Raw genomic sequence first — 57,671 nt, 5'->3', positions numbered from 1 at the left:
TTGATTCGAACATATGCACTACCATGCAATACCATTAAGTAATTTAGCTTAGAATCTCATTGATTTATACTGGATAATTTATAAAATTATTGTATAGACAGGATAATATGGCATTCCTTAGAAGAGGAAAAAACGTGCCATTTGTCGAATAGCTGGAAAAAGAGATAACACAATCATTAAACTAAATGGGGTTTTGAATTATGTACGACATCCTCTGGGATAAGGAAACCGGTGGCATTTTGCTAACTGAATCAAAAAGTGAAGTGATCAGGGGGGAGATACGCCCCGTTTTTTTTGAAGAGCTGGATCTGCTGGGGTTTAACAGGCACTGGTCCTATGCGCAAGTTGAGGAACCCCTGCTCTGGGCCACTCCGGGGCGGCGCTATTTCTACCGGGGTGAACTGGTCGCCGAGGCAAAGGGAGGGGGTTTTTTTGAAAATCCGGAGATTGAATTTCATGAAAAAAACCTTCATCTACAGCCCGTTAAAGTTAAAACCATGCTGGCGAAAAATTCCCTGTTGCTGGAAGGGTTGGTCCAGCAGGCCATAGAATCTATTTGGGATACTTACAAAAAGTATCGACCGAAGGTGGATGCCGCTGCCGTGGCCTTTAGCGGCGGGAAGGATTCCCTGGTACTCCTTGACCTGGTGCAGAGGGCGCTTTCTCCCGGTGAGTTTGTGGTCATCTTTAGCGATACCACCATGGAAATAAGCGCGACTTACGATGCATTGGAAAAAGCCCGGCAAAGGTGGAAACACCTTTATTTTTACACGGCACGGGCGGAAAAAGATGCGCAAACCACCTGGCGGGAATTCGGTCCGCCCAGCAGGGTTCACCGCTGGTGCTGCACGGTTCATAAATCCGTTCCCACCCTTTTGTGTTTAAGAGAGCTGGTGGGTAAACCTTCTGTAAAGGCGCTGGTTTTTGACGGGGTGCGCTGGGAAGAAAGTTTGATGCGCCAGAAGTATTCCCTGGTTTCCGAAGGGAGCAAGCATAATACCCAGATCAATGCCAGCCCTTTGTTGAACTGGAGTAGCGGGGAGATTTTTCTTTATTTGTTTAAGAGAAACATTTTCTTTAACCGGGCGTACCGGTACGGGCTGGTTAGAGTAGGGTGTGCGGTATGCCCTTTATCCTCCAAGTGGACAAATCAAATAACCTGGCTAGTTTTTCGGAATGAAGTTGATAAGTTTTTGGCTATATTACGGGATTATGCACGTCAAAAAAACGTTTCTGAGAATGAAATAGAAAAATTTATAAAAGAAAGGGAGTGGAGAGTACGCGCCGGCGGTCGCGATATGGATACCGGGGGCACCGGCGTGCTGGAGACCGGCGGAAAAAAAACTGTCACCTTTTTCATCCGCCGGCCCCGGGAAGAGTGGGTGGAATGGGCGAAGACTCTGGGATCTCTGGTCAGGGAAGGGGATGGCCGGGGGAGGATTGAAAACGGGTCCGTGGGTTATCCCTTCCGGATTAAAAGACATGATGAAGGTGTGGAAGTCAGCCTGCGGAATATAGACCGGGCAGACCGTTTTTTCTTGAGCCATTTGCGGGCTGCGGCCAACAAAGCAGCTTACTGTAATCACTGCCGCAGTTGTGAGGTGGAATGCCCGACGGGGGCCCTGCAGATAAACGATACGGTAAAAATTGCTGAAGACCATTGTATTCACTGTGCGGCCTGTCTTACTTTTGTAGAAAAGGGGTGTCTGGCGGCCAAGTCTTTAGCCATAAGCAGGGGAGGTAGGGGTTTGAAGGGGCTGAACAGGTACCAAACGTTTGGGATGAGGAAAGCCTGGCTGGAAGAGTATTTTCGCGACCCGGAAAAATGGTGGTATGAAAACAGCCTGGGCAACAGGCAGTTTGAGGCCATGCGGGTGTGGCTGCGGGAAGCGGAAATAGTGACGGGTACCAGAATAACATTACTTGGGGAAAGATTGAGGGAATGGGGGACGGAAAATCCTTTAACCTGGGCCGTGATCTGGACCAACCTGGCTAGGAACTCTATTTTGGTTGACTGGTATCTACATAATGTACCCTGGGATAGCAGTTATTTGAAAGAAGAACTAGTAGAGTTTTTGGACGAAAATCTAGCAAAAAGGTCACGCGAAAACGCCATTACTACCCTAGTCGGTTTATTGAGAGACACCCCCCTGGGTGGTGAGCTGGGTTTGGGGATTGTACAAACTAAGGGAAAGCTAACGACCATCACCAAGCGCGGTTGGGAGAGTGTTCCCGCCCTGGCCGTTTTGTACTCCCTTTACCGTTATGCAGAAAGGGTTGGCCGGCACGGTTTCTCCCTTTCGGAACTGCTGAACGGGGCGCCGGAGGGTCCCCATGCGCTTTTTGGGTTGTCCCGGGACCGGTTGGCCGGGATGCTGCGGGCCATTTCCTCCCGCTGGGAGAGATGGCTTTCTGTGGAACTGGTTAGGGATCTGGATAACATATACCTGGACCAGAGCCGTTCATCAATCGAGGTGCTGGAGCTTGGCGGGTAAAGAGAAAGTTACAGGTTGGTCGAGACACCAGCATTTCGGTTTACGCAAGGAGTGGCTGGAGCTCTATTTACAAGAACAGCAGGAGTGGGAACTCAGCGGGTTATTAGGCAACCGCCAGGTACAGTCTTTCAAAGTGTGGCTGAGGACCACCGGTTTGCAGGATAAACGGGGAAAGGAAACCTTTTCTGGCGGCGCTTTTCCGGGAGTATGGCCTGGAGGAAATCCTGCCCTGGGAGTTGCTCTGGGTGAACGTGGTCTTTAATTTTCCCACCGCTGCCTGGTACGTGCAGGAACTCGGCCTGGGCACCTGGACAACAGGAGAAATTAGAGAACAATTACTTTTTTATGTTCCCCGTTTGGCTTTAAGGACAATCAACAATGCCGTCATGGAACTGGTAGGCCTCCTGGAAAGAACGCCGTTGGGCAGGGAAATCAACCAGGGGGAGGTTTTACCTTTGCGACCGCGTCGTGTGCAGCGAAAGGGCCACGTATATCCTTCCGTGGAAGCCCTTTGTTTTGCTGCCTGCCGCCTTTTTGAGCAGGAGAAAAGAGAAAGTTTGGAAATAAGGGAGAATCTCCTCTGGCCCTGGGTCATTTTTGGCTGTGCGCAGAAATATGTGCTGGGCCAGCTACTTTGCCACGGGCAAAAATAGTTTGAGGTGACCGGGGATCGCTTGCTTGCCAAATATATTCCCGAGGAGTGGTGGGCATGTGGCTCTATGCTGACTATTTGGAAGTGAGGAAAGATTTTATTCCGGTCTTTTCCGAGGAACAGGACCGCAACCAGCCGGCCGCGTGGAAGTTTTTTATCCCCCACGGGGGGTTGCGGGAAATCTTACATGGGATGATCCGGGCTTTGGAGCGCGGCAGCGCTAAAGATAAGTTATCCTTGTGGATGCACGGAGCATACGGGACGGGGAAAACTTTTGCAGCCTTTGTTTTAAAGCACCTGCTGGAAGACGACCTTGCAGAAGTGGAGGATTATTTCCGCAAGCACCAGAAACTGCTCGAACTCTGGCCACGATTAAAAGCCCTGCGGGAAAGAGGGCGTTACCTGGTCGTCTACCGTTCCGGTTCTGCCCATATCACCTCTTCCTTAAAACTGCTGGTGGAAATTCAGCAGGGGATTAAAGAAAAACTGAAGGAAAAGGGATACGGCGATGTTACCGGGGAAACCCTTTACGACGCTGTTGTCCGAAAGCTTGCCGATCCCCGGAGTACCTTTGACTGGCCGAAAGCCTTTGAACGATACAGGGGAAAGTTTCTCGATTTTTCCTCTGCAGAAGACGTATTGGACAAGCTTAAAGCAGGTGATGTTGAACAGACGGTGAACCTGGTGGAAAGGGTCGCCCGGGTTCTCGAAAATGAAGGCTTTATAGTGCAGGATGACCCGCAGAGTATAAAGAACTGGCTGAAGGAGATCATCCGGCAAAATTCTCTGGCGGGTATCCTCTTCATCTGGGACGAATTTACTGACTTCTTTACCCATAACATTGCCACTTCGACTTTGCAGGAACTGGCCCACGCAACTGCGGAATCCCCTTTTTACCTTTTTTTAATTACACACAAATCACCGCAAACGTTCCAGAGAATAGATGAAGACACAAAGAATAGGCTCCTGGAACGTTTTCATAACTTTCATTTTGAGATGAAACCGGTAACGGCCTATCAGCTAATGGCTAACGCCATCGAAGTGAAAAAGGATGCGCAACAGCAATGGGAAATCAAGAAAGAAAGCTTATGGAGCCGGGTGCAAAGGGCAACCGTAAGCCTCCTGGGTGATGAAGCGCGCATGGAGGACTTTAAGGGCCTCATTCCCCTGCATCCCTTTGCGGCCTTTTTGCTGGCCACCATTTCCCGGCAGTTTAGTTCCAGCCAGAGAACCCTGTTTCGGTTTTTAAAAGAAGATGTGGATAATTCATTTATCCAGTTTATAAAGAATTATCCCCAAAATAACTGGTTCTGGTTGACTGCCGATATTTTGTGGGATTATTTTTTCCGGGATGATAATCCCGAACTTACCGAACGGATCCGGGATATCATGGGATATTATCATTCACGTCTAGATTTTATCGGGGGAGAAAATGAAAGGAAAGTATTTAAAGTTTTGATGCTTCTTTTTGCTCTGGAGCGGCAGATGCCGGGGGAAATATTCTTGCTGCAACCTACCAGGGCAAGCCTGGAGTTGCTATTTGCAGATACACCGGTTGCAGAAAGGTTGAAAGACATCATTCAAAATTTGAAGAAAGGGGATTTTATTCGCTCCCTTTCCACTGCTTCAGGAGAAAGATTCACCATTCCTTCCCGGCCTGTGGATGAAAGAAAACTGGAAGATATAAGGAAACAGTTTAAGGCAGCCTTTCCTTTTGAAAAGATTATTACGCCCACTGGGGAAATTGGAAATCAACTGGTAAAGATCTTTGCCCTTGATGGGGCGGCGTCCCGCCGGCAGAAATTAACGGTGGTTTCTTTGAAGGAGTTGAAATTCAGGAGGGAGCGGGTTGAACCGGCACTGGAACCCTATCAAATAGGCAATGTGCTGGTGGTGGTGCAGGATGAGGGGCAGCTGGAAGAAGCCGAATCCCTCGCGGCGCAGTTATCCGGAAGATCTGAGCGCGCTGCCTACCTGGTGCTCCAGGCTCCTTTCAGCCAGAAAAAATGGGAGGAATGGATAGATTATAAGGCGCACCAGAAATACTGTAGCGATGAAAACGATCGTGATAATGCAAAGTATTATGCCCAGCAAATGAAAAACATAGTGGAGAATTGGTTGACAAAAGTGTCCCTTCTCAAACATAAAGGGTATTTTGGGGGAGAGGAAATTGAGATAATCGGTCAAGCGGGTTATAAAAAATACTTTCAGCAATTAGCTACAAAAGTTTTTCCTTGTGGTCCCGAGCAATTAACCCAGGTCAATACCCTTTATGCAACAAGTTATGGCAAGGTTGGTGCGGAGATTGGATTAGGGATTAAAACAAATATTATCGAGCCCTATAAATCGCTGGTTTTTGAATTGAAAAAAGAGGGCTTTTGGGAAGGAGACGGTTTTGTTAAAAAACCGGAACACTTCTTAAGCCGGATGAAGCAGGAAATTGAACGGATTTTTGCGACTGATGAAAACGTTAGATTAATGGAAATCTGGGAAACCCTCCAGGCTCCTCCGTATGGTTTGGTACCTTCACCGGTAGCCATTACCCTGCTGGGATGCCTGCTCAGAGATTACGGGCAGGGGTATTACTACTGGGATGGAAATAATTGTTTTCCTCTAAATCCCAATAAGCTGGCAGAACTGATTGAAGGTGTTATGAAAGGTAGAAGGGGCTGTGATGAATATGAGATCCGACGATCTTCTCCGGAAGGTGAAAGGTTTTGTGAACTTATCCGGGAAATCTTTGGCTTACCTACCGAGAGTACAGCATATCCGGAGGAAGCAAGAAAGGCACTGCGCAACAGCCTTACGGCAATGGGTTATCCGATCTGGGCTCTACAATATGTGTTAAAGAAAAATGACCCTGATCTTGAGGATTTAAATAACGTTATTTATAAACTCGGAGCCATGTTAAGTGTTTCAGAAAACGAAAATCTGAATTTAGGCGGCAACCAGTTGAAGGATCTCGTTAATTCTCTTATTAAAATGAAGGCAAGGTTGAAAGAATTGGTTTCCAGGGAGAATTTTGCCGCCGGGATGAAAAATTTCTTCGCCGAAAAGCAGCCTGGCCTGCTGGAAATGCTGGAACGTCTGAAAATCGATTTGCCATCTTTTATGAGAAGGTTAAGATTGACTTTAAATGAAGAAAGCTGGCTCTGGCAAGAAAGTCAGGTTTCCAGCCGCCTGCCGGAGTTGTATGCGGAATTGGAACTTCTCGAAGCCCTCAATCAACTGTGTGCAGCCGAAAACCAGGATTTTGAAAAGGCAATTAATTATTTTAACGATTCATGGCTAAAAGCAGGAAAGCTTCCTTTGAAAATTTTGGCTGAAGTAGATGACATTTCCATAAAAAGGATTTTTAGCGATCTTGATGAATTAATTTCCACCCGGGGAAGGGGTTTTGGTAAGAAAATTGCACTGGCCGAGCAATTAAAAGCAGCAAAACATGAAATTCGACAGGCACTTAAAAATCAAACGGGAGCTTTGCAACGCTGGATAAGAAATAATCTGGGGCAGGACATAACTTTCTCTGAAGCTCAAGAAATCTATAGAGAATTGCCGGAGCTAAGTAGTGAAAACAACCTAGAAGAAATCAAAAGGATTGTGCAGAGCAAGATCGACGCATTGGGTAAGCGTAAATTGCTACAAAAATTAAAGGAAGAATGGATGTCGCTAACCCAAAGCGAAACACCGTCCTCCTGGAGCAGGAAACAGAAGGTTCCTGTTCGATGGGTACTGGAAGGACCGGAGTACGCGAAATTGTTTTCTCTGGTAAATCATCCGGAAACAAAAACGCAGGACGAGCTTCAAGAAGCTTTAGATTTCTTACGAGAACACGCTGAAGAGATAAAAATGCTTGACCAGGAAAGTTTTATAAATGATAAGTTTTTGTCCTTTGTAGCTAAAGATTATAAAGAGCTCTTTCAGGAAAAGGGAGACGTAGAAGATTTAAAACAGTTTCTCTACGATCACTTAGGGGAAGATGTTTTCAACTGGCACGAAAGGTTAAATAAAGTAAATGAGCTGGTAAATCATTGGTTAAACGATTATTATCAAAGGAAAGCCTTTCCGCAGGTTCTAAATAAAATAGATAATATGCCGGAAACACAGGTTAAGAACTTGCTGAAGTTACTGGCAAAGAATCCTCTGGTGGGGAATCTTTTGCTACGCGGGGAAAAAGGTATCGTTACCGGAATTGAGGATATGCAGGATGATCATTCTTCACGTCTTTCCTTTGCCGGTCCGGGGAGGTATTAGCTGTGCGGGAGTTTAAAGAGATTGCTTCCCTATTGGATTTTATAAAAAATGAAGCAAAAGTGCCCACCCGCTACCCCGCTCGGTTTATACTTGTTCGAGGGTTGGACGCCTGGCAGGAGCTCCTAAAAAGTTTGAGATTGGAAGTTGATGAGGTTTTTACCCTTTCTACCTTGTGTACGAATGATGATACCTTTCCTTATGTTGAGGGCATAATCCCCATACTCAAGGGGATGAAAACCACTAAAATTTTAGTTCTACCTCTGGCAGAATGCCTGCGTTTTACCGGTGAATTCAGGCCGGTTTTAAGGGAGCTGGCAACCTGGGAAGATGTCGGCTATAAAAGGGTGTATATACCCCTGATGGAACTTGATGATATTTTCGGATACGAAATGAATATGATTGCCCAATCCTGGCAGGAAAGGCTGCCAGAAGTCCTTTCTTTTACGAATGGCGGTAAGGTAAAGATAACGGTACTCCCATTTAAGCTAAAACGAAGCACCTGTAATATGGTTACGGGAATCAAAGCATATTTAGAAGCCTGGGAAAAAGGCGGTCAGGGTGAGCTTATCCTCGTTACCGGGTGTGCTCCTTACTTAAGTTTAAGCGGGAGGGTAGGAAATTTTGAGGTTCGGGTTTACCAGAGCGGATATGATTTTTTAAAGGAACGGGCCCAGGATTTTTTAAAATGCGAGCCGGGCTGGGGTACAGAACGTCAGTGGCAGTGGCTGGCCGGGGAGATTAAAGACGGTGAGGATTTTAATGCGCTGGCGGCCAGGATATTAAATGTTAATCGCTATGATTTGGATCAATTATCTTTGCGATGGGGTACTTTCGATCCGGACCGGAAATGGCTATTCTGGATATGGAGCAAGCTGCGGGCACCTGCAGGAACCCTGTTCCACATGGTTTTAAAAGACAATAATGATGTCAACCAGCTGGAAGAGGCAGTTGCCAACCAGCCCTTCAAAGAAAAACTGGATCTTGTTTTGCTGGAAGAACGAAAAGAACTGTTAAAACGGCTGGGGATAAAAGAAATGCCTGCGTCGTTCTGGCAACTTTTCGCGCAATTAAAGGATCCTTTAGACAAGCTGCAGGTCCTGACCGGTTTAACTTACCGGGAAAAGATCCAGGTAATCCTGGCGGTTAAGGAATTACTGGAAAAAGATAGAGAGAGAAATATCTGGTGGCCTTACCTGGAAATAGTATACCCTGAACTGGCTTATTATCTTACACCATTTTCTCACGAAGATCATTTCCTGTCAGAATATTTTCAGTCATATACTTATTCCAGGATCCTGGACACTCCCCGGGAGAAACTGCTGACCATGGCCCGACAGGCGGCGGAAGAAAAGAAAATATGGACTTTTCCGACCAGGGAAAGTATCCTGGAGAAATATTCCCAGAATATCTTTAAATTCTGGATTGATGGAATGGGCCTTGAGTGGCTGGGCTTATGGAAAGGGTTGCTCAGCCGCAACGAGGAGATAAAATTGGAAGTTGTCGTGGCGAGAACAAATTTACCCACCACCAGTGAATACAATAAAGGCTGGCATAAAGAAGAGGAAGTGGACCGGAGGCTGGATGACCTGGCTCATAAATATAACTATCAGTTTCCTGCTTCTTTGGTAGAAGAAATTAAGGTGATCGCTGAGGATGTTGAAAAAATGGTTCAGCTCTTAAAAGAAAAAGGGGAAGTAATTATTACTTCCGACCACGGCCTTACCCGGTTTGCCTTTGCGGGAGGAAAGTCTACCCCGCCGCAAGGGGCGCAGATACATAAATGGGGCCGCTATGCGGAGTTAAGGGAAAGCTCTGAGGAGTATGCCATTTATTCTACCAACTGGATTAATGATGGCAGAAGAATTTTTCTAGCTGTACACGAAAAGTTTGAAGGGGGAGCCTGGTCCAGCGGGGAAGTTCACGGCGGCGCTACTTTGGAAGAATGCCTGGTGCCGGTGATCCGGCTTTGGATGGTCCGAAAAGACGGAGCAGTAGCCAGTCCCAAAATCGCTATTTTTACCTCCGTGGTTAAACTGAATATCAGGGGAGAAGGGTGTCTGGAGGTGGAATTAACCGCTCCGGTCGAGGAGGTTACCCTGCAAGTTGCTGGGCAGGTTTATTCTGGCGTCCCGGAGGGCGGAAAGTGGGTAATCGAGATAAAAAATCTCAAAGCAGGAAAGTATCGGGGTAGACTGGAATATGAAAGGGGTTTTTTGGGCGAAATAGAATTTGAGGTGGCCAGGGGACTTATGGAAGAAGACCTGGGATTGTGAGGTGCAATTCCGATGGGCAGGGCGATCAATGAAAATATCGCGAAGTTAAAAAGTATCTTTTCGGAAATGCTCGTTTATAAAAACCCCCAGCGAAATAAATTTTTTTCTGCGTTAGGTATCCCTTCTTACCTGCGTGACTGGCTGGTAATGCGTTTTGCAGATGGCGAGGGGAGGATTAACATTGAAGAAGTTAACGAATATGTGAGACAGTATATTCCCCGTCGTGAGCAGTGGGAATTAATGAAAAAAGAGATGAGTAAAGAAGGAAGAAGGATTCGATTTTTAGCAAAAATAAGGGTGGAAATGGATGTTAGGACTGGGGAAGGTCTTTTCAGTTTGCCCGATCTGGGTTTTCCGGGGCGAAAATATGAAGCCCTGATTGCTGATCATGTATTACGCGAAAAAAAAGAGGCTTTGTTCACATCTTCAGAGACCTGGGGTATTGTTGAGCTCGAGTGGCGAATGGAAAAAATCCTCGGGCGGCAAGAAGAAGGCCGGGTATTTTTAATTGATTTTAAACCATTTCGTCCCTACCGGGTAGACCTGGAGTTTTACCAGGAAGCAAGGAAAGAATTTAACCTTGAGGAATGGATTGATATACTTTTAATGGCGGTTGACTACAACCCCGCTGGTTTTTTAAGCATTGAAGAGAAATTGACCATGCTTAGCCGTTTGTTGCCTTTTGTAGAGAAAAGAGTAAATATTATTGAACTGGCTCCAAAGGGAACAGGAAAGTCTTATCTTTTTTCCCAGATCAGTAAATACGGGTGGCTGGTTAGTGGGGGGAGTATCAGCAGGGCGCGATTATTTTATGACCTCAGCCGGCGCAGCACCGGTCTGGTGAGTCGTTATGACTATGTTGCCCTGGATGAAATCCAGAGCATTAGCTTTCCTGACGAAGAAGAAGTACGGGGGGCACTTAAAGGATATTTAGAAAGTGGCGAATATAGGGTGGGGGACTATCGTGGAGTGGGTGAGGCTGGATTTGTCTTGCTGGGCAATATCAGCGAAGATAACATGAATGAAAATACCAATATGTTTCGGGAGTTACCGGCCATATTTCACGAGTCAGCCCTCATCGACCGTTTTCATGGCTTTATTAAAGGCTGGCATGTTCCGCGGATGAGAGAAAATATGAAGGCGGAAGGATGGGGGCTAAATGTAGAATATTTTTCAGAGATATTACATGCTTTACGGAGCGAAATTCGCTACCGTGCCATGGTTGATGAACTGCTTGAGGTGCCAAAGGGGGCAGATACCAGGGATACCGAGGCGATAAAAAGGCTGGCCACTGGATTTTTAAAATTGTTATTTCCCCATGCTCTTTCGATAAACGATATAAAGATTGACGAGTTCATGGCATACTGCCTGAATCCGGCCCGTCTGATGCGGGCGACAATTAGAAAACAACTTCATCTTATGGATTCTGAGTATACAGAAGCCGTGCCAGAAATAAGATGTGCTTCTATTACATAAAGTACTTAAAGTACTTAAAGATTTTACAAGAGGATCTTTTCTATAAAGAACGGTGCATATCTGTATAAAACAGTACTACCAGGAAGGCGGGGGCGCAGGACGGCAAAAGTTATGAAATCGAGACTATGGGAGGATGTTGTGATGTACCTTTCCTTTAAGGTTACTAACTTTCGTTGTTTCCACGAACTGGTTATGGAAAATTTTGCTCCCGTTAATCTGATTGCAGGGATGAATAACGTCGGCAAAACAGCCCTTTTGGAGGCTCTATTCCTGCACTGTGGAGCATATAATCCCGAGCTGGTCCTGCGCATCAGTACGTTTCGAGGTATCGAGCCGTCTTTTAAGATAGAATCAGGAAGAACCGCAGAAACACCATGGGATTCCCTTTTTGCCGGCTTTGATCCGGCAAAGGAAATAGAACTAACAGGGAAAAGCAAAACTGCGGGTTACCGCACCCTCAGGTTGAGGATACTCCGTGAACCCCTGGAAAATCCGGGAGTTAGCTTATTTATACACTCAAATCAGGGGAAACCTGCTGAACCGTTGCTGTCCACCGACACTGATCTTGTGCTTGAGCTGGAATACAATGAGGCACAGCGAAAGGGTAAGCACTATCTGGTTGTGGGGCCGAAAGGAATTCAGGTCCAGCCTTTTCCTCCGCCTCCGCCGCCCATCCCGGCTGTCTTCCTGGCTGCACGCGGCCGGATTTCTCCTGCTGAAGATGCCGAGCGTTTTGGAAGACTGGAGATCACTGGTAAGCAAGATGTGCTTTTAAAAGTCTTAAAAACGGTTGAGCCACGGCTGCGCCGCCTGAGCGTGGTGGTTGCCGGGGGGGTACCAATGATCTACGGCGATCTCGGCCATGGCCGTCTCATTCCCCTACCGGTTATGGGGGAAGGAATGGTACGTTTGGCCAGTCTGGTACTGGCGATTGCCAATACTGGAAAAGGTGTGGTGCTTGTAGATGAAATCGAGAACGGGCTTCACCACTCCGTTTTATATAAAGTGTGGCGGGTCATTGGGGAAGCAGCACGGACGTTTAATACCCAAATTTTTGCCACCACCCATAGTCTTGAGTGTATTAGGGCTGCCCACAGGGCGTTTAGGGATAGCGGGCACTATGATTTTTGTCTGTACCGGCTGGAAACCCTGGGAAAAAGTACCCGGGTAATTGCCTACGACCAGGAAACGCTGGAAGCGGCCATGGAGACGGACCTGGAGGTGCGATAGTGAGCGTCAGGATAGAGAAATCCCATGTGCTGGTGGTGGAGGGTAAGGATGAAGAGCTTTTCTTTGCCGCGCTCATTGATAACTGCAAAAACGAATTAAACCTGCCTGATATTCAGATTTTGCCTATCGGGGGAAAATCCCGGCTGCCCGGGAATTTAAAGGCGCTTGTGAACTCTCCCGGTTTTACGAAAGTAATTTCCCTGGGGATTGTCAGGGATGCGGATGAAGACGCCCGGGCGGCTTTTCAAAGTATTTGCAGTGCTTTAGGGTCCGCAGGTCTGCCCGTTCCCCCTGCCCCCCTGGTTTCCGCCGGAAGTAATCCTTCTGTTATAACCGTCGTTTTGCCTGGAGATAACAGGCCTGGGATGCTGGAAGATGTATGCCTGGCTGCCGTTCAAGATGAGCCTGCTTTGCTTTGCGTAAAACAATATTTTGAATGCCTGCAGAATATGAGCCTTTCTTTACCACGGCAGATTTCGAAAGCAATGCTGCAGGTTTTTTTAGCTTCCCGTCCCGAGGTTGGGAAACGTTTGGGTGAAGCGGCCCTGGCAGGATACTTCTCTTTGTCCAGTGATGCCTTCGGGCAGTTAAGAGAATTTCTTAGACGTATGTCTGTTTAACAACTGTTTAATGTGTTTGGCCGCCGCCCGGGGGCAAAGTTGCCGGTGAATGGTCCGGGCCGGCTTGTGTTTTGCTTTACCCCGCTGCGTCGCTTTCAAAGACCCGGTAAAGGGAAGTAATGTAGTTTTCCCGCCGGGGTTTTACTTTAAATATTTCCTCGAAGGTGCCTGTTTTGACCAGGCGGCCGTTTTTGAGCACGGCCACCCGGTCGGTGAGATAGGGGACCTCCGAGAAATCGTGGGTGACGAAAACAGCGGTTATCCCCGTTTCTTTTAAAAGCCTGTCCAGTTCATTGAGCAGGGACAGGCGGGTGGGGAAATCCAGGGCGGAAAAGGGTTCGTCCAGGAACAAAACGTCCGGTTCCAGGGCAAAGGCCCTGGCCAGGCTGACCCTCTGGGCTTCTCCCCCTGAAAGCTGGTGGGAGCGGCGCCCGGCCAGGTGGGCAATGTCCAGCAGTTCCAGCCAGCGGCCAACCCTTTTTTTAATTTCCTCCCGGGGAACGCCCCGCAGCTTCAATCCTGTGGCCACATTATCATAGACTGTCGTGTTTAACAAGAGCGGTTCCTGGAATACCACGGCCATGCGCCGGCGAATGGCCAGGGCATTGCGGGAGGTAACGGGTACGCCCCGGAAGGCCACGGTTCCACGGGTTGGTTTCAATAAAAGGGCCATTACCTGTAAAAATGTGCTTTTGCCGGCTCCATTCGGCCCGATCAGGGCGATGGTTTCCCCCTCCTGAAGGCTGAAACGTTCGATATTTAATATTTCCCGGTTTCCCCGTTTGAACTGTAAATCGTGCACTTCTAAGATGGTGTCGTTCACCGGATGATCCTCATTTCTAAGATTTGCTTTGATTAACGCAAAGATTAAAGGGCCCGTCCAGCTTTTGTGGCTGAAAGGTTGAGGGCAGGCGGCCGGTTTAATCTCTGTTCTACTTCCCCAGTTCTTCTTCCTTTTTCCCGGCGTCGGGGAAGAACAGCGGCTGGCCGTACTTATCCACCCCGAACTTACCGATAATTTGCTGGGTTTCAGGTGAAACCATGAAGTCCACAAAGGCTTTGGCGCCTTCGGCATTAACCTTGCTGAATTTTTCCGGGTTCACCTGCATGACGTGGTAGATATTGAGCAGGGTTTTATCTCCCTCGTATAAAATTTTCAACTTCAGGTGCTTCTGGTTGGCCAGGTAGGTGGCCCGGTCACTGAGGGTATAGCCTCCCTTTTCCGAAGCAATGTTCAGAGTATTGCCCATGCCCGTGCCGGCTTCCTGGTACCATTTGCCGCCGGGGGTAATGCCGGCTTCTTTCCAGATGTCTTTTTCTTTCTTGTGGGTGCCCGATTCATCCCCGCGGGAAACAAAGGTGCTCCGGGTTTGGGCGATTTTTTTAAAGGCTTCCACAGTGTTTTGGGCCGACTTGACTCCGGCCGGGTCGTTTTCCGGACCGACCACGATAAAGTCGTTGTGCATTACCAGCCGGTAGTTGATGCCCACGCCGCTGTCCACCAGTTCCTTTTCCGCTTTGGGGGCGTGCACCAGCAGCACGTCCGCTTCACCTTTTTTACCCATTTCCAGGGCCTGGCCCGTACCCACGGCAATGGTTTTCACCTTATAACCGGTTTTCTTTTCAAATTCGGGAATAAGTACATCCAGAAGGCCGCTGTCCTGGGTGCTGGTGGTGGTGGCCAGAATTACGTCCTGTTTTTGCGGTTTTTCCCGGGCCGGCTGTCCCTGTTTTGCTTCTTCCTGTGCGCTATTGGAAGAGCAGCCCGCAATAAGCACGAGCGCAAGGAGAAGGGTTAATACAGGGGTAAGAATTCGCTTGAACATTGTCGTTCACCTCTTCAGGTATTAGATTGTTTCAAAGCACCTGGGATATGTGTTTCACGAAACTATAGTTGTACAAGTTTCAAAGATCGCCTCTCTCACCTCCTGACTGCCTTAAGGACAGGCCATACATAATTGGATTCGCGGCCGGCAGGGACTTCAAGGCCTGTTCCAAAACAAAAGGCTGTGCTCTGGCGAAAAGGCAGAAGCACAGCCGTTTTCCGGGCGGCCGGGTGGTCATACGTCCGCAGAAAAAAACTGTGTTCTGCGGGAAACAGAACACAGCCTACCCTCTTAAAAGCCTGGCAGTGTTCTCCTTTCCGCACTGGGAGGCACACCAGTTTCCCGGTATACCCTGCCGGCCCGAAAACCATAGCCCTGGCCACAGGTAATCGGGCTCGGAGAACGCTAACGCTATTTTTTAATTAAACTATTTCACCTTGCCCTCCAGAATTTCCTGCTGTATTTTTATTGTCGGAAAAATTTTTTAGCCCTCGATGCGGGGCATGATCTTCCTTCCGTCTTCCCCGGCTTCCGCCATCCGGTGGCGGCCGGATTTGTTTTTACTTGCCTGCGCCACCATCCGTCTTATGTGTATTTTGCCTTTAAAGGAAACCGTTCCGGGTGTTCTATGATCTCAACGGTAAGATCCACGTCTAAATCCGGCCAATAGAAATGCCCCCGATGAAGCTCTTTGACGTTAAGGATTTTCCCAACAGGAGCATCCTTAAACCATGGGAAATCTTTGTAAGCCATGAACAGCTCTTTGTCATAGGCCAGAAGCCAAACTCCATTCTTTGAAATATGAGTAATTTCAACTGCCGAAGTGCTTTTCCCAAGCGCTTTTGAACTCATCATAATACACCTCAATTATGCTTTCGATTTCCTTCAACTGAGCCCGTGTTAAATTATGGTTTTTCGCCAGCTCAATCTCCGGGAGAAGCCAAAACTTTGCTTCTCCGTCGGAACATACAACGTGGACATGCATTCGCGTCTCCTCACGTGAGAAGAAAAAGAAACGATAACCTTTTTCTCTTAAGATCGTCGGGCTCATTTTTCCCTTTCCATATTATGAATGATTATATTTACATCGTATCTACCTTAAACGGCCTTGTCAAGGGAAAGCCAGGCACACAATCGAAATGTTCGACCAGGCCCGGGTTCCAACAGCATCTTCTTTGATGGCGTCCGCCCGGGATAGGACCTTCCGGTAAACGCGAAAGGATTAGTAGCTATGCAGACGGGCAAAAGATAAGTAACGCCGATCAGTGTAGAAAGAACCGCCGCAAAGCCCAGGCAGACCAACCAGGCCCCCCGGCGGCCGCACCACCCCAGGTTCAGGTGCGCATACAAGCTCAAGCGTCACGGCATGATGTATCTACGATGAGTAGTAGACGCTCATGGACCGGGCCTTCCCGGCAAGTGCCGGGATGTAGCTCACGAGGAAAGCGTAAGACCTGCGCTTTAGCAGGTAGCATTCCGATGACATGAGAAACCTCCGGGATGAAGCCTCCGGGCTTGTCCCGGGGGAGATTCACAAGCAGTATACCATCCGGGATTTGATACGCATCTTGCAGGAAATGTGAAATAATGTAACAGTGGAATTCTATTAAATTAATTCCAAATAAATTAATTCCAAATAAATTAATTCCAAAGAGGGGAGGACTGTTTATATAAGTCAAAAATATTTAAATATAAAGAAGGTTTTTCATCTATTTTGCTGAATGAATAATCATTTATTAAAGTCAGGAGGGAGGATTTCCATGGCTCAGCAAGTTACACTACCCTGGCTGTCCTTCTATGAGGAAGGCGTGCCCCCAACCCTGGAGTATCCGGATAAAACTATGCCTGAATTGCTGGAACAGGCGGCAGCTGATTGGCCCGACCGGACGGCCATTATTTTCTCCGGTGTGGAGATCAACTACCGCACCCTGGCGGGCATGGTGCACCGGTTCGCCGCTGCCCTGGCGGATCTGGGCGTTAAAAAGGGCGATCGGGTGGCTCTTATGTCGCCCAATTGCCCGCAGTACGTAATCGGTTACATGGCCATTCAGAAAATCGGGGCGGTGGTGGTGCAGGTAAATCCCATGTATACCGAGCGGGAACTGGAGCACCTCCTGGTGGATTCGGGGGCGGAAGTAATTATTGCTTACGATGCCCTCTATCCCCGTATTAAGGCAATTCGTGGGGTGACTCCCTTAAAGCACGTAATATTGTTCAGCCTGGGCCAGTCCCAGTATCCGGCCGAACCGGATGTCCTGCAGGCGGAAAAGATGCTGGCCGGTGCCCCGCCCAGCCCCCCGGAGGTAAAGATCGACCCCCTGGAAGATCTGGCCGTGCTTCAGTACACCGGCGGTACCACCGGCATACCCAAAGGAGCCATGCTCACCCACCGCAATGTGGTGGCCAACGCCCTGCAGGTGGTGGCCTGGTTTACCGGCTGCCAGTACGGTCAGGAGCGGGTGCTTTCTGTACTTCCCTTTTTCCACGTTTACGGTATGACTGTGGCCATGAACTTTGCGGTGGTCATTGCGGCCACCCAGATCATCCTGCCCCGGTTTGAAATTAACCAGGTTCTTGAATGTATAAACACTTACCGGCCCACCCTTTTCCCCGGCGTTCCCACCATGTACGTGGCCTTTAACAATCACCCCAGGATTAAAGATTATGACGTGCGCTCCATCAAGTACTGCATCAGCGGTTCGGCACCCCTGCCCGTGGAGGTGGCGGAAAAGTTTGAAGAACTGACCGGCGGCTACCTGGTGGAGGGCTACGGGCTTTCGGAGACCTCCCCGGTGACCCATTGCAACCCCCTGCGGGGAAAACGCAAGGTGGGCAGCATTGGCCTCCCCCTGCCCGATACCCTGTGCAAGATCGTGGATGTGGAAACGGGTGAGCGGGAATTGCCCCCCGGAGAAGCGGGTGAACTTTGCATTAAAGGTCCCCAGGTGATGAAGGGTTACTGGAATATGCCGGAGGAGACGGCCGGTACCCTGCGGGACGGCTGGGTTTATACCGGGGACATAGCCAGGATGGATGAGGAGGGTTATTTCTACATTGTGGACCGCAAGAAGGATATGATTGTGGCTGGTGGCTTCAATATCTACCCGCGCGAGGTCGAAGAAGTTTTATTTGAGCATCCCAAGGTTCAGGAAGCCGTGGTAGCCGGGATACCCGACCCCTACCGGGGGGAAACGGTGAAAGCTTTTGTGGTGTTAAAGCAGGGACAGACGGCAACGGAAGAAGAATTGATCCAGTACTGCCGCAGCAAACTGGCGGCCTACAAGGTGCCGCGGCAGGTGGAATTCAGGGACAGCCTGCCCAAAACCATTGTGGGTAAGGTGCTGCGCCGTTACCTGCGGGAGGAAGAACTGGCCCGGCAGAAGAAATAATGTTCATAAGTTTTGTGTGCTGCGGGAGGGATCGGCCGTCCCCTGTAGAAAGTATTTTAAAGTTGAGAATAATCTTTTGCATGGGAGATGGGGAGGATGGCCGAAGCCAGAAAGCAACAAAAAGAAGTGGTTATTACTTTAAACGGTGTGCAGCTTGTCATACCACCGGGAGCCAAAGTGAAAGAGGTGGCCGCGGCTGCCGGGGTCGAGATTCCCGCCCTGAAGGTGGATCCGGCAAAATGTAAGGGCTGCCAGATGTGCACCAAAGCCTGCGAAACGGGTGCCATTTCGGGCAACAAAAAGGAGCCCCATTCCATTGACCAGGCCCTGTGTATCCGTTGCGGTGAATGCCTGGCCCGGTGCAAGCTGGGAGCCATTGTTCCCGCCCAGGGGTAATATATGATATATTAAGACCAGGCCGTAAGAAGGCCTGGTTTTTAATGTCCTTTTAGAAGGTAGCAAGGGAGGGATAAAAGTTGAAAGAAAAACAAAGTTTAACTGTTGAGCCGCGGGTTCTGGAAGCCGTCAGGCAGGCTGCAGTTGACGGCCGGCTGACCTGTACTGAAGCCCGCAGGCTGGCCGGGGAGCTGAACGTGCCGGTAAGGGTCGTGGGCGCGGCCTGCGATGCCCTGGGAATCAAAATCAAAGCCTGTGAACTGGGTTGCTTTTAAGGGAAAAGAATTCGTTCCGGGCAGGTGTAAATATTCATTCTGCCTTCCCTGGCAAATCCCACAACGGTAACGCCGGTTTCCCGGGCCATTTCCAGGGCCAGGCCGGTAGGCGCCCCCCGGGCCACAATTACAGGGATGCCCATGCGGGCCACTTTGATCAGGATTTCCGAGGAAACGCGGCCGCTGAAGACCAGGAGTTTATCCTTTAAAGCCATTCCATCCAGGAAAGCGCGGCCGAAGATTTTATCCACGGCGTTGTGACGGCCGATGTCCTCGTAAAGCAGAAGGCGCTGGTTTGCGGAATAAAGGGCCGCGCTGTGGGTGCCGCCGGTGGTTTGAAACAGGGCGGCCATTTTTCCCAGCTCCCGGCTGAATTCGAGGATTGTACTGCCCCTGACGGCCAGGGACGAGGTTACCGGTGATATGCCCCGGGCATCGTTGACAAAATAAAAGGTGGAACGTCCCCGCCCGCAGCAGGTGGTAATGTAGCGCTTTAAAAATTGCCTGCGGGCGGGGACGGGCCGGGTAGTTTCCACCCAGATCAGGCCTTCTTCAGGGCGGATGAAAACTTCTTTCAAGTCCGCGCGCTCTTGAAGGATGCCTTCGGAGCACAGAAAGCCTACTGCCAGTTCTTCCAGGTGGCCGGGGGAACAGACCAGGGTAACCAGTTCTTCGTCGTTTAAAAAGATGGTGACCGGAACTTCCCGGGCCACTTCATCTTCAACGGTTGTCACACGGCCGCCGATGACTTTTTTAACGGTAACGGTAGTGGTTTCGGATATGGCCATTGGTTTAACCTCCTGCAGCTCATTACCACTATTTTATCTTTAACCGGTTTAATGCTTCAACTGAAAAAGACGTGATTATCTTGTTCTGACTATACTGGAGGTGAAGTCCATGTGGCGGGTTGGTATCCTAACAGCCAGCGATAAAGGTTCCCGGGGTGAAAGGGAGGATAGAAGTTCCGGGGTGATACGCGAGATGATAGCCGGTATCGGGGGGGAAGTGGTATCTTACTATATTGTGCCCGATGATCTGGATGTCCTGAAAGAAACGCTTATTAAAATGGTCGACCAGGAGAAGCTGGACCTCATCCTGACCACTGGCGGCACGGGCTTTGCCCCGCGGGACAACACCCCCGAGGCAACCCGGGCGGTTATTCAGCGGGAGGTGCCGGGTATTCCCGAGGTAATGCGGCTGGAAAGTCTCAAGAAAACACCCCGGGCCATGCTCAGCCGGGCTGCAGCGGGCATCAGGCACCAAACGCTCATCATCAACCTGCCGGGCAGCGCCCGGGCGGTGAGGGAATGCCTGGAAGTAATTCTGCCGGCACTTTCCCATGGTCTGGAAATACTTACCGGCAGGGGCGGTGAGTGCGGGGCGGATTAAGGGGTTGTCGCGGTAAAAACCTGCGGCCGGTACACAGCTTCCTTAAAAACGAGCTGGTATACTTAATTAATTTTGCATGTATAAACCATTTTTCTTATGGGGAAAATGTTTCTAGAAAGGTCAAGAAATGTTTGGACAGGAATTCGCGATAATAGCTTGTCGGAGGGAGAAAATGAGAGATAAAGTCGGATAATTTCCTTTAAAAGGTTTACAAGGGGGATTAGGTCCATGGAGAAAAGTTGCTTTTAATCATTCCCCCTTTATATTATAGTACTTGGGTATTAGCACTCAGTTTAAATGAGTGCTAACAATAAAGAAAACAAACTCTATTTAAGGAGGGGTTTTAGGTGAAAATCAGGCCATTGGGTGAACGGGTGGTTGTCAAGCCGCTGCCCAGCGAGGAAAAGACCAAGGGGGGCATTGTGCTGCCTGAAACCGCCAAGGAGAAGCCCCAGGAAGGGGAAGTAGTTGCGGTAGGTCCCGGTCGCCTGCTGGATAATGGCACCCGTGTACCTGTTGACCTCAAGGTGGGGGACAGGGTCCTGTTCTCCAAATATGCCGGTAATGAGGTCAAGATAGATGACGAAGAATACCTGATCATGCGGGAAGCTGACATCCTTGGGGTTATTGAAAAGTAGGTTTTTGCTGGTGGAAGGAGACGTAATTAAATATCTGATATCTGAGGAGGTCGAGGAAATTGGCTGGTAAAGAGATTATTTTCCGGGAAGATGCACGCCGTGCCCTGGAGAGGGGCGTTAATGCCCTGGCCGAAGCGGTACGGGTTACCCTGGGACCAAAAGGCCGTAACGTGGTGCTGGAGAAAAAGTTTGGTTCTCCCATGATTACCAATGACGGTGTGACCATCGCCCGGGAAATTGAATTAACCGATCCCTTTGAAAATATGGGTGCCCAGCTGGTTAAAGAAGTGGCCACCAAGACCAACGACGTGGCCGGCGATGGTACCACCACCGCTACCGTGCTGGCCCAGGCCATTGTCCGGGAAGGTTTGAAGAACGTGGCTGCCGGAGCCAACCCGATGATTATCAAGCGGGGCATTGAAAAAGCGGTGGAAAAAGCCGTGGAAGCCATCAAGGCTGCCGCTAAACCTGTGGAAAGCAAAGCAGCCATCGCTCAGGTAGCTTCTATATCGGCCAACGATCCGTCCATCGGCGAATTGATCTCTGAAGCCATGGAAAAGGTGGGCAAGGACGGAGTAATTACCGTCGAGGAATCCAAGGGTATCGGCACCACCCTGGAAGTGGTGGAAGGGATGAATTTCGACCGGGGTTACATATCCCCATACATGGTTACCGATACCGAGAAAATGGAAGCTATCCTCAACGATCCCTACATCCTCATTACTGACCGGAAGATCAGCGCCGTGGCTGATTTGCTGCCCATCCTGGAAAGGATCGTGCAGGCGGGCAAGCCGCTGCTGATCATCGCCGAGGATGTGGAAGGTGAGGCCCTGGCCACTCTGGTGCTGAACAAGCTGCGCGGTACCCTGTCCTGTGTGGCCGTCAAAGCTCCCGGTTTCGGTGACCGGCGCAAGGCCATGCTGGAGGATATCGCCATCCTCACCGGCGGTACCGTAATCAGTGAGGAGCTGGGCCTCAAGCTGGACAAGGCTACTATCGACATGCTGGGCCGGGCTTCCAAGGTCCGGGTGAAGAAGGAAGAAACCATTATTGTCGGCGGTGCCGGCTCCGAGGACAAGATCAAAGCCCGCATTGCCTCCATTAAGAAGCAAATTGAAGAAACAACCTCCGACTTTGACCGGGAGAAACTGCAGGAGCGTCTGGCCAAGCTGTCGGGCGGCGTAGCGGTCATCCAGGTTGGTGCGGCTACGGAAACTGAAATGAAAGAGAAGAAGCTGCGCATTGAGGACGCCCTGAACGCCACCCGGGCTGCCGTGGAAGAAGGTATTGTTTCCGGCGGTGGTGTGGCTTACGTGGCGGCTATTAAGGCTCTGGACAACATTGAAACCAGCAGCCTGGACGAGAAGACCGGGGTGGACATTGTGCGCCGGGCTCTGGAAGAACCGCTGCGGCAGATTGCCAACAATGCCGGTGCGGAAGGTTCCGTGGTGGTGGAGAAGGTCAAGGCCCTTCCCGATGGCATGGGCTTCAACGCTCTGACCGGCGAGTATGTGAACATGATCGAAGCCGGTATTGTGGACCCGGCCAAGGTAACCCGTTCCGCCCTGCAGAACGCTGCCTCCATTGCCGCCATGATCCTGACCACCGAAACCCTGGTGGCGGAGAAGCCGGAGAAAGAGAAAGACACCGGCATGGGCGGCGGAATGCCTCCCATGTAATTGCCGGGAAAATAAGCGGTCCTGCCTCGAAAGGCAGGGCCATTTCATTTTTCCAGCATCCTTCTGGACAGCATATGCCTGTTGTGTTATAATTTAGGCAATTGAATAATTGAACGGGTGCTCCCTTTTTCAAGGGATAGAGGGAAGTCAGTGCAAATCTGACGCGGTGCCGCCACTGTGAATGGGGAGCTGGCCACACAATGCCACTGGTCGGGCACCTGCATTGGCCGGTGTCCGGTTGGGAAGGCGTGGTTAAAGCGATGATCCATGAGCCAGGAAACCTGCCCGTTCTATTTCACCGTTTGTACCTACGGTCCATGGGGAGGTGAAAGAGTTAAAGACGGCGTCTTCACCCCTGCACCCGGACTAGCAGGGGTTATTAATTTTCCTATAGATTTTCCATTTATATACCGGGAATAGGTGCTTTATCCCGAGGGATAAAGCTTAAAGGTTCCAGTCCACTGCCCGGAGAGCTCTTCCAACTGGGTGACTTGGAGGGGCCATGATCCGTGGGCAGCCAGGGGCATGCCTATTCCACTCCTCGTTATCCTGAACCGGGGGAGCGGTGCAGCATGTCCTTTTTGTGTTTGTAACCCCCGGAAGTGATCCGGGGGTTTTCATGTACCGGTTGGACGCCTGTTAAACGGTTACCTTGCTACGGGAGGGATGCTGATGAAAAGGCGGACATGTACCCTTATATTTGCCCTTCTCCTGCTCCTCTGCTTTCCCCAGCAAAATGCCTGGGCTATGCACATAATGGAAGGATTTCTTCCTTTAAAATGGAGCCTGTTCTGGTATGCCCTGACCCTGCCCTTCTTCATTGCCGGCCTGCTGTCCATCCAGAAGGCCGTAAAAGTCGATCCGGGGGTAAAAATGCTCCTGGGGCTGGCCGGTGCCTTTGCTTTTGTGCTTTCGGCGTTGAAACTCCCTTCCGTTACCGGCAGCTGTTCTCACCCCACCGGAGTGGGTCTGGGAGCCATACTTTTTGGCCCTTGGGTAATGTGTGTTCTCGGCTTCATTGTGCTGCTCTTTCAGGCGGTCCTGCTGGCCCATGGGGGCCTGACCACGCTGGGAGCCAACACCTTTTCCATGGCGGTGGTCGGCCCGCTGGCAGCCTATGCCATATACCGGTTGGGGGAGAGGCTGTCTTTACCCCGCTGGCTGTCGGTGTTTCTGGCCGCCTTTTTGGGCGATCTCCTGACCTATGTTACCACCTCCGTACAGCTGGCCCTGGCTTTTCCCGCCCCTGACGGGGGAGTAATGGCAGCCATGGTCAAGTTTATGGGCATCTTTGCCATAACCCAGGTGCCGCTGGCTGTCAGCGAAGGGATCCTGACCATTATTGTTTTTAACTTTCTGCTGGCCCATAACCGCCAGGAACTGGAACAGTTGCGAGTTTTATCCCGGGGGGTGTGAAGATGAAGGCCGGTTTAAAGAACCTGCTGCTAATTCTGGTTGTTCTGGCTCTGGCTGTTTTCCCTCTCCTGGTAAATAAAAATGCTGAATTTGGAGGGGCCGATGAGCAGGCCGAAGAGGTGATTGGAGAACTGCAGCCGGATTACCAGCCCTGGTTCAAATCCGTATGGGAGCCGCCCAGCGGGGAAATTGAAAGTCTGCTTTTTGCCCTGCAGGCAGCGCTGGGTGCCGGATTTATCGGCTATTTCATCGGATTCTACCGGGGCCGCAGGGAACAGGGTACCGGGCAGGAAAGCCGGCGGGGAACGATAAAAGAGAGGGATGCCGTTGTTCAGGATTGACCAGTATGCTTATACCAGCAGACTGCGCCACGTGCACCCCGGTGAAAAATTTGCCTTTGCCATTCTGACCATGTTTATCTGCCTGGCTGCATCAACCGTCCTGGTACCGCTGCTGGTTACCTGCCTGGCGGCGGCAGCAGTAATCATGGTTGCCCGCGTACCGGCTCGCTTTTACTTCCGGCTGCTGTTCCTTCCCCTGGGTTTCCTGGTGGCCGGCCTGCTGGCCGTTACCCTGACCATCTCCCGGGGGGCCAATCCCGCTGTTTACGGACTTGTTATCGGAGGTGTTACCCTGGGAGTGACCGGGCCCGCATTAAATCAAGCAGCCCTGATTTTTACCAAGTCCCTGGGGGCGGTATCCTGCCTGTACTTTTTATCCCTGACTACCCCCATGGTGGAGATTATCTCCATCCTGCACCGGCTGAGGGTACCCGCCCTGCTGGTGGAGATGATGGGCCTGATCTACCGTTTTATCTTCGTAATCATGGAAACGGCCGGGATGATGTATGTTTCCCAGGGTTCCCGCTGCGGTTATGCCGGCATCAGGACTTCTTTCCGGTCAATGGCCCAGCTGGTAGCCAACCTTTTTGCCCGGTCATACCACCGTTCCCGGGCCCTTTATACCGCCCTGCTGGCCAGGGGCTATACAGGGGAGATAAGGATGTGGGAGGAACCCCGCCCGGTTTCTGCAAAGCACCTGGTCCTGATTGCCCTGGTGGATCTAACCCTGCTGGTTCTGGTCCTGGTGACCTGGAGGTGGCCTGTTTGAAGGAAAATATACTGGAAGCCCGGGATGTTCATTTTACCTATTCCGATGGAACGACCGCCCTGCGGGGAGCTACAATGGCCATTGAAAGAGGAAAAAAAATAGCTGTGCTGGGCTCCAACGGGGCCGGTAAAACTACTATTTTCTTGCATTTCAATGGTATACTGCGTCCCGGGAGGGGGCAGGTGCTGTTCAACGGACGGCCGGTGCGCTATGACCATCGCTCATTGATGGAGCTGCGCAGGAACGTGGGGATCGTTTTTCAGGACCCCGATATGCAGCTTTTTTCGGCCAGTGTGGTCCAGGAGATTGCTTTTGGCCCGCTGAACCTGGGTTTGTCCCGGGAGGAAGTGTTACGCCGGGTGGAAGCGGCTATGGAGGCCACGGAGATTACCGGCCTGAAGGATAAGCCCACCCACCTGCTGAGTTACGGCCAGAAGAAACGGGTTTGTCTTGCCGGCGTCCTGGCCATGGAACCGCAGGTGTTGATCTGTGATGAACCCACGGCCGGCCTGGACCCGCTGCATGCCGGCCAGGTAATGGAACTTTTCGACCGGATCAACCGGCAGGGTGCTACAGTGGTCCTGGCCACCCATGATGTGGACCTGGCCTACTCATGGGCTGACTATGTCTATGTGATGAGCTGCGGTACCGTTGTGGGAGAAGGGCTGCCCGGTGAAGTTTTTGGCAACGAACAGCTTTTGCGGCAGAGTGATCTGTCCCGTCCCTGGCTGGTGGAGGTTTTTGAACAGCTGAGCCGCAAGGGATGGCTGCCCGAAGGTTTACCCCTTCCCCGGACCAAAGAGCAGCTTTTTAATTACCTCCAGGAGGTAAAGGGAAATAAAGTTCCGGGAAAACCGGCTGCGGTGTATCTTTTTCCCCGGGGGTAATTTTTTTTAGTAATTTTTCAAAAGGGAGGGGAAAATAAAGGGGGGAGGGTGAAAAATGACTGTAGATGACAAGCGTAAAATAGCCGTGGTGGGGGTAGGTGCTGTTGGCTCCGCCACCGCTTACGCGGTGATGATCAGCGGCCTGGTCAGCGAGCTGGTGCTGGTGGATATCAACCGGGAGCGGGCTGAAGGGGAGGCCATGGATCTGGCCCACGGCGCTTCGTTTATCAAGCCCATCCGCATTTACGCCGGCGAGTATAAGGACTGCCGTGATGCCGATATCGTTATCTTTTGCGCCGGGGCCAACCAGAAACCAGGCGAGACACGGCTGGATCTGGTGCAGCGGAATTTTGCTGTCCTCAAAGATGTCCTTGAAAACCTCATGCCGTTGAAGGATGACGGCATCCTGCTGATGGTTAGCAACCCGGTGGATATCCTTACCTACGCGGCACTGCGCCTGACCCGCCTGCCTCCGGCGCAGGTCATCGGTTCCGGTACAGTTCTGGACAGCTCCCGGTTCCGCTATCTGCTCAGCCAGTACTGCCAGGTGGAGCCCAGGAATATTCACGCCTATGTGGTGGGCGAGCACGGTGATACGGAGGTGCCCCTCTGGAGCCTGGCCAATATTGCCGGTATGCCGGTGCAGGAGTTCTGCTGCTGGCGCGGTGTTCCCTGCCTGGATCCGGAGGAAATCAGCCGCCGGGTGCGAGAAGCGGCTTACGAGGTCATCGCACGCAAGGGGGCCACTTATTATGCCATTGGCCTGGCAGTAAAGCGGATCTGCGAGAGCATCTTGCGGGACGAAAACTCCATCCTCACGGTATCGGGCCTGGTGGACGGCGAATACGGGATCTCCGGTGTTTGTCTCAGCCTTCCTTCCATTGTCAACCGGACCGGCCGGGCCCGGGTGCTGGCCGTGCCCCTGGCTGCCCGGGAGGAGGAAGCCCTGCACCACTCTGCCCGGACCCTGCAATCAATTATTGCGCAGCTGGATTTGCCCTGAAGCTCCCCGCGGGGTTCGCAGGAGCCGGGTCAGCCGCGTTAATAATAAAGGTGCCTGTGCAGAATTTACTATTGCTTTTTTTTGAGGTTTTGGTATAATATCATGTGCAGTTAATTATATGCGCCTGTAGCTCAGAGGATAGAGCGCCGGCCTCCGGAGCCGGGTCTTGCGCAGGTTCGATTCCTGCCAGGCGCACCAGGATTAAACCCGCCAGCCCGGTTAAGTATATGGGTGGGCGGGTTTTTTATTTCAGGAAACGGGAAGGGGTGCACCCGCTTTATCCTTTTTGCCGCCGCCGGAGTGCCCGGTCCGGCCTGTTCCGGCTTGCATGGTACCCGGATGGAATGCTAAAATCAACAGGATTGCTGCAACCGGGAGGTGCAGCCAGGAGTAATCTTACCGTAAGGAGTGTTTGCAGTGACCAAGCTGTGGGGAGGACGCTTTCAAAAGGATACGGACCACCTGGTGGACGACTTTCACTCTTCCATTTCCTTTGACCAGCGGTTGTACCGCTATGACATACTGGGCAGCATGGCCCACGCCCGCATGCTGGCCCGGCAGGGGATTATTGCTCCGGAAGAAGCGGAGGCTATTATCAGGGGGCTGGAAGAAATCCTGGCTGATATTGAAGGAGGCCGCGTGCAATTTTCGGTGGCCGCCGAGGACATTCACATGAATATAGAGCAGCTGCTTACCCGGCGCATTGGCCCGGTGGGTAAAAAACTCCACACCGCCCGCAGCCGCAATGACCAGGTAGCTCTGGACGTACGCATGTACCTCAGGGACGAGATTGAGACCATAATTGATCTGCTAAGACAGCTCGTGGAAACCCTGCTGGATCTGGCCGAAAAACACCTGGAAACGGTAATGCCCGGCTACACTCACCTGCAGCGGGCCCAGCCCATTACCCTGGCCCATCATTTAATGGCGTATGTACAGATGTTCGAGCGGGACATGGGCAGGCTGCGTGACTGCCGGCGGCGTACGGACGTCCTGCCCCTGGGTGCGGGAGCCCTGGCCGGGACCACTTTCCCCATAGACCCGTCCCGCGTGGCCGCGGAACTGGGTTTTGCCGCCGTGGCTGAAAACAGCCTGGACGCCGTCAGCGACCGGGATTTTGTGGTGGAGTTTGCCGCCGCCGCGGCCCTGATTATGGTCCATCTGAGCCGCTTTTGTGAGGAAATTGTCCTCTGGTCTTCGGCGGAGTTTGCCTTTGTGGAGCTGGATGATGCTTACAGCACCGGCAGCAGCATGATGCCCCAGAAAAAGAACCCCGATGTGGCCGAACTGATCCGGGGCAAATCGGGTCGGGTTTTTGGCGACTTGATGGGCCTTTTGACCATGCTCAAGGGGTTGCCCCTGGCCTACAACAAGGACATGCAGGAAGATAAGGAAGCCCTTTTTGATGTGGTGGACACGGTCAAAAAGTGCTTGCGGGTGTTCACGCCCATGGTGGCCAGCTTGAAGGTGCGCCCGGAAAATATGGCCCGGGCGGCGCGGGGAGGCTTCACCAACGCCACCGACCTGGCGGATTACCTGGTGAAAAAGGGCGTACCCTTCCGGGAAGCCCATGAACAGGTGGGCAGGCTGGTTTATTACTGCCTGTCCAAAGGCAAGTCCCTGGAAGAACTATCCCTGGAGGAATTCAAGCAGTTCGCTCCCGTTGTCGAAGGAGACGTTTACCGGGCTATTGACATCGGGCAGTGCGTGGCCGCCCGGCGGGTGCTGGGAGGGCCGGCGCCGGAGTCGGTTCGGCAGGCCATCTCCCGGGCCAGGGAAAGGCTGGGCCGCTGATGGCCCGCCTGTATTTCAGTAACGGGGACGGCCACCGGCCCGGATAATATTATGGACCCGTTTAAATAACGCCCGGTAATAAATTAAACAGTTCTCCAAGGTCCCGCACTACACACAAGTGCGGGACTTTAGCTTTTATCAGCGCGGCTTCCTGTTGATCTCCCGTCAGGAGAACGGCCAGGGAGGCTTCCTGGAACATGTCGATGTCGCCGGGGCTATCACCCACGGCGGCTACATTTGCCTGCTGCAGACCATAATTTTCCAGTAGCTGGCGCAGGTGGTCCCGTTTGAGCTTGCCCGGCTCATCGGCTGACACTCTTACAATGGGCTCGCCCGTTAGAACACCATCCCTGGCGGCCAGCCCGTTGGCGGCATAATAATCAAATCCCAGTTCTTCAGCCAGGCGTGCGGCCAGCAGGTCAAGCCCCGAGGAAATGAGGGCCACTTTCACCTGTTGCTTCTTTAAAGCTTTAATGATCTCCCGGGCCAGCGGGCGCAGGGGAATTTCTGCAATCACCCTTTCCAGGCGCTCCCGGGGGATGCCCCGCCACAGGGCGGCATCCCGCCGGCAGAACTCCGCATAATTAATTTTTCCCGCCCAGAATTCCGCCTGGTAAAGGATGGCCCGATCGTCCCAGAGGCCCAGGCGCCGGTGTACATATTCCCAGGAACTGCGCACAGTTGTCAGGGTTCCATCCATGTCAAAGGCAACAAGTTTGACTGGGGGCAACTCAAAACCACCTACCCGGTATATTTCAAACCAGCAGGTATATGATACTACATTATCCTGCCCGGGACCAGCCGGAAACTGCCCGGCGAAATTTCGCGGGAAATATGATATAATGACAGATATAACAAAAAACTAAAGAATTAATTAAGAAAAACCGCTTGACACCTCAATCCGCAAACTGTATACTGGAATACAAGTTTACAGGTAATGACTATGAAGGGGAGCAAGTAACCTGTCTTGCGGGCTGCAGAGAGCCGGGGTAGCTGCGAACCGGTGCCGGAGCAGGCGAAAGGATCGCCCCGGAGTCGCCAGCTGAAAGGCGTGCTGACGCCGATTAAGCCGGGCCGGGTTGGTCACCCGTTACCAAAGCCGTGTCCTGGTGGGACACATAAGAGGTCTTTGCCGTGAGGCAAGGGCAAGCAGGGTGGTACCGCGCGAGGATTTCCTCTCGTCCCTGGCAGTTTTCTTTGGGCTGCAAGGGAAGGGAGGTTTTAATTTTTCTACCCCATAATAACAAAAATATAGTGGTTAAACGGAGGGAAGTGTACCTAGGGTTCCGCCCCGCCTGCGGGCGGGGGACTGGTCCGAGCGGTACAGGCTGCCGCGGGCTGGCGGCAGTTACACCGTGGGTATAAAAGACCCGAGCGGAGAGGTTCCACTCTATGGAATTTTCGTTCGGGGTCTTCTTTTTTACTGGTATGTACGGGGGCCGGGCTGGTTTCCTCCAGTGTATTTTACCCTCCCCGTTCGGGAGATGGCTGTTAAAAATGGACGGAAAAATGAAATTACCAGTATAAAAGGGGTGTTGCTTAAATGGGGCTGATTATTTATCTTAACGGTGAGTTTGTGCCCGAGGAGCAGGCGGTGGTTTCTGTTTTTGACCACGGTCTCCTGTATGGAGACGGCGTTTTTGAAGGTATCAGGGCCTATTACAACCGGGTTTTCAAGCTGAGGGAGCATATAGTGCGCCTTTACGAATCGGCACGTAGCATAGGCCTTGAGATTCCCATGACCATGGCGGAAATGGAAGAAGTGGTGCTGGAAACCTGCCGCCGCAACGGGTTACGGGATGCCTACATCCGCCTGGTGGTTACCCGGGGTCCGGGAGACCTGGGGCTGGATCCCCGCAAGTGTTCCCGGCCGACCATTTTCTGTATTGCCGCGTCCATCCAGCTTTACCCGGAAGAGCTCTATGAAAAGGGGCTGGAGCTGGTTACCGTGGCCACGCGCCGGAATCTGCCCGAGGCCTGCAACCCGCGGGTCAAATCTTTAAACTACCTGAACAACATTTATGCCAAAATGGAAGCCAACCTGGTGGGGGCGCCCGAAGCCGTTATGCTCAACCAGGAGGGTTATGTAGCCGAGGCCACCGGGGACAACATATTCATCGTTAAAAACGGCGTACTCATTACCCCGCCACCCCATGTGGGTATTCTGGAGGGAATTACCCGCAACACGGTGATGGAAATTGCCCGGCAGAAGGGCATTCAGGTGGAGGAAAAGCTGTTTACCAGGCATGATATATATACCGCCGACGAGTGTTTCCTCACCGGTACGGCGGCGGAGGTCATCCCGGCGGTTAAGCTGGACGGGCGGGTAATTGGCGATGGCCGCCCCGGGGAAATAACCCGGGAGCTGATCCGCGCTTATCGGGAGCTGACCAAAGTTGACGGGCCGGTGATTTTCCGGGAAGACGGGAGCGGTATGAGCTGCGCCTGCTGAGTTCCGGCAGGAATGAACTTCTTATAAATTTAAGCAAGGAGGACCTGACCGTGCGCAGTGATGCTATAAAGAAAGGTCTGGAAAAGGCCCCGCACCGTTCCCTTTTAAAGGCCCTGGGCCTGGTGGATCAGGAACTGGAACGGCCCATGATCGGGGTGGTGAATTCCTTTAATGAGATTGTGCCGGGGCACATTCATCTCAATGAGATCACCGCCGCGGTCAAGGCCGGTGTGCGCATGGCCGGAGGTACGCCGGTGGAATTTCCCTGCATTGCGGTCTGTGACGGTATTGCCATGAACCACAGCGGCATGAAGTATTCCCTGGCCAGCCGCGAATTAATAGCCGATTCCATAGAGGTCATGGTTCAGGCCCACCAGTTTGACGGTCTGGTGCTGGTCACGGCCTGCGATAAAGTTGTGCCGGGTATGCTCATGGCTGCTGCCCGCCTGGACATTCCGGCCATTGTGATCAGCGGGGGACCCATGCTGGCCGGCCGCTACCAGGGGCGGGATTTATCCCTGAGCAACATGTTCGAGGCCGTGGGGGCCGTGCGGGCGGGACGGATTACGGAAGAGGAGCTGGCCGCACTGGAAGAAGCTGCCTGCCCGGGTTGCGGTTCCTGTGCCGGTATGTTCACCGCCAACTCCATGAATTGCCTTACCGAGGCCATCGGTATGGCCCTGCCCGGCAACGGCACCATTCCCGCCGTTTCGGCAGCCCGCCGGAGGCTGGCCAAGCTAACGGGTATGCGCATTGTGGAACTGGTGAAGGAAGATATGCGCCCCTCGGCCATTCTCACACCAAAGGCCTTTGAAAACGCCCTGGCGGTGGATATGGCCCTGGGCTGCTCCACCAACACGGTGCTGCACCTGCCGGCCATTGCCCGGGAAACCGGGGTGGAAATAGACCTGGAGAAAATTAATGAGATCAGTGCCCGCACGCCCAATTTATGCAAGCTCAGCCCCATGGGACCATATTTCATCCAGGATCTCCATGAGGCCGGAGGTATCCCGGCGGTAATGGCCCAGCTGGCCAGAAAGGACCTGCTCCACCTGGATCTGCCGACGGTTTCCGGCCAGACCGTGGGCGAGCTAATCCGGGACCGGCGGGTGACCAGGGCGGAGGTAATCCGGGACGTGGAAGATCCTTATAGCCCCACCGGTGGGATAGCCATCCTGCGGGGTAACCTGGCTCCCGGCGGGGCGGTGGTCAAGAAGGCCGGGGTGGCCCCGGAAATGATGGTCCACCGCGGGCCGGCCCGGGTATTTGATTCCGAGGAGGAAGCCGTGGAGGCCATCCTGGGCGGCAAAATAAACAAGGGAGATGTCATTGTCATCCGTTATGAAGGTCCCCGGGGAGGCCCGGGTATGCGGGAAATGCTCACCCCCACGGCGGCGGTGGCCGGGATGGGGCTGGATAAGGATGTGGCCCTGTTGACCGATGGACGTTTTTCCGGTGCCACCAGGGGTGCTTCCATTGGCCATATTTCGCCTGAAGCGGCGGAAGGCGGCCCCCTGGCCGTGGTCAGGGATGGAGATATGATCCGGATTGATATACCCAATTATCGCCTGGACGTGGATCTGAGCCCTGAAGAAATAAAAGACCGGCTGGCCCGGTGGACTCCCCCTGCCCCCCGGGCGACCAGGGGTTACCTGGCCCGCTATGCCCGGCAGGTGAGTTCGGCCAGCAGGGGAGCAGTTTTTGAATAGGTGGAGGTGAGGGGCATGAAAAAATCCGGGGCACAAATTCTGGTGGACTGTTTGCGGGAACAGGGCGTTGATACCATCTTCGGTTATCCCGGGGGTGCGGTGCTGCCCATTTACGACGCCCTTTACGATGCGGATATACGGCATATTTTGACCAGGCACGAGCAGGGTGCCGCCCATGCTGCGGACGGCTATGCCCGGGCTTCGGGCCGGCCGGGGGTGTGCCTGGCCACCTCCGGCCCCGGGGCCACCAACCTGGTTACAGGCATTGCCAATGCCTACATGGATTCCGTGCCCCTGGTAGCCTTTACCGGGCAGGTGGTTACCTCCCAGCTGGGTAAGGATTCCTTCCAGGAAGCAGATATAACGGGCATCACCCTGCCCATTACCAAGCACAATTACCTGGTGAAAGATGTGCGTGACCTGGCCCGGGTTATCCGGGAAGCCTTTCATATTGCCACCACCGGCCGGCCCGGACCGGTACTGGTTGATATACCTAAAGATGTCTCCAGTGCTGTAATTGAGTACGAGGATCCCGGCCCGGTAAACCTGCCCGGCTACCGTCCCGTACTGGAACCATCCGCGGAGCAGCTCAACCGGGCAGCCGAGGCCATAGCCCGGGCCGAGCGGCCGGTTATTTACGCCGGGGGCGGTGTGGTTTACTCCGGTGCCCACCGGGAATTACGCCGTTTTGCCGAGCTGATCCTGGCCCCGGTGGCCACCACCCTGATGGGGCTGGGCGGTTTCCCCGGGGATCATCCCCTGGCCCTGGGGATGCTGGGTATGCACGGCAGCAAGTACGCCAACTATGCCGTCTGTGAATGCGACCTTCTGATTGCTGTAGGCGTGCGCTTTGACGACCGGGTTACCGGCAAGCTGGAGAGTTTTGCTTCCCAGGCCAGGATCATGCATATTGACATTGATCCGGCGGAAATAGGGAAGAATGTAAGGGTAGACATTCCCCTGGTGGGTGATGTCAAGCGGGTCCTTTCCGCCCTTATCGAGCGCCTAAAAGCCAAGCTGCCGGGGGCGTGGCAGGAAAAGATCCAGACCTGGAAAAAGGAATACCCCATTACCTATGAGGAAAACGGCCGCCTCAAACCCCAGCAGGTTATCCGGGAGATTTACCGGGTGACCAAAGGCCAGGCCAGAATTACTACCGAGGTGGGCCAGCACCAGATGTGGGCGGCCCATTATTACACTTATACCCGTCCCCGGACCTTTATTTCTTCCGGCGGGCTGGGTACCATGGGCTTCGGGTTGCCTGCGGCCATCGGCGTGCAGGTGGCCTGCCCCGGCGAGACCGTTTTTGATATTGCCGGCGACGGCAGCATCCAGATGAACATTCAGGAGCTGGCCACGGCGGTGAACTACGACCTGCCGGTAAAAGTGGCCATCCTGGACAACGGTTACCTGGGTATGGTCCGCCAGTGGCAGGAGCTCTTTTACAACCGGCGTTATTCCTACAGCGAGCTGGTCAACCCGGATTTCGTCAAGCTGGCCGAGGCCTACGGCGCGGAGGGTATCCGGGTGGAGAAACCCGCCGACGTAAGGCCGGCCCTGGAGCAGGCCCTGGCCACATCCAAGCCCGTGCTCATCGACTTCATCATCGAGAGGGAAGAAAATGTCCTGCCCTTCGTTCCTCCGGGTGAATCCCTGGACCGCATGTTAGGTTAGACCGGGGAGGTGGTATGATGCGACACACCCTGGCGGTGCTGGTAGAAAATAATCCCGGGGTCCTGGCCCGGGTGGCCGGCCTGTTCAGCCGGCGGGGATACAATATCGACAGCCTGGCGGTGGGCCGTACCGATAACCCGGCCATCTCCCGCATGACCATAGTGGTGGAGGGGGACGACCGGGTGCTGGAGCAGGTAACCAAGCAACTGCACAAGCTAATCGATGTTATCAAGATCAGCGACATAACCGCCGACGAATACGTGGACCGGGAACTGGTGCTCATCAAGGTAAATGCCGAGCCGGAAAAGAGAGGAGAAATAATGCAAATTGCTGATATTTTCCGGGCCCGGATTGTGGATCTGGGGCGGCGCACCATGATCCTGGAGTGCACCGGCAATGAGGGCAAGATCAAGGCCTTTGAAGAATCCCTCAAGCCCTACGGGATTAAAGAACTGGTGCGTACCGGCAAAATTGCCATGCTGCGGGGTTCCCGCTATACCAATATCAATTCCAACGGTTCAAAGGAGGATGACTGAACGATGGTCAAGGTTTATTACGATAACGATGCCGATCTCAGCGTGCTGCAGGGGAAAACCATTGCCGTTCTCGGTTACGGGAGCCAGGGACACGCCCAGGCACAGAACCTGCGGGACAGCGGGTTGAACGTAATTATCGGTCTGCCCGAAACCAGCCGGAGCAGGGAGAAGGCCAGGGCCGATGGTTTTGAGGTTTATACCCCCGGTGAAGCAGCTGCCCGGGCGGATATTATCCAGGTGCTGGTACCCGATGAGGTACAGCCCCGCCTGTACCGGGAAGACATCGCCCCCCACATGACCGCGGGCAAAACCCTCATGTTCTCCCACGGCTTTAACATTCATTACGGGCAGATTGTGCCACCGGAGGAAGTAGACGTCATTATGGTGGCTCCCAAGGGGCCGGGACACATCGTACGCCGCATGTATACGGAAGGCAAGGGTGTACCCTGCCTGGTGGCGGTACACCAGAACGCCAGCGGCCGCGCCCGGGAAATGGCCCTGGCCTATGCCAAGGGGATCGGCGGGACCAGGGCCGGCGTTTTTGAGACCACGTTCCGGGAAGAGACGGAAACTGACCTCTTCGGGGAGCAGGCGGTGCTGTGCGGTGGAGTCAGCGAGCTGATCAAGGCCGGCTTCGATACCCTGGTGGAGGCCGGGTACGCTCCGGAAATGGCCTATTTTGAATGCCTGCACGAGCTGAAGCTGATTGTGGACCTGATTTACGAGGGCGGCCTGAGCTGGATGCGCTATTCCGTCAGCAATACCGCCGAGTACGGTGATTATATGGTGGGCAAGCGCATAATTAATGAAGAAACCCGCCGGGAAATGAAACGGGTGCTGCAGGAAATCCAGAGCGGCCAGTTTGCCAAGCAGTGGATTCTGGAAAACCAGGCCAACCGGCCCATGTTCAGCGCCATGCGCCGCCGGGAAGCCGAGCACCCCATTGAAAAGGTGGGAGCTGAGCTGCGCAAGATGATACCGTGGCTGCAGAAACGCTGATAGCCGGGTAGAGGGGTGGGGCCCGCCGGTGGGCCTCACCCGGTAACTCCCGGACAACGGCTGAAAAAGGGGGGAGTTGCCTTGAAGATTACCGCTGCCCAGGCCCTCGTCCGCTGCCTGGAGCTGGAAAAGGTGGATATAGTGTTCGGCTACCCCGGAGGGGCCATGCTTCCCGTGTATGACGCCCTCTATCATTCCTCCATCAAGCACGTGCTGGTTCGCCACGAGCAGGGCGCCGTGCACGCTGCAGACGGTTACGCGCGGGCTACGGGGAAGGTGGGGGTGTGCATGGCCACCTCCGGGCCGGGAGCCACCAACCTGGTGACCGGGATAGCCAATGCTTACATGGATTCGGTTCCCCTGGTGGTCTTTACCGGCCAGGTACCCACCAGCCAGGTGGGCACCGATGCCTTTCAGGAAGTGGATATAACAGGTATCACCATTCCCATAACCAAGCATAATTATCTGGTTAAAGATCCGGCCGCCCTGCCCCAGATAATCAAGAACGCCTTTCATATTGCTTCCACCGGCCGGCCGGGGCCGGTACTCATTGACCTCCCCAAAGACGTGGCCGGGGAAATGATCGATTTTTATTATCCTGAAACGGTGAGGCTCCGGGGGTATAAACCCACCTACCGGGGGCATCACAACAAGATTATCGAAGCAGCGGAATTAATCAACAGGTCGCAGCGCCCGGTGATATATGCCGGTGGCGGTATTATTAATTCGGGGGCCAGCGAGGAGCTTCTGGAGCTGGCGGAATTAATTTCTGCCCCGGTTACCAACACCTTTATGGGGCTGTCCAGCTTCCCCGGAGATCATCCCCTGTTTTTGGGTATGCTCGGCCTCCACGGGACCCGCTACGCCAACCTGGCTGTAACGGAGTGCGATTTGCTCATTGCCCTGGGAGCCAGGTTTGACGACCGGGTGACGGGCAAGCTGGCCAAATTCGCCCCCCATGCGGCGGTAATCCATGTGGACATCGACCCGGCCGAAATCGGGAAGAACGTTCCGGTGCATGTACCCATTGTGGGGGACGTGAAGCTGGTGCTGCGCGCCCTTCTGCCCCTGCTCAAGAAAACCGACCGTTCTCCCTGGCTGGATCGCATCCGGGAACTGCGGGAACTTTTCCCCTTGCGCTACAACCGTGAGGATGGCTTGAAGCCCCAGTACATCATTGAAGAACTGTACCGTCATACCGGGGGTCTGGCTACCATTGCCACCGATGTGGGCCAGCACCAGATGTGGGTGGCCCAGTATTACCGCTTTAAACGGCCGCGCGGTCTGATATCATCGGGGGGGCTGGGTACCATGGGCTTCGGCCTGCCCGCGGCAGTTGGCGCCCAGCTGGGGCTTCCCGGCCAGCAGGTCATTCTGGTTACCGGGGACGGCAGTTTCCAGATGACCATGCAGGAACTGGCTACGGTAAGGGAACAGGACCTGCCCATAAAAATATTTATGCTCAACAACCAGTCTCTGGGCATGGTGCGCCAGCTGCAGGAATATTACTGTGAAGGGCGTTACATGGCCGTGGATTTCAAATTCCACCCCGATTTCATCACCCTGGCCAGGGCTTATGATATTAAAGGCTACACCATACAGACGGAAGAAGAAGCGCGGCAGGTCATCCCCGAGGTTCTGACGGAGCCCGGCCCGGTGCTGGTCAACTGTCTGGTGAGTCCACAGGAAAAAGTTCTACCCATGGTTCCCAGCGGGTGTGGAATTGACGAAACCTTTGAAAGTTGATTCCACTTTGTTTAAGGAGGTCTTTTATGGCCCGGCGAGTGTATATTTTCGACACAACTTTAAGGGATGGAGAGCAATCTCCCGGGGTTAGCCTCAACGTGATGGAGAAACTGCAGATAGCCAGGCAGCTGGCCCGGCTGGGCGTGGACGTGATTGAAGCCGGCTTTCCCATCACTTCCCCCGGGGATTACGAGGCGGTGAAAACCATAGCCCGGGAAGTACGGGGCGTGACCGTGGCGGCCCTGGCCCGGGCCAGTTTCCAGGATATCGACCAGGCCTGGGAGGCCGTCAAGGAGGCGGAGCAGCCCCGGATCCACACCTTTATTGCCACCTCGCCCATTCACATGCGCCACAAGCTGCGCATGACGGAGGAGCAGGTGCTCGAAGCCGCTGTGGCAGCGGTGAAGCGGGCCAGGAGTTATGTTTCCGACGTGGAGTTTTCTGCCGAGGACGCCTCCCGGTCGGAGCTGGACTTCCTGTGCCGGGTGCTGGAGGCAGCCATTGCCGCCGGGGCTACGGTGGTGAATATCCCGGATACGGTGGGTTATGCCACACCCGAAGAATTCGCCCGCTTCATAAGCGAAATCCGCCAGCGGGTGCGGGGCATAGAAAAAGTGGTGCTGAGCGTGCACTGCCATGACGACCTGGGGCTGGCGGTGGCCAATTCCCTGGCGGCGGTAATGGCGGGGGCCAGCCAGGTGGAGGGAGCCATCAACGGCATTGGCGAGCGGGCGGGGAACGCCGCCCTGGAAGAGGTGGTGATGGCCCTTTACACCCGGCGGGACCAGTTCGGCTGCGAGACCGGCATCCGTACGGAAGAAATTTACCGCACCAGCCGCCTGGTTTCCACCCTCACCGGCATGCCCGTGCAGCCCAACAAGGCGGTGGTGGGGAAGAACGCCTTTGCCCACGAGTCGGGCATTCACCAGGACGGGGTGCTGAAAGAGCGTACCACTTACGAGATTATGAACCCGCAGATGGTGGGCATCAGCCAGAGCAACCTGGTTCTGGGCAAGCACTCGGGGCGGCATGCCTTCCGCCAGAGGCTCCAGGAGCTGGGCTACGAGCTGGGAGAGGAAGAGCTCAACAAGGCCTTCCAGCAGTTTAAGATCCTGGCCGATAAAAAGAAGGAAATTACCGATGCTGACCTGGAGGCCATTGTGGAGGAGGAACTGCGCCCGGTACCGGTTACCTACACCCTGGAATACCTGCACATTTCCACGGGCACGACCATAGTACCCACGGCCACCGTCGGGTTGAAAAAGGGCGACGAGCTTTTTGAGGAAGCGGCCTGCGGTAACGGGCCCGTGGACGCCATCTGCCGGGCGGTCGACAAGGTTACCGGTATACCCTGCGTGCTCAAGAGCTGGGGGATTAATGCCGTCACCTCCGGTAAGGATGCCATTGGCGAGGTTACCCTGAAAATAACCGAAAACGGTGGCAAAACTTACCTGGGCCGGGGGATCAGCACGGACATCCTGGAAGCCAGCGCCAAAGCCTACGTGAACGCAGTCAACAGGCTTCTCTGGGAGACGGGGAGGTTAAAAGAATAAAACTTTAACGAGGTGAACCTGGCATATGCCCATGACCATCACGGAAAAAATCCTGGCCGCCCACGCCGGCCTTGACCGGGTGGAGCCCGGGCAGCTGATCAACGTCCGGGTGGACCTGGCCCTGGGTAACGATATAACCGCTCCGGTGGCCATCAGGGAGTTCCAGCGCATCGGGGTGGAAAAAGTTTTTGACCGGGAGCGGGTGGTCCTGGTACCCGACCACTTCGTGCCCAACAAGGATATTAAATCGGCCGAACAGGCCAAAATCCTCAGGGATTTTGCCCGCCAGCAGCAACTGACCCACTACTATGAGGTCGGGCGCATGGGGATCGAGCACTGCCTTCTGCCGGAAGAAGGGCTGGTGGGCCCGGGAGACGTGGTGATCGGGGCCGATTCCCATACCTGCACCTACGGCGCCCTGGGGGCCTTTGCCACCGGGGTGGGCAGCACCGACCTGGCGGCGGCCATGGCCCTGGGCGAGCTGTGGCTTAAAGTTCCCGAATCAATTAAGTTTATTTATTACGGTGAACTCCAGCCCTGGGTGGGAGGTAAGGATTTAATCCTTTACACCATCGGCCAGATCGGTGTGGACGGTGCCCTCTACAGGGCCATGGAGTTCACCGGCCCGGCCATCAGTGCCCTGTCCATGGATGGGCGGCTGACCATGGCCAACATGGCCGTGGAGGCCGGGGCCAAAAACGGCATCGTACCACCCGATGAAATCACCCTCAATTACGTCAGGGGGCGGGCCAAACGGCCCTACCGGGTTTATCAAAGCGACCCTGACGCCCGGTACGCCGCGGTCTATGAATTTGATGTCAGCAAACTGGAACCCCAGGTAGCCTTCCCCCATCTGCCCTCCAATGTCCGGCCGGTGAGCGAGGCGGGGCACGTGGAGATCCAGCAGGTGGTTATCGGTTCATGCACCAACGGCCGCCTGGAAGACCTGCGCCTGGCCGCCCGGGTGCTGCAGGGCAAGAAGGTACATCCCGACGTGCGGCTGATTATTATACCGGGGACCCAGGAAATTTACCGCACCGCTTTAAAGGAAGGCCTGGTGGAAATATTTATTGAGGCCGGGGCGGCGGTGAGCACTCCCACCTGCGGCCCCTGCCTGGGCGGTCACATGGGTATCCTGGCTGCCGGGGAGCGCTGCCTGGCCACCACCAACCGCAATTTTGTCGGCCGGATGGGCCACCCGGAGAGCGAAGTGTACCTCTGTAATCCCGCGGTTGCCGCCGCCTCGGCCATTCTGGGGCGGATAGCCGCTCCCCAGGAGGTGCTGTAGATGAACCAGTTGCGCGGAAAAGCGTGGAAGTTTGGTGACGATATCGATACCGACGCCATTATCCCGGCCCGCTACCTGAACACCTCCGACCCGCAGGAACTGGCGGCTCACTGCATGGAGGACGCCGATCCTTCTTTTGCCGGGAAGGTGCAGCCGGGGGACATCATTGTGGCCGGGAAAAACTTTGGTTGCGGCAGTTCCCGGGAACACGCCCCCATTGCCATTAAAGCCGCCGGTATATCCTGTGTGATCGCCGCTTCCTTTGCCCGTATCTTTTACCGCAACGCCTTCAACATCGGCCTGCCCATCTTTGAGTCCCCGGAAGCGGCGGCAAAAATCCGGGAGGGTGACGAGGTAATGGTGGACGTGGAATCGGGAACCATTACCAACCTGACCCGCCGGGAGCAATACCGGGCCACACCGGTACCACCGTTCATGCAGGAAATTATTGCTGCCGGGGGCCTGATCAACTACGTAGCCCGGAGGTTGAAGGGATGAGATACAGGATTGCAGTTTTACCGGGGGACGGCATCGGCCCGGAAGTGACGGGGCAGGCTACCCGGGTCCTGGCCGCCGCCGGAAGACGTTTTGGATTTGAATTTTGCTTTCAGGAGGCCCTGATCGGGGGGATAGCTTACGACGCCACGGGCAGCCCCCTGCCCCGGGCCACCCTGGACCTGTGCCGGTCCAGCGATGCGGTTCTTCTGGGAGCGGTGGGGGGGCCCAGGTGGGACACCCTGCCGGTGCACCTGCGCCCCGAGGCGGGGGCCCTGCTCCCCCTGCGCAAGGAACTGAACGTGTACGCCAACCTGCGGCCGGCCGTGGTTTTCCCGGCCCTGGCCCACGCTTCCACACTGAAGCCGGAAGTGGTGGCGGGGCTGGACATCGTGGTGGTGCGGGAGCTCACCGGGGGCCTGTACTTCGGTGAGAAAAGGCGTGAAGAAATTCCCGGCGGCCAGCGGGTGGTGGAAACCCTGGTTTATACCACCGGGGAAATCCAGCGTGTGGCCAGGCGGGCTTTTGAACTGGCCCGGAGGAGAAGGAAAAAGCTTACTTCGGTGGATAAGGCCAACGTGCTGGAAAGCTCCCGCCTGTGGCGGGAAGTGGTATCCGAACTGGCCCGCGAGTACCCCGACGTGGAACTCAATCACATGCTGGTGGATAACTGCGCCATGCAGCTGGTGCGGAACCCCAGGCAGTTTGATGTGCTGCTTACAGAAAACCTCTTTGGCGACATTTTAAGCGACGAAGCCGCCCAGCTCACCGGTTCCCTGGGTATGCTGCCTTCGGCCAGCCTGGGCGACGGTGTGGCCCTGTACGAGCCGGTACACGGTTCTGCCCCGGACATTGCCGGCAAGCAGCTGGCCAATCCCATTGCTGCCATCCTCTCCGGCGCCCTGATGCTGCGCCATTCCTTCGGGCAGGAAGAGGCGGCCCTGGCCATTGAGCGGGCGGTGGCCGCGGTGCTGGATCAGGGTTACCGTACGGCCGATATCATGGAACCGGGTAAATGCCGGGTAACCACTGTGGAAATGGGCCGGCTGATTGCCGGGATGGTGGAAAGGGGCGAGCCTGTCTAAGGGGGAGAGAAAACCATGGCGGTAGTGGAAATTTACGATACCACCCTGCGGGACGGCTCCCAGGGGGAAGGCGTTTCCTTTTCCGCGGAGGATAAGGTTAAGATTGCCCTCAGGCTTGATAAAATGGGCTTTCACTTTGTGGAAGGCGGCTGGCCCGGCTCCAACCCCAAGGATATGGCTTTTTTCCAGCGTATCAAAAACTACCGTCTGTCCTGCGCCCGCATTGCCGCCTTTGGCTCCACCCGCAAGCCCGGCGTTCCGGTGCAGGAAGATGCAAACATCCGGTGTATTCTGGCAGCCGGTGTTTCCACGGCCACAATATTTGGAAAAAGCTGGGACCTGCATGTGACCAGGGCGCTGGGGACCACCCTGGAAGAAAACCTGGCCATGATTGAAGATACGGTGGGTTACCTGAAGAGCCGCGGGCTGATGGTTATCTACGATGCGGAACACTTTTTCGACGGCTTTAAGGCCAACGCCGAATATGCCCTGGCCACCCTGAAAGCGGCTGTGCGCGGGGGGGCCGACCGGGTGGTCCTGTGTGACACCAACGGGGGAAGCCTTCCGGAAGAAATTGCGGCCATCGTGAAAAGGGTCCGGGGCGAACTTCCCACCGCCCTGGGCATCCACTGCCACAATGACTGTGAGCTGGCCGTGGCCAATTCCCTGGCGGCGGTGCAGGCCGGTGTCACCCACGTACAGGGAACCATCAACGGTTACGGGGAGCGCTGCGGCAACGCCAACCTCTGTTCCATCATACCCAACCTTACCTTTAAATACGGGTATGAAACCATTCCCCGGTCTTCCCTGGCCCAGCTCACCGAATTATCCCGCTATGTGAGCGAGCTGGCCAACCTGCACCCCAACACCCACCAGCCTTACGTGGGGGCCAGCGCCTTTGCCCATAAGGGCGGGGTTCATGTCAGCGCCATCCTGAAGGACCCCCGGACCTACGAGCACATCGATCCGGCGCTGGTGGGTAACCGGCGGCGTGTGCTGGTCTCCGAGTTGAGCGGGCTGTCCAACCTTTTATACAAATTGAAGGAACTCAACTTCAACCTGGACGCCAGCCAGGAGGATACCCGCCGCTTCCTGGAGGAAATTAAAGAGCTGGAAAATCAGGGGTACGTGTTTGAAGGCGCCGAGGGATCCTTCGAGCTGCTCCTCCGCCGGGCGTACCATAACTACCGGCCTCCCTTCAAACTGGAGAGCCTGCGGGTTATCATTGAACTAAAAGAAAACAGCCCGGTATATTCCGAGGCCATCATTAAAATGACCGTGGGTGATGAGGTGGTCCATACGGCCGCGGAGGGTAACGGCCCGGTAAACGCCCTGGACAATGCCCTGCGTAAAGCGCTGGAAATTTTCTACCCCGATATCCGGCGCATGCAGCTAACTGACTACAAGGTGCGGGTGCTGGATGAAAAGGACGGCACGGGAGCGGTGGTGCGGGTGCTCATTGAAACCGGGGACGGCGAGCGTTCCTGGGGCACCGTGGGGGTGTCTACCAACATCATAGAGGCAAGCTGGCAGGCCCTGGCGGACAGCATTGCCTACGGGTTGCTCAAGAATAATGAAAAGTAACGCGGGCGCTCTCTATCTTCGGGGGCGCTCCTTTATTTACAGTTATAAAAAGGTTATAATTTGTTCATGGATTTGATTACATACACGGGGAGAGCGGGGGGAGCAGAAATTGCTGGAGCAGCTTAAGTCCCTGAACCTGGATTTGTTCAACCTGACCAGTATCATTGATATTCTCATAGTGGCCCTTGTTTTGTACCGGTTAATACTGCTGATCAAAGGTACCCGGGCGGTACAGCTGCTCAAAGGCCTGGCCGTTCTGCTGGTGGCTACGGCCCTGAGCAGCTGGCTGCATTTATACACCATTCACTGGCTGCTGCAGCAGGCCATGACGGCCCTGGTGGTCGCCCTGCCCATAGTTTTTCAACCCGAACTGCGCCGGGCCCTGGAAAAGCTGGGGGAGGGCCGGTTTTTAACCAGTTCCCTCATCTACCAGGGTGAAGCGGACCGCTCCCGGACCATCAGCCAGGTGGTGCGGGCGGCCAGCCTCCTGTCCCGCCAGCGCATCGGGGCCCTCATTGTTCTGGAGCGGGCCACCGGCCTGGAAGAATACATCGACACGGGCATTAAGATTGATGGCCTGGTAACGGCGGAGCTGCTGCTCAATATTTTTGAACCCAATACACCCCTGCACGACGGGGCGGTAATTATCCGGGGCGACCGGGTAGCCTCGGCGGCCTGCCTGCTGCCCCTGACTGAAAGCCCCGATGTGGCTACCGGGCTGGGTACCCGCCACCGGGCGGGAATTGGCATAACGGAAGTCTCCGATGCCCTGGCCGTAATTGTTTCCGAAGAAACGGGGATTATTTCCCTGGCCGTGGAGGGTGTGCTGGCCAGAAACCTGGACGAGCGTGCTCTGGCCGACCGGCTGGCCGGGGCGCTCCAGCCGCAGAAGGAGCGCTCCCTGGCCTTCCTGTGGTTCCGCAAACAGTAGGATTCCCGGAGGTGTTCCCTGTTGCCCCGCTTGAACTGGCGCAATTTCTCCCTGCAAATTCTCTCCCTGCTCATGGCCCTGATCCTGTGGGTTTACGTAACCAATGAACAGAACCCCATCGAAGAACGGACCTTTAATGTCCCCCTGCAGGGGCGGGGGATACCCGAGGGCTTCCAGGTTACCGGCCTGCCGTCAACGGTGAGCGTTCAGGTCCAGGGCAGCCGGAGCCAGCTGGTTACCCTGACGCCGGGTGACTTCCAGGCGGCGGTGGATCTTTCCGGAATTGCCCGGGGGGAAAACGAGCCGGCGGTAACTGTGAATGCCCCGCCCGGCATCCGGGTGCTCAGGGTCCTGCCGCCGCGGGTGCGGGTGCACGCGGACAGGATAGTGGAAAAGGAGGTCCCGGTGGAGGTAACCTTCAAGGGCCAGCCTGCCGCCGGTTACAGCGTCCAGGCCGCCACGGTGGACCCGCCGCTGGTGCACCTGAAGGGACCGGAGCGGCTGGTCAAAACCATTGGCCGGGTGACGGCAAGTGTTAATGTGCAGGGTGCCAGCGGGGCGGTGGAAAGGTCGGTTACCCTGACCGGCCTGCCCGGGGAGGTCAGCGCCTTTCCTCCCGTGGTAAAGGTGGTTGTTTCCATCCTGGCCCTGCCGGCCAGAGAAGTGCCGGTGGAGCCCCGGGTAAGGGGAACCCCGGCGGATGGCTACCGGGTGGAGGAGGTTCTGGTGGAGCCCGGTTCAGTCCAGGTTCTGGCGCCGGCTCCGGTACTGGAAGGTGTGCAGAGGGTCAGCACCGCTCCCCTGGATATCAATGGGGCCAGCCAGGACGTGGTGCGCAGGGTCAGCCTGGTCGCTCCCGGCAGCGGTATAATCCTGCGCCCCCGGGAAGTCCAGGTTACGGTACGCCTGTCCCCCCTCCCGGAAAACCCGCCGGCAAGCACGGAACCGGAGGAGCAAAAACAGGACTGAAAAGCACGGGCAAACCTGGATATTTTTTACCGGGGCCGGTTGCGGGCCGGAAATTGCCCCGGATCATATTATGTTTTATGAGCCCGGGATATCTGGTAAAAAATTGACCTGCCCGGTGGCTGCAGGTATAATAAACTGTGTTTGGACGTGATCTCTGTCGAGCATGAAAGGAGATTCTGACCATGGGAGCAATATTCGGTACCGACGGTGTCCGGGGAGTGGCCAACCGTGAGCTTACCCCGGAACTGGCCCTGAAACTGGGCCGGGCGGGGGCATATGTTCTTTCCCGGGGCCTGCCGGGGGCGAGCCTGGTGGTGGGCTGGGATACCCGCATTTCCTCCGATATGCTGGAGGCCGCCCTCACGGCCGGGATATGCTCGGCCGGGGTTAATGTTCTCAAGGTGGGGGTAATGCCCACGGCGGCCATCGCCTATCTCACCAGGGCCCTGGGTGCCGCCGGGGGAGCGGTCATATCTGCTTCCCACAATCCCATGGATGACAACGGGATCAAGTTTTTCGGGGCCAGCGGTTACAAGCTGTCCGATGCAATGGAAGAGAAAATCGAACAGCTGCTTTCCAATACCGCCTGCATTCCCGCTCCCGTGGGAGCAGGGGTGGGTCGTATCTTCCCGGTTGCTGATGCGGCAGACCGCTATATAGCCTTTTTGAAGGATACCGTATCGTGCGACTTTTCCGGTTTGAAAGTGGTGGTGGACTGCGCCAACGGGGCCGCCTCCCGGATAGCCCCCCGGGTGCTGGCCGAACTGGGTGCGGAAGTTATCCCCATCTTCAATACCCCCGATGGAGTGAATATTAATGCCGGCTGCGGTTCTACCCATCCGGCTGCCCTGCAGGAGGCGGTGGTGGAATACGGCGCCCACCTGGGCCTGGCCCATGACGGGGATGCGGACCGGGTAATTGCCGTGGACGGCCGGGGCAACCTGGTGGACGGTGACCAGATTATGGTTATCCTGGCCCGGGCCCTCCAGAAGAAGGGCCGGCTGGCCAGGGATACCGTGGTGGTTACGGTAATGAGCAACCTGGGGCTGGACCTGGCCCTGGAAAAGAGCGGTATCCGGGTGCTGAAAACCCGGGTGGGGGACCGTTACGTCCTGGAGGAGCTGCTGCGCTCGGGGGCCACCTTTGGCGGTGAGCAAAGCGGTCACATCATCATGCTGGATTACAACACTACCGGTGATGGTATTTTAACCGCCCTGCAGCTTTTGCAGGTCGTCCGCGAGACGGGAGCGACCCTGCAGGAACTGGCGGCCCAGATGGAAAAACTTCCCCAGTTGCTGGAGAACGTCCGGGTTACCGATAAGGAAAAGGTGATGGGCAGCCCGGAACTGGCCCGGGCCATCCGGGAGCAGGAAGAGCGTTTGGGCGGACAGGGGCGCATCCTGGTGCGCCCGTCGGGCACCGAACCTCTGGTGCGGGTGATGGTGGAGGGCCGGGATATGGAACTCCTGCGGTCCATTGCCGGCGAACTGGTGGAAGTTATCCACAGGGTTTCTTTTTAAGGCTTAAAGGTTTTCTTGAAAGGGGGGATGCCGGGACTTTACCGGAAAACTGAAAATTAAAGCGCCAGAACCCGGAAATTGCCGGTCAGCCAGTTAGTTTAAAGGATGTTTCCGGGTTGACGAGGTGGGAGTTTATCGAAGTTTTCGGCGGATGCTCCCCGGTTGGCCACGACCGTGAACGACACTACAAAACCGGCCGGCAACGGCCGGGACAAAGGGTGTCCGGTGGCATGAGGGTAGAAGGCCGTTTTACCCATTACTCCTGTTCCAGGAGGGCAGGAGCAGGTACCAGGGACTTTTCCTGGTTTTCTGCCGGGGGCCTTTCTTGCACCCCGGCATTTCTAATTACTGGATCAATACCTTGCTGCTGGAGGTTTTTCATATGTGTGGCATCGTTGGCTATACCGGCCCCCGGCGGGCCGTACCCATACTTCTCGGCGGGCTGGCCAGGCTGGAATACCGTGGTTACGATTCGGCCGGCATTGCCGTTCTGGAAAACGGGGTTATTGAAGTATACAGGCGGGCGGGCAAGCTGGCCGGCCTGGCGGAAATGCTGCGGGATCACAACGGGCAGGCGCATACCGGTATCGGGCACACCCGCTGGGCCACCCACGGCGGACCTTCGGATACCAATGCCCACCCCCACATTGATTGTTCCGGGCGTTTTGCCGTGGTGCACAACGGGATTATCGAGAACTACCTGGAGTTGAAGGAATGGCTGGCTTCCCGGGGCCACCGGTTTGCTTCCGAAACCGATACGGAGGTGCTGCCCCACCTGGTGGAACACTTTTACCGGGGGGACCTGGTAGAGGCGGTACGCCGGGTGGTGGAACGCATCCGGGGTTCCTACGCCATGGTGGTGCTGGCCGCCGGCGAGCCGTATAAGCTGGTGGCCGTGCGCCAGGACAGCCCCCTGGTGGTGGGCCTCGGGCAGGGCGAAAATTTCCTGGCATCCGATATTCCGGCCCTGCTGGCCCATACCCGGCGCACATACATCCTGGACGATGGCGAGATGGCCGTACTGACACCGGAAGAGGTGAGGGTTTTCAACCGGCACGGTGAACCGGTGGAAAAACGGGTCTTTGAAGTAAAGTGGGAAGCGGCCCAGGCCGAAAAGAACGGCTTTGCCCACTTTATGCTGAAGGAGATCCACGAGCAGCCCCGGGCCCTGCGGGATACCTTGAAGGGCCGCCTGGCCGGTGACGATTCGGCGGTGGTGCTCAAGGAGCTGGGGCTTGATGATGAAAAGTTAAAGACCCTGCACAAAATATTTATCACCGCCTGCGGCACCGCCTATCACGCCGGCCTGGTGGGCAAGTATGTCATCGAACAGCTGGCCCGCGTACCGGTGGAGGTGGATATCGCTTCCGAATTCCGCTACCGCCAGCCCCTTGTTGATGAAAACTCGCTGGTGATAGTGATCAGCCAGTCCGGTGAAACGGCAGATACCCTGGCGGCTTTAAGGGAAGCAAAGCGCCTGGGTGCCCCGGTGCTGGCCGTGACCAACGTGGTGGACAGCTCCATTGCCCGGGAAGCCGACCACGTGCTCTATACCTGGGCCGGCCCCGAGATCGCCGTGGCCTCCACCAAAGCCTATACCACCCAGCTGGTGGCCATGTACCTGATTGCCCTGCACCTGGCCACGGTACGGGGCACCATTACCCTTGAGGAGAGGCGGGCGATCATCAGGGAGTTGAAACAGCTGGACAGCCGGGCGGAACTGATCCTGGGCAACGGCCACGTGATCAAGGACCTTGCCCGGATGTACGGCAGGGCCGAGGATGTCTTCTTCATCGGCCGGGGCCTGGACCACGCCGTGGCCCTGGAGGGTTCCCTCAAGCTGAAGGAGATCTCCTATATACACGCAGAAGCCTACGCCGCCGGGGAATTGAAGCACGGCACCCTGGCCCTGATTGAAAAGGGCGTGCCGGTGGTCGCCCTGGCCACCCAGAAGAACCTCTTTGAAAAGACCTTGAGCAACATCAAAGAGGTGAAGGCCCGGGACGCCACGGTAATCGCCCTGGCCATGGAGGGGCAGAAGGAACTGGAAAAGGTGGCCGACCACGTGCTCTACATCCCGCCCACCAACCCCGTCCTGGCCCCCGTGCTGGCCGTGATCCCCCTGCAGCTCCTGGCCTACCAGATGGCCGTGGTCAGGGGCTGCGACGTGGACCAGCCCCGCAACCTGGCCAAGAGCGTGACGGTGGAGTAGGGGGCAGGGTTAATTGTTTCGTTGTAATTCCCATTTATACATTCTCTCCTTGCAAAAAAAGTGATTCCGATTGGAAGTGAATTAGGAAAAGGGACTAAGGGGTAAAGGCACAAGGAATAAAAAGGGATAAGTGCAAAGTCTTATAAATGCAGGGCTTACACCACTTATCCCTTTTCTCCTTGATTCAGCCTCTCTGGAAATTTTGGGGGATAAAAAATGATTACGGAATACCATGCCAAATATTATGCCAATGAGCTTGTCAGGCGCGCCGCACATGGAGATATAGATAAAATATCTGCCGCTTTATTTGACGCTGCTGTTGATATAAATCCCCATCAAATCGAAGCGGCATTGTTTGCTTTCAAGTCTCCTCTATCCAAAGGAGTGCTGCTTGCCGATGAAGTGGGACTTGGCAAGACAATTGAAGCTGGGCTTGTTTTGTGCCAGTATTGGGCGGAAAGAAAAAGGCGGCTTCTTGTCATTTGCCCTTCTTCGCTCCGCAAACAGTGGAGCCTGGAACTAAAGGAGAAGTTTAACCTACCAAATGTGATTTTGGAGACCAAAAACTACAACCAGGAAAAGAAAATGGGAAAAACCATGCCTTTTGAGCAGGACAGCATCGTAATAACCTCCTTCAACTTTGCCAGCAGCAAAAAAACCGATCTGAAATCTGTTCAGTGGGATTTGGTGGTTATAGATGAAGCTCATAAACTGCGTAATGTATACAGATCCAGCAACCGTACTGGGCAGAACCTGAAATGGGCGCTGGAAGGCAGAAAAAAACTGCTTCTTACTGCTACCCCATTACAAAATTCACTTTTGGAACTTTACGGGCTGTCGACCTTGATCAGCGACCATATTTTCGGCGACATTAAGGCATTCAGAGAGAATTATGTGAATGACGGCAATCTTGAAGAGCTGAAAGAAAGGCTTAAAACTTTTTGCAAAAGGACTTTGCGTAGCCAGGTGCTTGAATATATAAGATATACGGAACGGCATCCGTTAACGCAAAAATTCAGGGCAACCGATGAGGAACAGGAACTGTACGAGGCAATATCTGCTTTCCTACAGCGGGAGGATACCTACTCGATCCCCAAGAGCCAGCGTACCCTCACCACCCTTATCCTGCGCAAACTTCTTGCTTCCTCTTCACGGGCGGTAGAACAAACTCTTGAAACAATCAGGGACAGGCTTTTGGATATAAAAAAGGGGATTATCAGGGACCTTAATCTGGAAGACCTGATGGATGAGGATCAGGCAATCCTTGCGGAAGAAGACAGGGATGAACTGGAAATGGATGAAGAAGGTGCGGAAGAATCAGCGGTGGAAAGTTGCGAAGAAACCATTGACCTTAAAAAAATAGATGCGGAGATTGCAGAAGTTGAAAGATTCATTTCCATGGCAAGAGGGATTCGTGTTGATACCAAGTCCAAAGCCCTTTTAAAAGCATTGGAGGTAGGCTTTCGGAAGATGGAGGAGCTTGGAGCCAAGCGAAAAGCCCTGATTTTTACCGAATCCCGCAGGACGCAGGACTACCTGAAGCAATTCCTTGAAGCAAACGGGTATAAAGGGAAGATCGTCCTTTTCAACGGTTCCAACTCCGATAAGGAATCTACGGAAATTTATAAGGAATGGTGCAAGAAAAATGAAGGTACAGGTAGGATCAGCGGCTCTCGCGTGGCGGACAAGCGGGCAGCTCTGGTGGAATATTTCCGTGATCATGCCGAAATCATGATTGCTACCGAGTCGGCTGCCGAAGGCGTAAACCTGCAGTTTTGTTCCTTGGTGGTAAACTACGACCTGCCGTGGAACCCCCAGCGGATTGAGCAGCGGATTGGCCGCTGCCATCGTTACGGGCAGCAGCATGACGTCGTTGTTATCAATTTCCTCAACGAGCGCAACGAGGCGGATTGCAGGGTGTACCAACTGTTGGAGGAAAAATTCAATCTGTTTAACGGTGTATTCGGGGCTTCGGACGCTGTATTGGGTTCCATAGAATCAGGCGTGGATTTCGAAAGAAAAATTCTCAAGATATACCAGCAGTGCCGCACTCCAAAGGAAATTGAGGAAGCCTTCAAGGCCCTCCAGGCGGAAATGGAAGAAAAAATCAAGTCCAAAATGGACAGAGCAAGGACGGTGCTTTTGGAAAACTTTGACGAGGATGTCCATCAAAGGCTGCGGTTTGAATTGGAGGCTACCTCCAGCCGACTGGACAGGTTTGAAAAAATGTTCTGGCAGTTGACCAGGTTTATTTTAAAAGACGATGCTGATTTTGACGATAGCGCTTTAAGTTTTTATTTAAAAAAGCCTTACGGCAACCTGACCGAAGCGGGTAAGTATTACCTGGTATCTAAAAAGCGCAAGGATATGGAGGGACGGATAATATATCGTCTTTCACACCCGCTGGGCGAGCATGTATTGGAAAGGGGCTTAAACCTGCTTACCCCACCAGCAAAAGTAAGGTTTGATATTACTAATCATCCAGTAAAAATCAGTGTAGTTGAGCAGCTCAAGGGACAGACAGGCTACATGATCCTCACAAAACTGACCATTCAGTCCTTTGACAAAGAGGAGTACCTGTTATTCAGCGGTTTCACAGCTTCTGGCGAGCCGCTTGATCAGGAAATCTGCGAAAAAATAATGCTGTGCCAGGGGCAGGTCATGGAAAGAAAAAACTTGCCAGCCTTTGCGGTTCAAAAGCTGCTCCAGGAATCCGAAAGGTTTTGTGAGGCGACGGTCAGCCGAGTGATGGAAGCCAACAACAAATTCTTTAAAGAGGAGCAGGAACGGCTGCAGAAGTGGGCGGACGATCTTATACAGGCTTCCGAAAAGGAACTGGAGGATATCAAGGTTCGGCTGCGGGAATTGAACCGCCAGGCGAGACTTGCCACTACAACAGAAGAGCAGCACAGGATACAGCTTCAGATTGCCGAAATCGAAAAGCAAAAGAAGGCAAAGCGCCGCAGAATTTTCGAGGTGGAGGATGAAATCCTTGAGAAGAGGGATGCCCTTATTAAAGACCTTGAAATGAAAATGATGCAGAAGGTAGAAAAGGAAACCCTTTTTATGATCGAATGGGAAATAATTTAGGGAGAGTGGAAGAGCATGAGCAGAAGCTACGAAAAACTGATCATGCTTTTAAAACAAATGTTTCAAATGGATCAGGCCGATCTTGATTTTGGAATTTACAGGATCATGAATTACAAGAGAAAGGAAATTGAAAAATTCCTCAATGAAGACCTGCTGCCCCAGGTACGTACCCAACTGGAGAAATACGTTTCCGCCAAACAAAAGAGCCTCAAAAAGGATCTGGAGGAATTAAAAAAGACTCTTGATGAAACAGGAGTGGTTTATGAAAGCAGTGCCAAATACATGGCGCTGAAAAGCCAGCTTGAATCTGGCATGGATCTGGAAAAAATCGAAGATGAAGTGTATTCCCACCTGACGGACTTTTTCAGCCGCTATTATAATAACGGGGACTTTATTTCCCAGCGCCGCTACAAACAGGGTGTATATGCCATACCCTACGAAGGAGAAGAAGTTAAGCTCTACTGGGCTAATGCCGACCAGTATTACATTAAAACGGCAGAATACTTCAGGGACTATACTTTTACCCTGCCTGACGGCAAAAGAGTACATTTCAAGCTGGTGGAGGCATCTACTGAGAAGGACAACAACAAGCCACCTGAAAACAAGGAGCGCAGGTTTGTCCTCTATCAGGATGAGCCAGTGAAAGTGGAAAACGGCGAACTTATTATCCAGTTTGAGTACAAAGTGCATGAAAGCAAACAAAAAGATTTAAACGATGAAGCAATTAAAAAAGTTATTGAGATTTTTAATAGAGGTAAAGGTACTTATTCCCCGTTTTTAGGCATTTTTACGCCAAGCCCGACTGAGGCAAATCCCAAGAGAACGCTTTTGGAAAAGCACTTAAATGACTACACTGCCCGAAACACCTTTGACTATTTCATCCATAAGGATTTGGGCGGCTTTTTGCGCAGGGAGCTGGACTTCTATCTTAAAAACGAAGTTATGTTCCTGGATGACCTGGATACCGAACGTGAAGTAAGAATTGAGCAGTACATTACCAAAATCAAGGTAATCAAGAACATAGGGTATAAGATTATCGCTTTCCTTGAGCAGCTGGAAAACTTCCAGAAAAAGCTTTGGCTTAAAAAGAAGTTTGTGGTACAGACCGACTACTGCATTACGCTGGACAGAATAGATGAGGAATTTTATCCAGAGATTGCGGCAAACAGGGCGCAGGTTGAAGAATGGAAAAAGCTTTTTTCCATAGATGAGCTTGAGGGGTACAGCGAGCCTTTGACGGTGGAGTTTTTGAAGACAAACCCGTACCTTGTGCTGGATACTGCCTTTTTTGGGGAGGAGTTTAAAGAGAGGCTGATTGAGAGTATAGATAATATAGACGAAAAAACTGATGGATTGCTTATAAAAAGCGAGAATTTCCAGGCGTTGAATTTGCTGCTTGAGAGGTATAAGGAACAGGTTAAGTGCGTTTATATTGATCCGCCATATAATACGAAATCTAGCGAAATTATGTATAAAAATAATTATAAACATTCATCATGGTTATCTCTAATGTACGATAGAATAAAAATAAGTAAGTTATTATTAGTTGACGACTTTGTATACATTATTGCTATAGATGAAACTGAGCAAGAATTATTAGGACAGCTTATAAATAATATTTTTCCCACAAATAAAAAAGTTTGTATATCCATTGTTCATAATCCAAGAGGTCAGCAAGGGAAAAATATTTCTTATACTCATGAATTTGCTTATTTTATATATCCTAGTGATGAAAAAAAATATATTGCAGATATTTCAAGAGATGAGATAGATTCGAGAAACCTCCGTGATAGTGGAACGGAATCTGATAGAACTGATGCGGCAACATGTTTTTATCCATTTTTTGTAAAAGATAATAAAATTATAGGGGTTGGTAATGTGCCTGATGATGATTTTCATCCGAATTCTCCAAACATAATAAGGGAAGATGGAGTTGTTGAAATATGGCCGATTGATGATAATGGACGAGAAAAGAAATGGAGATATTCTATTAATTCTGTTTCAAATATATTTGACAAATTAGAAGTTAAAAAAGGACGAAAATATTTACAAATAATTTTTAATAAAGACACAGGCACAATGAAATCTTTATGGGCAGATGCAAAATATGATGCAAGTGAATATGGTACAAAAGTTATTCAAGACATTTTAGGAGTTGAGACTGCAGCTTTATTTTCATATCCTAAATCACTATATACAGTTAAAGATGCTTTATATGCAGGAGTTTTTGAAAATAATAAAGCAATTATATTAGATTTCTTTGCAGGCTCAGGCACTACTGGTCATGCAGTAATAAACCTCAATAGAGAAGATGGAAGTAATCGCAAGTACATCCTTGTGGAAATGGGGGAATACTTTGATACTATTTTAAAGCCGAGGATACAGAAGGTCATATACTCCAAGGACTGGAAAGATGGCAAGCCAGTGTCCCGTGAAGGTATCAGCCACATGTTCAAATACATGAAGCTGGAGTCTTACGAGGATGCTTTGAACAACCTGGAAATCAGAAGAAGCGAAGATCAGCAGATGGTGCTTGATCTAAGCAGGGATCTTAGGGAGCAATATATTCTTTCCTACATGCTGGACAAGGAAACCGAGGGCAGCATGTCGCTCCTTAATGTCGACCAGTTTGCCAATCCCTTTAACTACAAAATGAAAATTGCAAACGGCCTGGAAACAAAGGAGACTGCTGTTGACCTGGTAGAAACCTTCAACTATCTTTTAGGGCTGGTGGTTACAAGAATTGACGCTAAAAAGAGCTTTAACACTGAACTTGATGAAACAAGTGACATACCAGGGGCCGTAAGGCTTATATCCGCCAAAGACGGCAAAGGGGAATACACCTTCAAGGAAGTGGAAGGTCATACCCTGTTGGGAGATAAGGTGCTCATCATCTGGCGCACCCTTACTGGTGACATTGCCAAGGACAATGCTGTTTTAGATGCATATTTCAAAAAGAAAAAGTACAATACTCAAGACTTTGAATATGACCGCATCTACGTAAATGGCGACAATAACCTGCAAAACATGAAGCAGGAAGGCGAACGCTGGAAGGTGCTGCTCATCGAGGAAGAATTCAAACGCCTGATGTTTGATGTGCAGGATGTTTAAGGGGGTGGGCAAATGGCAGCAAGAAAACAGACAAAAAAGAAAGAGGCTCCCTCTTTAAAATTCTACAAAAAATTGGTGCTGAACCAGTACATGCTGAAACTCTTCGGAGTCGATTCCTTCGAGGAACTTGCGGAAGAAATGAAGCAAGTAGAGGACGAAGGTTATGATGAAAGCAACAGCACCTATTACTGCCGGGTACTTATAGATAAATTTGCAGGCAAGTGTGCTATTCCGCCTGGTAAGCTGCTGCAGTATGATGATAATATTGTCCGCCATACAATGCGCATCTCCGGAAAGCGGCAGCAGCCTATAAGGTGGAAATATTTTCAGTACCTGTCTTTGCTGTTTTCCGAGATCTACCTTGACAGGTATTTTGCAGACAGCGAAAAGCTTCGGGAGGAATTGAATGACTATATAAGGATTTTTAACAGCAATAAAGGAACTGCCGATAAAATCGATGAATATAAGCCTTCAGATCTTAACAAAATAGCTTTTTGGAACGCTACAGGATCGGGTAAGACCCTGATTATGCACGTAAATATTCTCCAGTACATGCATTATTTAAAGGCATACGGTAGGGAAAAAGAGATAAACAGGATAATCCTTCTTACTCCCAACGAAGGGTTGTCCAGGCAGCACCTTCGGGAGCTGGAGCTTTCAGGGCTTCCTGCCGAGCTTTTTGATAAAAACAGAGGAGGGTTATTGGTCAGCAGTGACAGAAAAATAGAAATAATTGACATTCACAAACTAAAAGATGAAGCCAAGGAAAAGACTGTTGCTGTCGAGTCCTTTGAACGGAATAACCTTGTCCTGGTGGACGAAGGCCATAGGGGAAGCAGCGGCAAGGACTGGAAACAGAAAAGGGACACTTTATGCGAACAGGGATTTTCCTTTGAGTATTCCGCCACCTTCGGGCAGGCTGTCAAAAATGACCCGAAACTTACCCAGGAATATGCCAAGTGCATCATTTTTGACTATTCTTACAGGTACTTCCACGGTGACGGCTACGGAAAGGATTATAACATCCTGAACCTTGCCGATGACAGTGATAAGGACAGGCGCGAACTTTACCTTACAGCGTGCCTGATGGTGTTTTACCAGCAGCTGAAAATATATGAAGAAAACAGGAAGACACTTGCACCGTTCCTGATTGAAAAGCCTCTCTTAGTCTTTGTGGGTGGAACCGTTAACGCCGTCAGGACTGAGAACAAAAAGAACGTGTCTGATGTAGTAGATATACTGCTTTTCTTCGCTGACTTTATCAAGAACGAAGGGAACAAAACTGTAGATAACATCGCCAGGTTGCTTAGCGGTAACCCTGGCCTTTTGGACAGCAAAAACAGAGAGATTTTCAGAGACAGTTTCTTTTACATCAAAGGTAAGGGTATGTCGGCAGACATAGTCTATATGGACATGCTCAAGCTCATCTTCAATGGAGCCGTACCTGGGGCTGGGCTGCACATCGAAAGCCTCAAAGGAACGGACGGCGAAATCGGGCTGCGGGTTGGAGACGCAGAAGATTACTTTGGATGCATTAATGTCGGGGATGACAGCAAACTCATTAAACTTTGCGAAGACAATGGATTAAATACAGGTGTAGATTTTCAAATTGATTCGGGAAAAATCTTCAAATTAAATTGGGGCAACCAACTGGTGGAACAAAGGAAATTCTCATTTTAAACCGGTAATCATAAAAATAATTTTTAAATTCCGCTGGCATTTCCATCGAAAACCCAAAAAAGAAAAACCGGCTACCCGAAAGAGGCAGCCGGTGGTAATACCGCTCAAAACCGGTTAAACGGATATTTTTTCTTAAGGGCCAGAATTTCCGCCCGTGCTTCCAGCAACTTTTCTCTGAACACGGCAGCAAACCAGGCCGGCCGGTTTCTGGTCGGCGGATACGTTCTGGCTTTAT

46 protein-coding genes, 1 tRNA gene, 3 riboswitches and 1 other annotated feature are annotated in these 57,671 nt (G+C 53.1%); of the genes, 39 read left to right on the top strand and 8 right to left on the bottom strand.

Annotated elements, in window-relative coordinates:
- Window positions 1-200 precede the first annotated feature (200 nt).
- Genes BUB44_RS05290 through BUB44_RS05280 form a run of 3 tightly spaced genes read left to right on the top strand, consistent with a single transcriptional unit; the run spans window position 201 to window position 3,148 of the window.
- On the top strand, window positions 201-2,495 hold the full coding sequence (locus BUB44_RS05290; RefSeq protein ID WP_073163795.1) for a phosphoadenosine phosphosulfate reductase domain-containing protein: 2,295 nt from the start codon (window positions 201-203) through the stop codon (window positions 2,493-2,495).
- Window positions 2,485-2,757 (top strand): hypothetical protein, encoded by a 273-nt coding sequence (locus BUB44_RS05285; protein WP_073163792.1) that lies wholly within the window; start codon window positions 2,485-2,487, stop codon window positions 2,755-2,757. Before BUB44_RS05290 ends, BUB44_RS05285 begins: the two co-directional genes overlap by 11 nt.
- Entirely contained in the window at window positions 2,741-3,148 is a 408-nt protein-coding gene (locus tag BUB44_RS05280; RefSeq protein WP_073163789.1) for a hypothetical protein, read from the top strand. The genes BUB44_RS05285 and BUB44_RS05280 overlap by 17 nt, the downstream gene beginning before the upstream one ends.
- Before the next feature lie 443 nt (window positions 3,149-3,591).
- Here BUB44_RS05280 and BUB44_RS15215 read toward each other — a convergent pair whose 3' ends face one another.
- Window positions 3,592-3,984 carry a hypothetical protein gene (locus BUB44_RS15215; protein ID WP_131821582.1) on the bottom strand — a complete coding sequence of 131 codons (393 nt, stop codon included), beginning with the start codon at window positions 3,982-3,984 and terminating at the stop codon, window positions 3,592-3,594.
- An 18-nt stretch (window positions 3,985-4,002) separates the two neighbouring features.
- Here BUB44_RS15215 and BUB44_RS05275 point away from each other — a divergent pair, with 18 nt between their 5' ends.
- The 5 genes from BUB44_RS05275 (at window position 4,003) to BUB44_RS05255 (ending at window position 13,000) form a co-directional block, all read left to right on the top strand.
- Window positions 4,003-7,401: a hypothetical protein gene (locus BUB44_RS05275; RefSeq protein ID WP_131821581.1), complete on the top strand. Its 3,399-nt coding sequence runs from the start codon at window positions 4,003-4,005 to the stop codon at window positions 7,399-7,401.
- 2 nt (window positions 7,402-7,403) lie between these two features.
- Window positions 7,404-9,674 carry a BREX-4 system phosphatase PglZ gene (gene pglZ / locus BUB44_RS05270; protein WP_073163784.1) on the top strand — a complete coding sequence of 757 codons (2,271 nt, stop codon included), beginning with the start codon at window positions 7,404-7,406 and terminating at the stop codon, window positions 9,672-9,674.
- A gap of 12 nt (window positions 9,675-9,686) precedes the next feature.
- Window positions 9,687-11,150 (top strand): BREX system Lon protease-like protein BrxL, encoded by a 1,464-nt coding sequence (brxL, locus tag BUB44_RS05265; protein ID WP_073163781.1) that lies wholly within the window; start codon window positions 9,687-9,689, stop codon window positions 11,148-11,150.
- A gap of 141 nt (window positions 11,151-11,291) precedes the next feature.
- Window positions 11,292-12,380 carry an AAA family ATPase gene (locus tag BUB44_RS05260; protein ID WP_073163777.1) on the top strand — a complete coding sequence of 363 codons (1,089 nt, stop codon included), beginning with the start codon at window positions 11,292-11,294 and terminating at the stop codon, window positions 12,378-12,380.
- Complete coding sequence (locus BUB44_RS05255) at window positions 12,380-13,000, top strand: DUF3226 domain-containing protein (RefSeq protein WP_073163774.1); 621 nt, start codon at window positions 12,380-12,382, stop codon at window positions 12,998-13,000. The genes BUB44_RS05260 and BUB44_RS05255 overlap by 1 nt, the downstream gene beginning before the upstream one ends.
- Before the next feature lie 76 nt (window positions 13,001-13,076).
- Here BUB44_RS05255 and BUB44_RS05250 read toward each other — a convergent pair whose 3' ends face one another.
- From BUB44_RS05250 to BUB44_RS16100, 4 genes are all read right to left on the bottom strand, one after another.
- A complete protein-coding gene (locus BUB44_RS05250) occupies window positions 13,077-13,823 on the bottom strand; it encodes an ABC transporter ATP-binding protein (protein WP_073163771.1) in 747 nt (248 codons plus the stop codon).
- Between the two features lie 109 nt (window positions 13,824-13,932).
- A complete protein-coding gene (locus tag BUB44_RS05245; protein WP_013823951.1) occupies window positions 13,933-14,826 on the bottom strand; it encodes an ABC transporter substrate-binding protein in 894 nt (297 codons plus the stop codon).
- A gap of 294 nt (window positions 14,827-15,120) precedes the next feature.
- Window positions 15,121-15,239, bottom strand: a riboswitch (molybdenum cofactor riboswitch).
- A 172-nt stretch (window positions 15,240-15,411) separates the two neighbouring features.
- Entirely contained in the window at window positions 15,412-15,678 is a 267-nt protein-coding gene (locus BUB44_RS05240) for a DUF2442 domain-containing protein (protein WP_013823950.1), read from the bottom strand.
- The gene (locus BUB44_RS16100) at window positions 15,638-15,811 is read right to left on the bottom strand and encodes a DUF4160 domain-containing protein (RefSeq protein ID WP_423219780.1); all 174 of its coding nucleotides are present in this window, start codon (window positions 15,809-15,811) and stop codon (window positions 15,638-15,640) included. The genes BUB44_RS05240 and BUB44_RS16100 overlap by 41 nt, the downstream gene beginning before the upstream one ends.
- Before the next feature lie 775 nt (window positions 15,812-16,586).
- On the opposite strand from BUB44_RS16100, the gene BUB44_RS05230 reads away from it, so the two are divergent.
- From BUB44_RS05230 to BUB44_RS05220, 3 genes are all read left to right on the top strand, one after another.
- Window positions 16,587-18,215, top strand: a complete 1,629-nt coding sequence (locus BUB44_RS05230; RefSeq protein ID WP_073163765.1) for a long-chain-fatty-acid--CoA ligase — start codon at window positions 16,587-16,589, stop codon at window positions 18,213-18,215.
- 96 nt (window positions 18,216-18,311) lie between these two features.
- Complete coding sequence (locus BUB44_RS05225; RefSeq protein WP_073163763.1) at window positions 18,312-18,611, top strand: 4Fe-4S binding protein; 300 nt, start codon at window positions 18,312-18,314, stop codon at window positions 18,609-18,611.
- Window positions 18,612-18,691: 80 nt separating this feature from the next.
- Window positions 18,692-18,886: a hypothetical protein gene (locus BUB44_RS05220; RefSeq protein WP_027356598.1), complete on the top strand. Its 195-nt coding sequence runs from the start codon at window positions 18,692-18,694 to the stop codon at window positions 18,884-18,886.
- Here BUB44_RS05220 and fdhD read toward each other — a convergent pair.
- Window positions 18,883-19,674 (bottom strand): formate dehydrogenase accessory sulfurtransferase FdhD, encoded by a 792-nt coding sequence (gene fdhD, locus BUB44_RS05215; RefSeq protein ID WP_073163760.1) that lies wholly within the window; start codon window positions 19,672-19,674, stop codon window positions 18,883-18,885. The two genes, BUB44_RS05220 and fdhD, sit on opposite strands and share 4 nt — an antisense overlap.
- A gap of 109 nt (window positions 19,675-19,783) precedes the next feature.
- Here fdhD and BUB44_RS05210 point away from each other — a divergent pair, with 109 nt between their 5' ends.
- The 10 genes from BUB44_RS05210 (at window position 19,784) to argH (ending at window position 28,802) form a co-directional block, all read left to right on the top strand.
- Window positions 19,784-20,275, top strand: coding sequence for a MogA/MoaB family molybdenum cofactor biosynthesis protein (locus tag BUB44_RS05210; protein WP_073163757.1), 492 nt, complete (start codon window positions 19,784-19,786; stop codon window positions 20,273-20,275).
- Window positions 20,276-20,622: 347 nt separating this feature from the next.
- Window positions 20,623-20,913, top strand: a complete 291-nt coding sequence (groES, locus tag BUB44_RS05205; protein ID WP_207545620.1) for a co-chaperone GroES — start codon at window positions 20,623-20,625, stop codon at window positions 20,911-20,913.
- A gap of 59 nt (window positions 20,914-20,972) precedes the next feature.
- Window positions 20,973-22,592 carry a chaperonin GroEL gene (gene groL, locus BUB44_RS05200; protein WP_073163754.1) on the top strand — a complete coding sequence of 540 codons (1,620 nt, stop codon included), beginning with the start codon at window positions 20,973-20,975 and terminating at the stop codon, window positions 22,590-22,592.
- A 98-nt stretch (window positions 22,593-22,690) separates the two neighbouring features.
- A riboswitch (cobalamin riboswitch) is annotated at window positions 22,691-22,895 on the top strand.
- Between the two features lie 363 nt (window positions 22,896-23,258).
- Window positions 23,259-24,008 carry an energy-coupling factor ABC transporter permease gene (locus BUB44_RS05195; protein ID WP_073163752.1) on the top strand — a complete coding sequence of 250 codons (750 nt, stop codon included), beginning with the start codon at window positions 23,259-23,261 and terminating at the stop codon, window positions 24,006-24,008.
- Between the two features lie 2 nt (window positions 24,009-24,010).
- Window positions 24,011-24,349 (top strand): energy-coupling factor ABC transporter substrate-binding protein, encoded by a 339-nt coding sequence (locus BUB44_RS05190; protein WP_073163749.1) that lies wholly within the window; start codon window positions 24,011-24,013, stop codon window positions 24,347-24,349.
- Window positions 24,336-25,118 (top strand): cobalt ECF transporter T component CbiQ, encoded by a 783-nt coding sequence (gene cbiQ / locus BUB44_RS05185; RefSeq protein WP_083543102.1) that lies wholly within the window; start codon window positions 24,336-24,338, stop codon window positions 25,116-25,118. Before BUB44_RS05190 ends, cbiQ begins: the two co-directional genes overlap by 14 nt.
- On the top strand, window positions 25,115-26,005 hold the full coding sequence (locus BUB44_RS05180) for an energy-coupling factor ABC transporter ATP-binding protein (RefSeq protein ID WP_073163744.1): 891 nt from the start codon (window positions 25,115-25,117) through the stop codon (window positions 26,003-26,005). The genes cbiQ and BUB44_RS05180 overlap by 4 nt, the downstream gene beginning before the upstream one ends.
- A 55-nt stretch (window positions 26,006-26,060) precedes the next feature.
- Complete coding sequence (locus tag BUB44_RS05175) at window positions 26,061-27,008, top strand: L-lactate dehydrogenase (RefSeq protein WP_073163742.1); 948 nt, start codon at window positions 26,061-26,063, stop codon at window positions 27,006-27,008.
- A 120-nt stretch (window positions 27,009-27,128) separates the two neighbouring features.
- Window positions 27,129-27,206: transfer RNA gene (locus BUB44_RS05170), tRNA-Arg, on the top strand.
- A 219-nt stretch (window positions 27,207-27,425) separates the two neighbouring features.
- Window positions 27,426-28,802, top strand: a complete 1,377-nt coding sequence (gene argH, locus BUB44_RS05165) for an argininosuccinate lyase (RefSeq protein ID WP_073163739.1) — start codon at window positions 27,426-27,428, stop codon at window positions 28,800-28,802.
- A 61-nt stretch (window positions 28,803-28,863) separates the two neighbouring features.
- Here the strand turns inward: argH and BUB44_RS05160 are convergent, their stop codons facing one another.
- Entirely contained in the window at window positions 28,864-29,532 is a 669-nt protein-coding gene (locus BUB44_RS05160; RefSeq protein ID WP_083543101.1) for an HAD family hydrolase, read from the bottom strand.
- Between the two features lie 204 nt (window positions 29,533-29,736).
- Window positions 29,737-29,991: a binding site (T-box leader), on the top strand.
- Window positions 29,992-30,069: 78 nt separating this feature from the next.
- Window positions 30,070-30,181, top strand: a riboswitch (guanidine-I (ykkC/yxkD leader).
- 164 nt (window positions 30,182-30,345) lie between these two features.
- On the opposite strand from BUB44_RS05160, the gene ilvE reads away from it, so the two are divergent.
- The 14 genes from ilvE (at window position 30,346) to glmM (ending at window position 47,343) form a co-directional block, all read left to right on the top strand.
- Window positions 30,346-31,254 carry a branched-chain-amino-acid transaminase gene (gene ilvE / locus BUB44_RS05150; RefSeq protein ID WP_073163734.1) on the top strand — a complete coding sequence of 303 codons (909 nt, stop codon included), beginning with the start codon at window positions 30,346-30,348 and terminating at the stop codon, window positions 31,252-31,254.
- A 50-nt stretch (window positions 31,255-31,304) separates the two neighbouring features.
- Window positions 31,305-32,963 carry a dihydroxy-acid dehydratase gene (gene ilvD / locus BUB44_RS05145; RefSeq protein WP_073163731.1) on the top strand — a complete coding sequence of 553 codons (1,659 nt, stop codon included), beginning with the start codon at window positions 31,305-31,307 and terminating at the stop codon, window positions 32,961-32,963.
- 15 nt (window positions 32,964-32,978) lie between these two features.
- Window positions 32,979-34,637, top strand: a complete 1,659-nt coding sequence (gene ilvB, locus BUB44_RS05140) for a biosynthetic-type acetolactate synthase large subunit (RefSeq protein ID WP_027356888.1) — start codon at window positions 32,979-32,981, stop codon at window positions 34,635-34,637.
- Window positions 34,638-34,654: 17 nt separating this feature from the next.
- Window positions 34,655-35,173 carry an acetolactate synthase small subunit gene (ilvN, locus tag BUB44_RS05135; protein ID WP_027356889.1) on the top strand — a complete coding sequence of 173 codons (519 nt, stop codon included), beginning with the start codon at window positions 34,655-34,657 and terminating at the stop codon, window positions 35,171-35,173.
- Between the two features lie 3 nt (window positions 35,174-35,176).
- Entirely contained in the window at window positions 35,177-36,172 is a 996-nt protein-coding gene (gene ilvC, locus BUB44_RS05130) for a ketol-acid reductoisomerase (protein WP_027356890.1), read from the top strand.
- An 81-nt stretch (window positions 36,173-36,253) separates the two neighbouring features.
- Window positions 36,254-37,918: a biosynthetic-type acetolactate synthase large subunit gene (ilvB, locus tag BUB44_RS05125; RefSeq protein WP_073163728.1), complete on the top strand. Its 1,665-nt coding sequence runs from the start codon at window positions 36,254-36,256 to the stop codon at window positions 37,916-37,918.
- A gap of 26 nt (window positions 37,919-37,944) precedes the next feature.
- On the top strand, window positions 37,945-39,471 hold the full coding sequence (locus tag BUB44_RS05120) for a 2-isopropylmalate synthase (protein ID WP_073163726.1): 1,527 nt from the start codon (window positions 37,945-37,947) through the stop codon (window positions 39,469-39,471).
- A gap of 25 nt (window positions 39,472-39,496) precedes the next feature.
- The gene (leuC, locus tag BUB44_RS05115; RefSeq protein ID WP_073163723.1) at window positions 39,497-40,759 is read left to right on the top strand and encodes a 3-isopropylmalate dehydratase large subunit; all 1,263 of its coding nucleotides are present in this window, start codon (window positions 39,497-39,499) and stop codon (window positions 40,757-40,759) included.
- Window positions 40,760-41,257, top strand: coding sequence for a 3-isopropylmalate dehydratase small subunit (leuD, locus tag BUB44_RS05110; protein ID WP_073163720.1), 498 nt, complete (start codon window positions 40,760-40,762; stop codon window positions 41,255-41,257).
- Window positions 41,254-42,339, top strand: coding sequence for a 3-isopropylmalate dehydrogenase (gene leuB, locus BUB44_RS05105; RefSeq protein WP_073163717.1), 1,086 nt, complete (start codon window positions 41,254-41,256; stop codon window positions 42,337-42,339). Before leuD ends, leuB begins: the two co-directional genes overlap by 4 nt.
- Window positions 42,340-42,354: 15 nt before the next feature.
- On the top strand, window positions 42,355-43,923 hold the full coding sequence (gene cimA / locus BUB44_RS05100) for a citramalate synthase (RefSeq protein ID WP_073163714.1): 1,569 nt from the start codon (window positions 42,355-42,357) through the stop codon (window positions 43,921-43,923).
- Between the two features lie 109 nt (window positions 43,924-44,032).
- Complete coding sequence (gene cdaA / locus BUB44_RS05095; RefSeq protein ID WP_027356897.1) at window positions 44,033-44,854, top strand: diadenylate cyclase CdaA; 822 nt, start codon at window positions 44,033-44,035, stop codon at window positions 44,852-44,854.
- 21 nt (window positions 44,855-44,875) lie between these two features.
- Window positions 44,876-45,823 (top strand): CdaR family protein, encoded by a 948-nt coding sequence (locus BUB44_RS05090; protein WP_073163711.1) that lies wholly within the window; start codon window positions 44,876-44,878, stop codon window positions 45,821-45,823.
- Between the two features lie 182 nt (window positions 45,824-46,005).
- Window positions 46,006-47,343, top strand: coding sequence for a phosphoglucosamine mutase (glmM, locus tag BUB44_RS05085; protein ID WP_073163709.1), 1,338 nt, complete (start codon window positions 46,006-46,008; stop codon window positions 47,341-47,343).
- Between the two features lie 256 nt (window positions 47,344-47,599).
- Here the strand turns inward: glmM and BUB44_RS15955 are convergent, their stop codons facing one another.
- Window positions 47,600-47,725 (bottom strand): hypothetical protein, encoded by a 126-nt coding sequence (locus BUB44_RS15955; RefSeq protein WP_278247934.1) that lies wholly within the window; start codon window positions 47,723-47,725, stop codon window positions 47,600-47,602.
- Between BUB44_RS15955 and glmS the strand changes: the two genes are divergently transcribed.
- From glmS to BUB44_RS05065, 4 genes are all read left to right on the top strand, one after another.
- Complete coding sequence (glmS, locus tag BUB44_RS05080; RefSeq protein WP_073163706.1) at window positions 47,726-49,555, top strand: glutamine--fructose-6-phosphate transaminase (isomerizing); 1,830 nt, start codon at window positions 47,726-47,728, stop codon at window positions 49,553-49,555. It begins immediately after the preceding gene.
- A gap of 216 nt (window positions 49,556-49,771) precedes the next feature.
- Window positions 49,772-52,645: an SNF2-related protein gene (locus tag BUB44_RS05075; RefSeq protein ID WP_073163703.1), complete on the top strand. Its 2,874-nt coding sequence runs from the start codon at window positions 49,772-49,774 to the stop codon at window positions 52,643-52,645.
- Between the two features lie 15 nt (window positions 52,646-52,660).
- Entirely contained in the window at window positions 52,661-55,756 is a 3,096-nt protein-coding gene (locus BUB44_RS05070) for a site-specific DNA-methyltransferase (protein ID WP_073163702.1), read from the top strand.
- Between the two features lie 12 nt (window positions 55,757-55,768).
- Window positions 55,769-57,436, top strand: coding sequence for a DEAD/DEAH box helicase family protein (locus BUB44_RS05065; RefSeq protein ID WP_073163700.1), 1,668 nt, complete (start codon window positions 55,769-55,771; stop codon window positions 57,434-57,436).
- The last annotated feature ends 235 nt before the right edge of the window (window positions 57,437-57,671 follow it).

Origin of the sequence: Desulfofundulus australicus DSM 11792 (assembly GCF_900129285.1) — a bacterium.
GTDB classification, from domain to species: Bacteria; Bacillota; Desulfotomaculia; order Desulfotomaculales; family Desulfovirgulaceae; genus Desulfofundulus; species Desulfofundulus australicus.
Note: the sequence above shows the minus strand (reverse complement) of the source record. Positions and strands in the feature narration are given on the sequence as shown.

Excerpts from the sequence above, each read along its gene's own strand:
- BUB44_RS15215 (WP_131821582.1), bottom strand. The coding sequence starts at position 3,984 with ATGGGTAAAGAAGTCAGTAAATTCGTCCCAGATGAAGAGGATACCCGC.
- BUB44_RS05245 (WP_013823951.1), bottom strand. The coding sequence starts at position 14,826 with ATGTTCAAGCGAATTCTTACCCCTGTATTAACCCTTCTCCTTGCGCTC.
- BUB44_RS05210 (WP_073163757.1), top strand. The coding sequence starts at position 19,784 with ATGTGGCGGGTTGGTATCCTAACAGCCAGCGATAAAGGTTCCCGGGGT.
- BUB44_RS05065 (WP_073163700.1), top strand. The coding sequence starts at position 55,769 with ATGGCAGCAAGAAAACAGACAAAAAAGAAAGAGGCTCCCTCTTTAAAA.
- BUB44_RS05290 (WP_073163795.1), top strand. The coding sequence starts at position 201 with ATGTACGACATCCTCTGGGATAAGGAAACCGGTGGCATTTTGCTAACT.
- BUB44_RS05240 (WP_013823950.1), bottom strand. The coding sequence starts at position 15,678 with ATGAGTTCAAAAGCGCTTGGGAAAAGCACTTCGGCAGTTGAAATTACT.
- BUB44_RS05225 (WP_073163763.1), top strand. The coding sequence starts at position 18,312 with ATGGCCGAAGCCAGAAAGCAACAAAAAGAAGTGGTTATTACTTTAAAC.
- ilvN (WP_027356889.1), top strand. The coding sequence starts at position 34,655 with ATGCGACACACCCTGGCGGTGCTGGTAGAAAATAATCCCGGGGTCCTG.
- BUB44_RS15955 (WP_278247934.1), bottom strand. The coding sequence starts at position 47,725 with ATGAAAAACCTCCAGCAGCAAGGTATTGATCCAGTAATTAGAAATGCC.
- BUB44_RS16100 (WP_423219780.1), bottom strand. The coding sequence starts at position 15,811 with ATGCATGTCCACGTTGTATGTTCCGACGGAGAAGCAAAGTTTTGGCTT.
- BUB44_RS05260 (WP_073163777.1), top strand. The coding sequence starts at position 11,292 with ATGTACCTTTCCTTTAAGGTTACTAACTTTCGTTGTTTCCACGAACTG.
- glmS (WP_073163706.1), top strand. The coding sequence starts at position 47,726 with ATGTGTGGCATCGTTGGCTATACCGGCCCCCGGCGGGCCGTACCCATA.
- BUB44_RS05075 (WP_073163703.1), top strand. The coding sequence starts at position 49,772 with ATGATTACGGAATACCATGCCAAATATTATGCCAATGAGCTTGTCAGG.
- leuD (WP_073163720.1), top strand. The coding sequence starts at position 40,760 with ATGAACCAGTTGCGCGGAAAAGCGTGGAAGTTTGGTGACGATATCGAT.
- BUB44_RS05195 (WP_073163752.1), top strand. The coding sequence starts at position 23,259 with ATGCTGATGAAAAGGCGGACATGTACCCTTATATTTGCCCTTCTCCTG.
- leuC (WP_073163723.1), top strand. The coding sequence starts at position 39,497 with ATGCCCATGACCATCACGGAAAAAATCCTGGCCGCCCACGCCGGCCTT.
- brxL (WP_073163781.1), top strand. The coding sequence starts at position 9,687 with ATGGGCAGGGCGATCAATGAAAATATCGCGAAGTTAAAAAGTATCTTT.
- BUB44_RS05120 (WP_073163726.1), top strand. The coding sequence starts at position 37,945 with ATGGCCCGGCGAGTGTATATTTTCGACACAACTTTAAGGGATGGAGAG.
- glmM (WP_073163709.1), top strand. The coding sequence starts at position 46,006 with ATGGGAGCAATATTCGGTACCGACGGTGTCCGGGGAGTGGCCAACCGT.
- ilvE (WP_073163734.1), top strand. The coding sequence starts at position 30,346 with ATGGGGCTGATTATTTATCTTAACGGTGAGTTTGTGCCCGAGGAGCAG.
- fdhD (WP_073163760.1), bottom strand. The coding sequence starts at position 19,674 with ATGGCCATATCCGAAACCACTACCGTTACCGTTAAAAAAGTCATCGGC.
- BUB44_RS05190 (WP_073163749.1), top strand. The coding sequence starts at position 24,011 with ATGAAGGCCGGTTTAAAGAACCTGCTGCTAATTCTGGTTGTTCTGGCT.
- BUB44_RS05070 (WP_073163702.1), top strand. The coding sequence starts at position 52,661 with ATGAGCAGAAGCTACGAAAAACTGATCATGCTTTTAAAACAAATGTTT.
- ilvC (WP_027356890.1), top strand. The coding sequence starts at position 35,177 with ATGGTCAAGGTTTATTACGATAACGATGCCGATCTCAGCGTGCTGCAG.
- ilvB (WP_027356888.1), top strand. The coding sequence starts at position 32,979 with ATGAAAAAATCCGGGGCACAAATTCTGGTGGACTGTTTGCGGGAACAG.
- cimA (WP_073163714.1), top strand. The coding sequence starts at position 42,355 with ATGGCGGTAGTGGAAATTTACGATACCACCCTGCGGGACGGCTCCCAG.
- BUB44_RS05230 (WP_073163765.1), top strand. The coding sequence starts at position 16,587 with ATGGCTCAGCAAGTTACACTACCCTGGCTGTCCTTCTATGAGGAAGGC.
- BUB44_RS05175 (WP_073163742.1), top strand. The coding sequence starts at position 26,061 with ATGACTGTAGATGACAAGCGTAAAATAGCCGTGGTGGGGGTAGGTGCT.
- leuB (WP_073163717.1), top strand. The coding sequence starts at position 41,254 with ATGAGATACAGGATTGCAGTTTTACCGGGGGACGGCATCGGCCCGGAA.